We start from the raw sequence: 54,676 nt of genomic DNA on the forward strand, positions 1-54,676 counted from the left end.
CGGCAACCTGGTGTTCGTGTCCAAGCTGCGCCGCGCGGGCACCGACCCGGCCGCGATCCGGCTGGGCCTGTTCGCCGGGCACTACCGCGCCGACCGGGAATGGTCGGATGCTGTTCTGGCCGAGGCGGTTGCCCGTCTGGAGCGGTGGCGTAGCGCCGCGGCACTGGCGTCGGGCCCGGCCGCCGAGGACACCGTGGCACGGTTGCGCCGCCACCTGGCCGATGACCTCGACACTCCGAAAGCCCTTGCGGCGGTCGATTCCTGGGCCGAGCAGGCCCTCGCCTACGGCGGCCCCGACGCCGGCGCTCCGGCGCTGATCCGTGACGCGGTCGACGCGCTGCTCGGTATCAGCCTCTGAGCGACGCTCATCCAACGACTGTGGCCCCGGGATGATCCCGGGGCCACAGTCGTCTCCCAGGGGCGGCCCGGCGCAAATCAGTCGCCCCGGCGACGGGGGTGGGCGCATTCTGGGAGGCGTCGTGTCGTCGGTGTCGAGGAGGAATGTCGGTGGGTGCCCGGGAGTCTGTGGCGGCGGAGCTGAGGGTGGGTGCGGCGCGTTTCGCGCGCGCGACCGCCCGGCTCGAGGAGTGCGCGGTGTTCTATCGGGAGATTGTGGGGCTGGCGCAGCTTTTCGCGTTCTCCGATCACGCGGGCTACAGCGGGTTCGTGTTCGGGTTGCCGGGGCAGTCCGCGCAGCTGGAATTGGTGCGCCTGCACGGTGCGCCGACACCGCCACCGGCCGATCCCGAGCACGCGGTGGTGCTGTATCTGCGCGGCGGGTTCGAGGCGTTGCGGACCCGGCTGGCCGATCATGGTGTGGGCGAGGTGGTTCCGGACAATCCGTATTGGGTGGCGGCGGGGGCGTTCGCGGTGCTCGATCCCGAGGGCTGGATGCTGATCGTGGTGCCGCCCGGGGAGGGTGCGGGGGCGGTGCGGATCGAGGAGTTCACCGGTGACCGTGCCGAGATCGCGTGGTCGTTTCGGATGGCCGAGGATTCGGAGTCGCTGCTGGCGGGCTATATCGGGCGCGGGCGGGTGTGGGTGGCGCGCAACGCCTCCGGTGCGGTGGTCGGCCACATTCAGGCCGCCGCCGATGCGGACGGGTCGACGTGGGAGATCGTCAATACCGCGGTAGTGCACGCGCTGCGCGGTACCGGGGTGGGTCGGGCGATGATCGATACGGTGGTGGCCGCGGCGACCGCGGCGGGGGCGCGGCGGCTGGAGTTGGCCACGGCCACCGCCGATGTGGGGAATCTGCGGTTCTATCAGCGCTGTGGGTTCCGGATGACGCGAGTGGTGCCCGATGTGTTCACCGCGGCCGCCGGGTATTCCGACCTGGTGATGGTCGACGGGATCCGAATGCTGGATCAGGTCTGGTTCGCCCGCGAGTTGTGAACGGCGATTCGCGCCCGGAATCTTGGTGGGGTGCGAAGTCGCGTTCGCTCTTCCCGGGACGGGTGAACGGCCGATACCGTGAGGGCCGGATGGTGTGGACCCTCAGCGAGGAGGTGGGCCGTGAGTGCGGTGCCGGGTTTCGATCGTGTGCGTGCGGTAGTCGAGCAAGGGCTGGGCAAGGGCGCGTCGCTGCGCAAACAGGTGCGGGCCGGGAGCGCGCTGCTGGACACCGTGCGCCGTGATCCGCGCATCGTGCGCGAGCTGATCGCCGGAATGACCGGCCACGGTGGCCCCGCCGAACCGCAGGCGGCCCCCGAGCACACGCTGCCCGCCGGGCTGGACGACTACGCGCGCACCGCCCACGCCCACTGCGACCTCGACACCGGGGCCGCGGCGACACTGGCGTATCTGGCGCAGCTGCAGCGGCTTCCGGAATGGGTGACCTTCCATGCCGGCTGGCGCGGTGAGGCGCCGGGGTCGGCGGCGGTGGGCGTGGAGTACACGCAGGTCGCCAAGTTTATGGGAATTCCAGCCGATGTGGAGTGGATGGTCACCGAGGTCAGTGACGGTGGGCTGGGGTTGCGCGGGCACGGACCGCAGGGGCTGGGCCTGGGGTTGTGGATCACGGTGACGCCCAACGGGTCCGGATCGCGGGTGTACATCGACGCCGGATTGTCGGGGCAGCCGATCGACGGGCCGCTGGGTGGCACGGTGGCTCGCGCGCTGGGCGACGCGCTCACCGATTCCCTGGCGGGTCTGCCCGCGGCGATGGGAGCGCCCGGGCCCGCGGCCGCGCCGGGGCGCGCGGAGCGGAAGGCGGTGCGGCACCGGGCCTCCGGGACCGTGCTGGCTCCCACGACCCCGGTGCTGGTGGGTGTCGGGCAGATCGTGCAACGCACACCCGACCCGGCCTACGGTGATCCCTCACAGCTGGCGGTGCGCGCCCTGCGCGCGGCGGCCGAGGACACCGGTGCCGGGCCGGAGCTGCTGGCGCGCGCGGACGCGGTGTTCAGCGTCGCGCCGACGTCGTGGCAGTACCGGGATCTGGGTGCGCTGGTGGCAGCCGCGGTGGGTGCGGGTGCGGCGGACACGGTGCAGTCGAGTCCTTTCGGTGGTGACGGCGGGCAGTTGGTGCTCAACGAGGCGGCCGCGGCGATCGCGGCCGGCGACTACGACCTGGTGCTGGTGACCGGTGCGGAGGCCGGGGCCACCGCGGCCGCGGCGCAGCGGGCCGGGGTCGAGGTGGGGTGGCCGGTGCAGGATGCGTCGGTGGCGCCGACCCGCACGGTGGGGATTGACAAGGCGGCCAACAATGCCGCGGAGTCCGCGGCCGGTTTGCAGGCCCCCATCAACATGTACGCGCTGCTCGAGTCGGCCAACCGGCACCGGCTGGGTCGCACCGCGGCCGAGCACGAGGCGGCGGTGGCCGAGCTGTGGTCGCGGCTTTCGGCGGTGGCGGCGGGCAACCCGAATGCCTGGCAGCCGCACGAGTTCACGGCAACCGAGATCGCGGCGGTGACCGAGGCGAACCGCATGATCTCGGCGCCCTACACCAAACTCGAGTGCGCGAACCTGACCGTGGACATGGCGTCGGGCATCATCGTCGCCTCGGCCGCGGCCGCCGAAGCCGCGGGCATCCCGCAGGACAAGTGGGTGTTCCTGCACGCGGGCGCCTCGGGCACCGATGAGTGGTTCGTCAGCGAACGCGCCGAGCTGGCCGCGTCACCGGCGATCGCGGCGCTGGGCGCGGCGGCGTTCGAGCATGCCGGCATCGCGGCCGAGGACCTGGCCCACGTCGATCTCTACGCGTGTTTCCCGGTGGCGGTGCAGATCGCGGCGCGCGAGCTGGGCCTGCCCGTCGACGATCCCAAGCGCCCGCTGTCGGTGACCGGCGGCCTGACCTTCGGCGGCGGTCCGGGCAACAATTACGGCGGCCACGCGGTAGCGACGCTCGTCCAGCGGCTGCGCGCCGAACCCGAATCCTTCGGTCTGTCCACCTCCCTGGGCTGGTATCTGACCAAACACGCCCTGGGCGTGTATTCGGCTACCCCGCCCACGCGCGCCTACCGCCACCTGACCCCGGTCATCGAGCATCCTGCGTCGCGCCCGGCCCGGACCGGCTACGAGGGCCCCGCGGTCGTGGAGGCCTACACCCTGCCCTACGGCCGCGACGGCCGTCCCGAGGCTGCGATCGTCAGCGTGCTGACCCCGGAGGGTGACCGAGTCCTGCTGCGCTGCACCGACTCCGAGTTGCCGGCCGCCCTGACCGATGAGGACTGGTTGGGCCTGCCGGTCACCGTCGCGGGCGACACCATCATTCCGGCGCCGGCGCCGGCGCCGGCGACCGAGTCGACGTCCGCCGATGCCGACTCCGCCGCTGCTCCCGCTGTTGCGTCGCCCGCAGCGTCCGCAGCGGGTTCCGACACCGCAGAAGCGGCTTCCGACGGCTCCGGCACGACCGGTTCCGGTGCAGGCATCGCCGAGTCCGCTGCAGTCGGATCCGACACCGAGACATCCCTTTCCGCCGCCGAACCGGCAGCTGCCGCCGCGGAGCGGCCCGCGTTGAGCGCTGCGGGCCTGAGTCGGGTCGCGCTGCCGCCTCCGCCGCCGGCGCCGGTGCTGATCGAACGCCGCGGCCACATCATGATCATCACGATCAACCGCCCGCACGTGCGCAATGCGATCAATCTGGCGACAGCGCTGGGTCTGGAACGGGCGATCGACGCCTACGAAGCCGATCCGAATGCGCGCATCGCGATCTTGACCGGGGCGGGCGGATACTTCAGTGCGGGAATGGATCTCAAGGCCGCCGCGCGCGGTGAGGTTCCGGTCACCGAGAAGCGCGGCATCCTGGGCATCGTGTCCCAACCGCCGCACAAACCGCTCATCGCCGCGGTCGAGGGCCCGGCCCTGGCCGGGGGCTGCGAGCTGGCGCTGACCGCCGACATGATTGTCGCGGCGAGTGATTCGACCTTCGGTATCCCGGAGGCCAAACGTGGTCTGGTCGCGGTGGGCGGCGGCGTCCTACGCCTGTCCCAGCGCCTACCCCGGGCCATCGCGATGGAGCTGTCGCTGACCGGTGATCCGATCACCGCGGCCCGTGCCGCCGACATCGGTCTGATCAATCAGGTCGCCGAACCCGGCAAGGCGCTCGAGGCGGCACTGGAGTTGGCGGCGCGCGTGGCGGTGAACGCGCCGCTGAGTATCGACGCGAGCAAGCAGATCATCGAGCAGGCGCCGGACTGGTCGGTGGCCGAGGCGTTCGCCAAGCAGGGCCAGGTCGCCGCGGCGGCTCTGTCGTCGCTGGACGCGGGAGAAGGCATGCGTGCCTTCGTGGAGAAGCGTCCCCCGGTCTGGCAGGGCCGCTGACCCCTCGAAGGACAATAGTCATGCTGATCGATGACGCGCAGGTGCGCACCCTGACCCTGCACCGTGACGGGCTGGAGCTGTCGGCCCGGCTGGTCGGGCCCGCGGACGGTCCGCTGGTGATCGCGTTGCACGGGTTTCCCGATACCCCGCACACCTGGGACGGGTTGGTTCCGCATCTGGTGGGGGCCGGGTTTCGGGTTTTGATGCCGTGGTTGCGCGGATACACCCCGGGGTCGGTGGCGCGGGCGGCCCGCTATGACCTGATGGCGGTCAGCGCGGATGTGGCGGCGTGGCATGCGGAGTTGGGTGGGCCGCGCGCGCATGTGGTGGGTCATGACTGGGGTGCGTTCGTGGCGATGATTCTGGCCAAGCAGGATCCGGGGCGGTGGGAGTCGTTGACGTTGTTGGCGATTCCGCCGTTCGGGGGTGGGGTCGCGGCCGGGCTGTGGCGGTATCTGCCCCGGCAGGCGGTGATGTCGGCCTATATCCCGGTGATGCAGTCGGGGTGGTCGCCGCGGTTGCTGACCCGCCACGGTGCGGCGATGGTGCGCGGGTTGTGGCGACGATGGTCGCCGGGGTGGGTGTTCACCGATGACGAGTTCGCGCCTGCGCGGGCGGTTTTCACCGATCCGGGAATGGCGTGGGCGACGACGCGGTATTACCGGTCGCTGTTCACGGTGGCGCGCAGGCCCACTCGCGAGTTCAGCGACATTCTGATGGCGCCGGGCGCCCCGCTGCCGACCCTGGCGCTGGCCGGGCTCACCGATGGGTGCATGTCCCCGGATCTACAGCGGGTACTGGCAGAGCATGCGGGTGTGCAGCATGCGCAACTACCGGGATGCGGGCACTTCCTGCAGGCCGAGCAGCCCGAGGCGGTGGCGGCGTTGCTGGTGCCGCATCTGCTGGCGGCGAGCGCCGGCTGAGGGGCACCTGCGTCGATCCGCTGACTCAGTGCCCTCCGTGTGCGCCGGACCCGTTGTCGCCCATGGACATATCACCCATCGGCATATCGCCCATCGGTGCGGGCGTGAAGGCGGGCGCCCGGCCGGGGTCCAGGACCAGGAATTGGCCCATCATGCCCTGGTCTTCGTGGTGGAGCAGGTGGCAGTGGTACATGTACGGGTGGGCGGGGTCGGAGGGGCCGGGGAAGCGCATGGCCAGCTCGTAGGTGCGGGCGGGTTCGGTGTAGACGGTGTCCTTCCAGCCCGCCAGGTGCGCCGGAGGCGGTGTGCCGTCGATGGCGCGGATCTGGAATCGGGTGTCGTGGATGTGGAAGTTGTGGGCCAGTCCTCGCGGTTGGTGACCGACCAGACTTCGGTGGCGCCGGTGGGGATGGTCAGGTCGATGCGGTTCATGTCCATCTTCGCGCCGTTGATCATGAACCATTTCAGGTCGAAGCCGCGGGTGACCGGAACATCGGGCGCGAGCGCGATGATCGGGGCAAGCGTGGCCGGCAGGGCGGCCGGTGCGGGTGCGCTGGTGGTGGCGCGCAGGGTGAGGACGTCGAAGGTGTCGTCGAAGCCGAAGCGTTCGGGGCGGTCGATGCCGGTGCGGGTGGTGACCGGGAACGCGCGCAGGGTCGCGGAGTGTCCGGAGTCGAGGTCGATGATGACTTCGGCGCGTTCGCCGGGGCTGAGCAGCAGACGGGTCAGGGTGACCGGGGTGGCGAGCAGGCCGCCGTCGGTGGCGATGAGCGCGAATTCGCGATTGTCGGGAAAACCGAGCTCGAGCAGGCGGCTCGAGGATCCGTTGAGCAGGCGCAGGCGTGCGCGGCGAGCCGGGAGGTCGTGACCGACGCCGATCGCACCGTTGACGGTGAGGGTGTCGCCGAGCAATCCGTAACTGCTGGAAGGCTTTTCATCGAGGTGGCCGTCGGCGGTGAAGCGGCGGTCCTGGATGACGACGGGGATGTCGTCGACGCCGTAGCGGTTGGGTAGCTGCAGGCGGTCGCTGTCCTCGTCGTCGAGGTAGAACAATCCGGCCAGGCCGCGGTAGACGTGTTTCTCGGTGGAGCCGTGCGGGTGCGGGTGGTACCAGAGGGTGGCGGCGGGCTGGTCGATGCGCCAGCGCGGGGTCCACGTGGCGGTGGAGGCGAGCATCTGGTGCGGGCCGCCGTCGGCGTCGGCGGGCACGTGCATGCCGTGCCAGTGCACGCTGGTGGCTTCGGGCAGGGTGTTGGTGACGGTCACCGCGACGGTTTCCCCGCGACGCGCACGCAGCGTGGGTCCCAGAACCGAGCCGTTGTATCCCCAGGTGGGCGTGGCGATTCCGGGCCGGAACTCGGTGCTGCCGGTTTGTGCGGTGAGGCTGAAGTGGCGTACGCCCTGCGCGTCGAGGTGGGATTCGGCCAGCGGCGGGACGGGCAGCGGCCTGGTCGTACCGGATCCGGCATCTGCGGAATTGCCCGCGCCTTTCGTGCTGCCGGTTTCCTCGCCGCGAGAGCCGGTCGCGGTGCAGCCGGTGGTGGTCACGGCCAGCGGTAGGGCGGCGGCGGTGGCGAGCAGGCGTCGTCGCGAGATCACGAGGTCACTCCTGGGGTCCGTGCGCAGCGACAGCTCACTGCGCGGCGCCGGGTCGATACATCGCGGCGGCTCGAGTCGGCACGTCGTGTGCGGGGTGGATGGGTCCTGTCCAGCCTGCTGGTGATGACGAGCCGCTTCCCCCTCCTATGGGCCGCGTTCACGTCCTCGAGTGCGGCCCGTTGAGTCTTGTGCCACCGGCAATCGTTGTGCTATCGCGACCCGTGTGCGCATGTCCGGGTCGCGGGTCTCTACGGTGGTTTGGTGTCCGTCCTCCGTGCTCGCGCCCCCCGCTGGAAGGTGGCGCGTTTCCTGCCGCTGCTGCTGATTCCGGTGTTGCTGGCGGCGAGCACGTTCCCGGGTGAATATCGTGTCCCGACCGTTTACTGGATGATTGCTGTGGCGGCGGGTGTGGTGTTCGCGGTGGGCGGTCGGTGGCCGGTGGCGATGTCGCTGGTGCTGTCGGGGCTGGCGATGGCGATGTTCGTGATCCCGGCGTGGGGGCCCTCGGAGCTGGTGCCGTATCTGGGTGCGCTGGCGGTGGTGGAAGCGGTGACCCGCGGCGGTGTCCGGACCACGCTGCTGGTGGGTTCGGTGTGGGCGGCGGCATGGGTGGCCGGGCATTGGGGTGGGCACGCGCCGGCGTTCTGGCGGGGAGCCACGTTCGTGGAAGCCCTCGCCTATGTGGGGTTGCCGCTGCTGCTGGGGTTGTATCTGCGGGGGCAGCGGGAGTTGACGGCGAGCCTGGCCGCGCGTGCCGCGGCGGCGGAGGTGACCGCGCGCGCCGAGGAGCGCACGGCGTTGGCGCGCGAGCTGCACGACCTGGTGGCCCATCACATGGCCTCGATCGTGTTGCGGGTCAAGGTCGCTCGCGCGGTGCTGGGCGGGACCGATGCGCGGGTCGCGGAGGTGCTCGACGATGTCGGTGATACCGCCTCGGGCGCGTTGACCGATATCCGGCGGCTGCTGTCGGCGTTGCGGGATCCGGTGTTGGGGGCGGTGCCGCTGCTGGATGCGGCGGTGGTGCGCACCGAGATCGAGCGGGCCGTGGGGCGGGTGCGCCAAGGCGGGTTCATCGTCGAGGCCGAGATCGATGCGCGTCTGGACGGGTTGGATGCGATCGCCCGGTTGACGTTGTTGCGGTTGGTGCAGGAATCGTTGACCAATGTCATGAAGCACGGCGACCGTGGTGTACCGGTGCGGATCGTGGTGGCGCGCACCGCCGATGATGTTCGACTTGATGTCCGCAGCGGCGGTGTGACCGGTCCGGCGGTGTCAGGGCACGGCCTGGTGGGTATGCGTGAGCGTGCGGCGATGGCCGGGGGCCGCCTCGAAGCCGGGGCGCACGGCCCGCAATGGGTGGTGGACGCAGTCCTGCCCGCCCAGACGCCGTCGGCGGATTCGGCGGCCGTTCTCGACGATGCCACCTCTGCCGATGGCACGCCGGGCTATGCCGCGGCGTCTGATCGTGCGCGACAAGCATCGCGGGCGCCGGTGACAACGGTCGAGCCACAGCGGTCCGGCTCACCGACGCCCGGTGTCACGCGTCCTCGAGGGGGTGCGCGGTGATTCGCGTATTGCTGGTCGATGATCAGCGGCTGGTGCGGGCGGGGTTGCGGATGCTGGTGGAGGCGACTTCGGATCTGGTGGTGGTCGGCGAGGCCGCGGACGGGGTGGGTGCGGTGCGGGCGGTGGCGCAGTGCGCACCGGATCTGGTGGTGATGGATCTGCGGATGCCGGGGATGGACGGGGTGGAGGCGACGCGGTGTATCGCCCGGGTTGCGGGTGGGCCGAAGGTGTTGGTGTTGACGACCTTCGATGACGACGAGCATCTGTATCCGGCGTTGGCGGCGGGTGCGAGCGGGTATCTGGTCAAGGACACCGAGCCCGAGGCGTTGTTGACGGCGATTCGGCGGGTGATGGAGGGCGAGCTGTTGTTCTCCCCGTCCCTGTTGCGCCGCCTGGTTCAGCGTGCCGTCGAGACGCCTGCCGAAACCCTAACCACCGCAGTGGATCTCACCCCACGTGAGGCCGATGTACTAGATCTGGTGGGTGAGGGTTTGAGCAATGGTGAGATCGCGGCACGCCTGCATTTGGGGGTGACGACGGTGAAGAAGCATCTGGTGGCGTTGATGGACAAGACCGGTTGTGACAATCGGGTGCGGCTGGCGGTGTTCGCGGTGCGCCGCACCCGCTGACCGGTGCCGCGGGTCAGGCGTTGTGCAGGGCGCTGACGGCGTCGGCGAACATGGTGGCTTTGATCGCGCCCAGGGTCGCTTGGTCTTTCGCGCCGATCGGCGCCAGCAGGGCGGCCGCGGTGTCGGTGAGGGTGTCGAGGTCGGCGGTGGCGTCGACGAGGTCGTAGGCGAGGGCGTCCGGTCCGCCGAAGCGGCGGCCGGTGGTCATGGACGCCATCGCCGAGCGGGGGGTGAGTTTGGCTTGGATGAGGGCGGCCATGCCGCGGCTGAAGGGGATGCGGATGTCGGCTTCGGGAAAGCAGAAGTAGCCGCGGTCGGCGCGCATGACGCGGTAGTCGTGGGCCAGGGCGAGCATGGCGCCGGCGCCGAAGGCGTGCCCGGGCATCGCGGCGGCGGTGGGCACGGGGAAGGTGAGCAGTCGCGCCAGCAGCGCTTGGACTTGGGCGACATACCATTCGGCGCGTTCGCCGTGGGCGGAGAGCCAGTCCAGGTCCAGGCCGTTGGAGTAGAACTTGCCCGAGGCGGTGGTGATCAGGGCGTCGGCGCCGTCGATGAGGACGGTGTCGAGGTGTTCGTCGATGGCGTTGAGGACCTCGGGTGAGAAGCGGTTCTCGGTGTCGCCGAGGTCGAGAACGGCGATCTTGTCGCGGTAGGTGAGGGTGGTCATCGGTGTTCCTTCTGCGCGGGGGTGGATGGTTCAGGCGGGTGCGGGCCCGATGTCGAGGACCGCGCGCACGGCGGCCCGCAACTGTTGGCGCGCGACGGGATTGGCGAGGCGGTCGCGGTCGAGCAGGATCGCGGTGGGCAGGTCGACCAGGCAGATGGTGAGGGTGTCCACGGCGTGGGCGTCGCGGCGCTGCCACAGCCGCCCGGCGAGGGTCTTCATGAGTTCGACCAGGGTGCGCTGGGTGGCGTCGAGTTCGGTGCGCACGCTCTCGGGTTGGTCGTCGCCGAGCAGATCCGAGCGGCGGACCCGGAAGAACAGCTGGGTCGAGAGCGGGTAGCGGGCGGCGAATTCGGCGGGGGCCTCGGCGGCGGCGATGACCGCGTCGATGCCGTCCCCGGCGGCGGCGACGAGTTCGGCTTGCAGGGTCAGGAAGCGGTGGGCGGCGCGAATCCAGGTGCGCCCCAGCAGTTCCGCGCGGGAACCGAAGGTGTGGTAGAGCGCGCCGTTGGAGACGCCGGTGGCGGTGGCGACCGCGCGGATGGTGACCGCGGCGGGCCCGGAGCGCACCGCGAGGGCTTCGGCGGCGTCGAGCACCAGGTCCGGGTCGTGGGTGCGGGGCCGGGGCATACATCGACCATAACAGAGCAAGTGCTCTGTTATGAAGGTCTGGAGGGCCCGCGCTGCCCGGAGCCGGTTCCATTCGGTGTTCTGGGATCGGGATTGGAGTCCCGAGGAATCGTTTTCGGTGACTTTCGGCCCGTCACCTGTGGACCCGGCCACGAGATGCTGGACGGGACGGATCGGTTCTCGAGGGACGAGGTGAAAGGCGATGTCGCACAATTCCTCGCTGGTGTGGCGGCTGTGGTGGCTGCGACCGTGGAATTCGAACCCGCTCATGCGGGTGTCGGATCGCTGGGAGGCGCTGCTCCGCCTGCTGGTGGTCGCCCTGATGTTGCTGGCCGTGCCGGTGGCCGCCGCCGTCGGGACCGCGACCTACAGCAGTTCGGCCGAGCGCATCAGCGTCGAGAACGCCGCGAAGACCGAGGTCCCGGCGACGGTGCTGACCGAGCCGAAGCAGACCGTGGCGGCCGGCCCCGCGCAGGCCGCGCATTTCGAGGCCCAGATCCAGTGGAAGCGCGACGGGGACCTCCGGAAGGGGACCATCGAAGTCCGCCGTGACACGAAGGTCGGCTCGACCGTGCAGACCTGGCTCGGTCCCGACGGTCTGCCCGGCGATCCGCCCCAGCCGCCCGGGTCGGCGGTGACGAACGGCATCGGCACCGGCGTCGCGTTGCTGGTGGGTGTGGGCTGCGCGCTGCTGGCGCTGCTCTGGTGCGTGACCAAGGTGCTGGAACGTCTGCACGCCGTGCGCTGGGAGACGGAGCTGCGTGGGCTCGGCCGTCCCATCGGAACGTAATCACCGGACCATCGGAAGGACACCGATCATGACCGCCGACTTCGACCCTCGTGCCGCGCAGACACGTTCGCGGATCATCGCCGCCGTCGACGGTTCGGCCACCTCCTATCAGGCGGCCTTGTGGGCCGTGGTGGACGCCGGACTGCACGGCTGCGGACTGCACATCGTCACCTCGATCGCGCTGCCGGTCGGCGAGGTGCCCGGCGAAATGCTCGGCGCCGCCGATCGGGAGTGGCTCGCCAGGGACGGACAGCGCATCGTCGAGGAGGCGAGCCGCGTGGCGCGCGCCGGAGCGCCGGGTACGGCCGTCGAGATCACCATCGAGGTGATCCACGAACCGATCATCGGCTATCTGCTCGGGCAGTCCCGGCAGGTGCGGTCCATTGCCGTCGGCAGTCGCGGTCTCGGCGCGATCCGCCGCGGCATCCTGGGCTCGGTGGCCGACGCGGTCATCCGGCACGCGCACTGCCCGGTGGCGGTGATCCACGCGACCGCGGCGAGTGACCCGCTCTCCGTCGAGAAACCGGTGCTGGTCGGGGTCGACGGCACGCCCAACAGCGTGCCCGCGCTCGAACTCGCCTTCGCCGAGGCAGCGTCGCGCAAGGTCGGGTTGACCGCGCTGCACGCCTGGACCGACATCCTCGGCTCGTACGTGCCGCTCATCGGCTGGGAGCCGCTGCGTGCGCAGCAGAACGAACTGCTCTCCGAGCGGCTCGCCGGATTCGGTGAACGCTATCCCGAGGTGACGGTCCGTCGCCTGCTGGTGATGGAACGCCCGGACCAGGCGCTGCTGCGGGAATCGGAGCGCGCGCAACTGGTCGTGGTCGGCAGCCGCGGCCGTGGCGGATTCGCGGGCATGCTGCTCGGTTCCACCAGTTCCACCGTGCTGCACAACGTCGAAACCCCGACGATCGTCGTCCGCACATAACGAGATCAGGTATCGGTCATGACCGAATTACAGCCGCTGGACGCGGGATTCATCGAACTCGAGGACGCCGACCGGCGCGTCAGCCTCGGCATCGCGGCGGTGGCGATCCTGGCCGGCACGCCGCCGGACCGGACCGAATTCGCGGCGATGCTGGCCGAACGCGTCTCGGCGAACCAGCGCCTGCGCCAGCGCATCCGGCGCGCGCCGCTGGATCTGACCGTGCCGGTGTGGGAGGAAGATCCGAACTTCGATCTGGCCCACCATATTCGGTGGGCGGCCCTGCCCGAACCGGCCGACGAAACGGAATTGCGGGAGTTCGTCGCCGGTGAACTCGTCGAACGCCTCGATCGCGATCATCCGATGTGGGAATGCGTCGTCGTCGAACGCTTGGCGGATGCGCGCTGGGCGCTGATCGTCAAGGCGCACCACAGCCTCGTCGACGGCGTCTCCGGAGTGAGCCTGTTCGAAAGACTCTGCGATGCAACGACATCCGATCCGCGTCCGCGCACGGTGCCCGAGAGCGACGCGCCGGGTAGTCAGGGCTGGTTCGACCTGGTCCGCACCGGTTTGCGACTGCCACTGGATATGCCACGGTACGCGATGGGGATGGTGCGCAGCCTGGTTCCGGTGGTAGCCGCGTTCGTCTCGGTGCCCGAGGCATCCTCGCTCAACGGGCCGATCGGCCGGCAGCGGCGCTACGCGATCGCCCGGGCCTCCCTCGCGGAGATCCGCGAGATCGGCCGCGGCCTCGACGCGACGGTCAACGATGTCGTGCTCGCGGCGGTGACCGCGGCGTACCGTGACGTCCTGCTGGGGCGCGGGGAGGAACCCAGCGGCAATACCGTGCGCATTCTGGTGCCGGTGTCGATGCGGGCCGCCGACGCGAAATCACTGCTGAACAACCGTGTTTCCGCGGTCCTGTCCCTGCTGCCGTTGCACCTGGACGACCCGGTGGAACGGTTGTCCACGATTCATCAGCGCATGGCCCGGCACAAGTCCAGCGGCACGGCGCAGGCCGAGGAGTCGCTGCTCGCGCTGGCCGGGCGGCTGCCGTTCGCCCCGTTCGCCTGGGGTATGCGGCTGTGGTCGCACCTGCCCCAGCGTGGCGTGACTGCGGTGGCGACGAACATCCCCGGCCCGCGCCGCACCCTCACCGTACTGGGACGCGAAGTGCTGGAACTGATGCCCGCCATTCCCATCGCCATGCGCCTGCGCACCGGCATCGCCATCCTCAGCTACCGCGACCAGCTGACCTTCGGCATCACCGGCGACTACGACTCGACCCCGGATCTGGAACGGATCGCGGACGGAATCCACACCGCCATTGCCGACCTGCTCGCGGAGGCGCGGGCACGCTCGCAGCACCAGCGGACGGAGGACACGGTGGCAACCGCTCCTGGTCTCTCTCGCTCGAAGCAGAACCAGACACCGAGGAAGTGCGGCTATGACAACGAAATTCAGTCGTAACCAGGAATGCTGGGCACTCATCGCCTTCGCGACAGCGCTCGTGGTGGTAGTGGCGGGCGCGATCCTGCTCGCCGTCGTGGCGACCTGACCCGCTCGCTCCGCGAACCTGGGATCGAGAGCGGCGTTCGCATCGGCTCTACTCGGCGGTGACGACTACCTTGAGCGCGCCGGTCTCGCCGGCATTCGCGAAAGTGTCGTAGGCGGTGCCGAATTCGTTCATGGTGAAGCGGTGGGTGATCATCGCGGCGGGGTCGAGGCGGCCGTTGGCGACGAGGTCGATCAGGCGGGGTGTGGAGTTGGTGTCGACCAGGCCTGTGGTGATGGTGAGGTCGCGGATCCAGATCTGCTCGAGGTGCAGGGTGGCGGGGGCGCCGTGGACGCCGATGTTGGCGACGTGGCCGCCGGGGCGGACGAGTTCGACTGCGGCTTCGAAGGTTTCGGGGATGCCGACGGCTTCGATGGTGACGTCCGCGCCGAGGCCGCCGGTCAGTTCGCGGATCACGTCGGCGGGGTTGTCGCGACCGCTGTTGACGATGACGTCCGCGCCGAGTTTCGCGGCGGCGTCCAGTCTGCTGTCGGCCAGGTCGATCGCGACGATATGGCCGGGGCTGTAGAGCTTGGCCGTGAGGATCGCCGCCAGGCCGATCGGGCCCGCTCCGATGATCGCGACGGTGTCGCCCGGTTGCACCGCGCCGTTGCGGATGCCGACCTCGAAGCTGGTGGGCAGGATGTCGGCGAGCATGAGCATCTGCTCGGCGGAGACGCCGTCGGGAATCGGGTAGGTCGAAGTGTCGGCGAAGGGGACGCGGACCAGTTCGGCCTGGGTGCCGTCGATGAGGTGGCCCAGGATCCAGCCCCCACCGCCCAGACATTGCCCGTAACGGCCCTCGCGGCAGAATCGGCAGGCGCCGCAGGCGCTGATGCAGGAGATCAGGACCCGTTCGCCCACGGTGCGAGTGTGGACCCCCGATCCGACCTCGACGATGGTGCCGACGGCCTCATGACCGAGAATCCGGCCGGGTGTGAACTCGGGGACGTCGCCTTTGAGAATGTGCAGATCGGTGCCGCAGATGGTGACCGCCTCGACCCGGATGATCGCGTCGGTGGGTTGGGTGATGACCGGGTCGGGAACCACATCCCAGGACTTCTGGCCGGGACCGTGAAAGACCATCGCTCGCATGGGAATTCCTCCTGCGATCAGTGCCGGTCGATGGTCAAGGTGTCGGCCAGCGGGCGGCGCGGCGTCGGCGGATGCTCCGGCTCGTCGCTCGGCGGCGTGCCGATGCGCACCACGATCTGCGGCGTGCCCGGCTGGGTCAGGAATCCGGTGAGAATCGTTCGTGCCGTGGGCAATTCGGTGATGTGGGTCAGCGAGCAGGTCGCAAGCCCGGCCACGGTGCATTCGAGCAGGACCGCGGAGAGCGCCTCGCCGGTCGCCAGCCATTCGGCGGCCGAATCGGCGGGGGTGCTCAGGACGATCAGCTGGGCGTGGTCCTCGGTGCCGGGGCGGCGCGCGGAACGCGGCGCGGGCGGAAACGCCCGGCCCACCCGCGCCCGGGCGAACTCCGAATCGGAGACCAGCGCCTCGGCCGGAACCCCCTCCGGGAATCCGGAATGACCTGCCCACCAGCCGATTTCGGCCTGATACATCTGGTCGTGCCGACGCAGCGCCGCCGCCTGCTCGGACACCGCAGACAGCCGGTCCCGCACCAATTCGGGGAGCACCTCCAGGTCCACATAGTGCGGGGACACCAGCATGCGCAGCGCGCGCACCACGGCCTCCCACTGCGCGGGCGGGTCCAGCGGCAGCCGGTCGGTGCGGCGGTAGTCGATCGCGCCCGCCCGGGCCACTAGCCCGGCCGGGGGATCGGGCCAGGGCCGGAAGCTGATCTCGGCGAGTTTGCCGAGATCGAGCGGGTCCGGCAGGCGGGTGGTGTCGGTGTGCCAGCCCTGCGCGCCGAAGGCGGTGCGGACATGGTGCAGCATGGCGCCGCAGCTGATCACCTGCTGCCGGCCCTGCGGGTCGGCGGTGATCAGCACGCGGTCGGGGTCGGAATGCAAGTGCAGGCGTTCCCCGTCGAAGCGCCAATGCCAGGGCTGTGTGTTGTGCACCGACGGCGCGCGGGAGGCCAGGCGCATCGCGGACATCAGGGTGCGGTGGTCGGGGACGGCGAGCGGGGTGGCGTTCATGGTGGTCATCTTCCGAGTGTTCTCGTCGGCCAGTCCGGAACATACGGGCTTTGCGCCTGCTGAGCAGGGACGTTGGTCACCGGGGCAGGTGGTGGGGTGCGCTCGGCACGCTCTTTGATTCCACGCAGCATCTTCGCCTCCATTATCAAGCTGCCGGGCTCCATGACGAGCATGTAGAAGAGCCGTTGCGCCAGCCCGGCGTCCGGGAGCGCGATGCGGTTGCGGCTGATCAGCCGGGTGCCGTCGGCGGTGGCGTACAGGCCGAACGCCCACACCCAATGGTGGTCGGTCGAAGCGAGAACGAAGGCGTGCGGGCTATCGAGCACCGCCACCCGCATCGCCGGGCCGGAGGCGCCCATCCGCAGCTCGTCGTCTACCGCGAGCTGCTGGTACCGGGGCAGGATCTCGTCGGCGCTGTGCATGTTGAGGCCGAGCAGATTCTCGATCCAGTCGTAGGTGTAGGCCCCGCCGCGGCCCGGCCCCATCTGGACCAGCCACGGCCAGATCTGCTCCGGCGTGGCCGCGACGGTGATCGCGCGGGTGGTGACGGTGCCGGCGCCGGGTAGCAGATCGTCGCCCGGCATGACGCGGCCGACCTCTTCGACCGTCGATCCCCAGGTCACACACTTGGTGCGCGCGAAGAGCCGGTAGCCGGCCGCTAGCCCGGTGAGGGCCGAGGCGATGCCGATCACGGTCGCGGTCGCTGTTCTCATGCGTGGATTCCTCTCGATGGGTGTCGATATCGATCCTCGGCCGCCGGCCCGGATTACCGCAGGGACCGATGGCCCGGCATCCGCCCTCGGAACCGGTGACTTTCGGCCGTCTCGGTACCCCCGGCCGGCGCGGGATGCTGTGACCGAACAGCGGATTCGCACGGATCGGAGGACAAGCCATGGCCGAGTTCGCGGACAGGAGCGTGATCGTCACGGGCGGTGCGCGCGGCATCGGCGCCGCGGTGGTCGCGGAACTGGTGAAGGCGGGCTTCGGTGTGGTCATCGCCGACCTGCTCGTCGAGGACGGGACGGCTCTCGCCGAAACCTTCGCGCCGCAGGCCCGGTTCCATCACCTCGACGTCACCGACGAGGGCGCGTGGCAGCGAGTGATCGAGGAGACCGAACGTGAATTCGGTCCGCTGGCCGCACTGGTCAACAACGCCGGAATCCTCGACTTCGGGACCGTGGAGACGGAATCGCCCGACATGTTCCGGCACGTCCTGGACGTCAACCTCTTCGGCGCCTGGCTCGGCATCCGGCTGACCGCGCCCCGTCTGCGCGCCGCCGGCGGCGGCACCATCGTCAATGTCTCCTCGACCGCGGGCCTGATGGGTTATGCCGGTATCAGCGGATACGTCACCAGCAAGTGGGCATTGCGGGGACTGACCAAAGCCGCAGCACTGGAACTGGGTTCGTCCGGGATCCGCGTGTGCTCGATACACCCGGGGCCGATTCACACCGCGATGACCGCCGACATCGACGAGTCCATCGCCGCCACCCAGCCCCTGCCGCGATTCGGCGAGCCACAGGAGGTGGCCGCGATGGTCCGCTTCCTGATCACCGAGGCGACCTTCTCGACCGGTTCGGAATTCGTGATCGACGGCGGCGCCTCCACCGGCCAGGCCGGGGCACTCGAAGCGTCCGGCGCAGAGCACCGGTAACGGCGAAACGAACGATTGGGAGGCATCGCCATGATGTATTGGAACGACCACGATATGAGTGGCTGGGGCTACGCCTGGATGAGCGTGGGCATGCTGATCTTCTGGGCCCTCGTCATCGGCGGGATCGCCATCGCGATCCGATTCGCGATCGCCGATCGGGACACCACACCGCGCTCCGCATCCCCGTCACCGCAGGAGCTGCTCGCCCAGCGATTCGCGCGCGGTGAGATCGACGAGACCGAGTACAGCACGCGGCTCGCCGCGCTGCGCGCAGCCGGCGCACCGTAGTGAGCACGCGGGCAGAGGCGTCGACCGCTGCCTCCGAAACCCCTGCCGGCCAACTGAATCCGCCGATCGTCGTCGCGACCGACGGATCGGCCGTCTCCTAACTCGCGGTCGCGCGGGCGGCCGTGGACGCGGAACTGCACGGCTCCCCGCTGGAGATCCTCACCCCGGTGGCGGTCCCCGGCGGCTGGGGGCGCGGCGCGCTGCTCATAGGTCTCCGGTACCGCACCCGCGGCACCGTGCCGTCGGGTAGGGGCCGGTTCGAGCGGTGGTCCTGGTCGGTGTCGGCAGAGCTATGGGCGCGCGCGGTGGGAGGCGTTCGACGGGCGTTCGGTGTCGTTCCATGCCTGTGTGGCTCGCGCCAGGGTGGCCTCGATCGGCGCGGTGGTATCCAGTGGTGTGGCCGCGGGCCACGGCCCGGCGACGGTGGCCAAGGCGCCGGCGATGGCGCCGGTGGCATCGGAGTCCCCGGCGGGGCGGCTCTCGATGCGGGCGACCGCCACCTGCGGCGGGCATTCGCAGCGTAGTTCGATGACATCACTGGATGTCCGGGCGGCGAGCGCACCGGCGCGGGCGCGTTCGGCGGCGTCGATCCACGAGGCATCCAGCACCACCGAGACCCCGTGCGTGAGTCTCTGCTCTGCGAGCTCGCGCATATGGGCGTACACGCGGGCCTTGGCCTCGGGAAGGTAGGCCCCCGCGTCGAGCACGCCGGCGGCTCCGGTGATCGCTCCGCGGGCGCGCAGCTGCGCGCGCACGGTATCGCTGGAGATGACCTCCGCCCCGGTGGCGTGCGCCAGAGCGGCGGCGACAGTGGACTTTCCGGTTCCCGGCAGTCCGCCGACCAGAGCCAGGCGCACCGCGCCCGATTCCAGGTGCCGCAGTGCGAGGTCCACGTGGCGGCGGGCGTGGGCGGCGTACTCCGGATCGCCCTGCGTGGACCGGATGCGATTCGTCTTCGCGCGCACGGTGGCCCGGTAGGCGAGGTAGTGGTGGCGCAGAGAGGCGGGTGGGGCATCGTCGGCCGCCCGCAGATAGTCGTCGAGGAATCCTTCCGAAAGCGCTGTCCGCCCTCGGAATTCGAGATCCATCGCCAGGAATGCGGCGTCGTCGAGACCGTCGACGTAGCGCAGGGCGTCGTCGAAGTCGAGACAGTCCAGGATCCGGAATCCGTCGGGGAGGGCGAAGACGTCCTCGGTCAGCAGATCGCCGTGGCCGTCGAGGATCCGGCCCGCCGCGACGCGTTCGGCCAGCAGCGGCGCGCGGCCGTCGAGAAAGCGCAGGGCCAGGTGCTCGATGCGGGCGACATCCGCGGGATCGAGCTCATCGCTCGGCTGGGATCGCAAGCCGTGCAGCAGCACTTCCCATCGCCGGCGCAGCGCGTCGGGCGTTCCGGCCTGATCGATCGCGGGCCCGCGGGTCGCGTTGCGGTGGAACCGGTCCAGCATCATGGCCAGTTCGGCGAGCTGATCGCGCCCGATCTCGCCGTTGGCGACCAGCGTGCTCAGCCGGCGCGATTCCGGCATCCGCCGCATGATCAGCACCGGTTCGGCCGGACCGCCGAGTGGATCGGTGAGCTGGGCCAGTCCCAGATAGACGTCGGCGGCCCAGCGCCGGTTCAGTTCGAGCTCACGCCGCAGCGCCCGGTCTCTGGCCGCGGCGGTGGAGAAGTCCAGGAAGTCGGTGGCGACCGGCTTCTTCACCTTGTACGCGCGGTCTCCGAACAGCACCACCAGGCCGGTGTGGGTCTCGCGCATCTCCGGCGAAAGGCGCGCCTGGGCAACACTTTCCAGTGGCGGCTCGGCCGTGGCCGTCATCGGTGGACCGTCTCGGAGTCGACCCCCGGGGCGGGCGTGCCGGGGAGCACGAGCACCGGGCAGGACGAGTGATAAACCAGGTCCTGGGCCACCCTCCCGAGCCGGGCCGGGCCGATCGCGTCGACATCGTGGGTGACCACGACGAGTTGGGCCGTCGCGCTGAACCGCTCGACCGCGGTCGCCACGTCGCCGACCATGGTCACCGGCCGGAACCGCACTTCGGGGAAATCGCGTTGGCAGGACCTGATCTGTGAGTCGGAGATCAGCGCGGGGGAGGTGCCCCACTCCTCGCGGCCCGACCACGCCCGCCCCGGCCAGACCCGCGCCACGACGAGATCGGCGCCGCGCTCATGGGCTGCCCGGAAGGCCGTCGTCAGAGCAGGTTCGGCGGAATGCCAGTCGGTGACGACCACCAGTACGTCCCCGTTCGCGGTCGCGGCCGGGCGCACCAGGGCGACCGGGCACCGCGCGTCGCGGGTGACCGACAACGCGGTGGAGCCGAGCACCAGGTGGGCGAAGAACCCGATGTCGATGGACCCGAGTGCGATCAGGGCCGCGGACCGTGACAGCTCGAGCAGCACGTGCTCGGCCTGACCACGCCTGACCTCGAGGGCGATCCCTGCGGGAACGTCGCCGGTGTCCGGGTAGCGGGCCAGCACTGCCCGCCGCGCGGCCTCGAGTGCCTCCAGGGCATAGCGGTAGCGGCTACCGCCGGCCCGGAACGCGGGTTTGTCGATGGCCGGCACGATCGCGATCAGCCGTAGCGGAACCTGCCGGGACCTGGCTTCCGCGGCCGCCCACTCGGCGGCGCGAATCGCGGCGCGGGATCCGTCGATGCCGGCGATAACCGGCTGCCGCCGCGCGAATTCCGCCGGGTGAACCGCAGGCCGCGAGGTGGAGACATCGGTATCCATGCCTCCAGCGTCGCCCTCGTGCTCTCGGCGGAACAGAGGACTTCGGTCCCTCCCGCGACGACGAGGGTCCCCGCCCGCCGACTACCCCAACCCTGCCGGCCGACCCCGGTCGGGCGTGAAATCAGCTGTGTCAGAACCTGTTCCCGCCGGCGTCGCCTACCCGGCCGTGGTCGGCGCGTCGCTTCCCGAACCGATTCGGCCCGGTGCTCGCGCACCCGCGACGTCTCCGTGCCCCGGAATCAGGGCCCGAGGGCCCGGACCGGCCGTGACCTAGGTCTCTGGGGACCGATCCGCGGCGGCGAGATGCTCGATACATCACCGCGACCGAGGAGGAACCATGCCGGACACCGCGACACCACCGGATTCGAGCGCGCGGCCCGTCGTGGTCGGGGTGGACGGCTCCCCGACCTCCTACCAGGCGGTCGCCTGGGCCGCGGCCGAAGCAGCGGCGCGGGGATGGCCACTGCACATCGTCGTCGCCTTCGGTGTCCAGCCGAGTCGTGAGCCCTGGACCGCCCGCGGGGTGGCCGAGCACGCGGCGGTGCGGGACGAGGCGCGGCGTGTGCTGGCCGAGGCCGCGCGGATCGCTCATCGGGTCGCGCCGGAGGACACCATCTCCCTCACCACCGAGGCAGTCGACGAGCTGGTGTTGCCGACGCTGATCGAGCGGTCCGCGCGGGCTCGGATGATGGTGGTGGGCAATCGCGGTCGCGGTGCGATCCGCCGGGCCCTGCTCGGCTCGGTGAGTGCCGGGCTGGCGCGTCGCTCCCACTGCGCGGTGGCCATCGTGCACGGCGAATCGGACATCGGTCGCACCGCCGCGGACAGGCCGGTGGTCGTCGGGGTGGACGGCAGCGAGAACAGCCTGCCCGCCGTGCGGATGGCGTTCGAGGAGGCTTCGCAGCGCAAAGCCCCGCTGATCGCGGTGCATGCCTGGAGCGACACCAGCGGTTTCGACCTGGAGGTGGTCGGGTGGGAGGCGATCCGGCAATCCGAGGACGTGCTGCTGGCCGAGAATCTCGCCGGTTTCGCCGAGGAATTCCCGGACGTGAGCGTCGAACGGCACGTCCGCTGTGACACCCCGGTCCGCACCCTGCTCGACTTCGCCGACGGCGCACAGCTTCTCGTGGTCGGCTCGCACGGCCGCGGCGGCTTCGACGCGATGGTGCTGGGTTCGGTCAGCGCCGCCCTGCTGCACGCGGCCGCCTGTCCGGTACTCGTGGTCCGGCCCCAGCCGGTACCTCGATGACCGGGGTGGACGCGGGGTCGTCGCCGATGATCGTGATGCGGGAACTGACCAAGTCCTACGGACATGCGCCCGCGCTGGCCGAGGTGAGCCTCGAGGTGCCGCGCGGGGTGGTGTTCGGGTACCTGGGCCCCAATGGCGCGGGCAAGACGACGACCATTCGCATGCTGGTCGGACTGATGCGCCCGAGTAGCGGCTCGATCACCGTGGCCGGGGCCGACATCGTGCGCGAGCGATCGATCGCGCAGCGCCACATCGGTTATCTCCCAGGACAGTTCGTCGCCTACCCGGATCTGACCGCCCGGCAGTACCTGAGCTATCTCGCCGACTTGCGCGGCGGCGTGGCACCCGCGGTGCTCGCGCGTCTCGTCGAGCGCGTGGATCTGGACACCTCGGTGCGGATCGGTGCCATGTCGCACGGCAACCGGCAGAAGGTCGGCATCGTGCAGGCCTTCATGGCCGAACCGGACGTGCTGGTGCTCGACGAACCGACCCAGGGACTGGATCCGCTGATCCAGCGCGAATTCCTGGCCATGCTCGGCGAAGTCCGCGACAGCGGCCGCACGGTCTTCCTGTCCTCGCACGTGCTCTCGGAGGTGCAGGCGGTCGCCGATACGGTCGCGATCCTGCGGCGCGGCCGCCTGGTGGAGGTGCGCTCGATCGCTGAGCTGACCGCGCGATCGCTGCGCCGGATCGACCTGACCTTCGATGCGGCGCCGCCGGATCCGGGTCTGCTGCGGGCGGTGGGCGGAGTGCGGTCGGCCGAACGCGGCGCGAACCGGGTGCTGCACGTCGAAGTCGACGGATCGACGGCGGAACTGGTGAAGTTCGTCGCGCCGTACGGGGTGGTCGACATCGTCAGCCACGAACCCGATCTCGAGGACGTCTTCCTCACCTACTACGGACAGGACCGCTGATGTTCGCCACCGTGTATCGGAAATGTCTGCGCGATCAGCGCCGCGGGCTGATCGGCTGGAGCCTCGGCATCGTGGCACTGGTGCTGCTGGAATCGGCGCTGTGGCCGTCGATCTCGGGCATCTCCGGGCTGAAGCAGCTGCTCGACAGCTATCCGGAATCCCTGCGCAAGCTCTTCGCGATCGACGAATTCACCAGCGGTACAGGCTTTCTCAATACCGAGCTGTACAGCATGATGCTGCCCATCCTGTTCCTGGTGTTCGCGATCTCGCGCGGCGCTCGCGCGGTCGCCGGCGAGGAGGAGGCCGGCACCCTGGAAGTACTGTTGATCACGCGGGTGACGCCGACGCGACTGCTGCTGGAACAGAGCGCGGTCCTGCTGACCGGCCTCACCCTGCTCGGCACCGTGCTGTTCACCACGGTGATCGCCTGCTCGTCGATATTCGGCATGCAGGTCGGCATCGCTGCCGCGGCGACCGGGTCGGCGGCGATGATCGCGCTGGCCGCGCCTTTCGGCGGACTGGCCCTGGCCCTCGGCGCGGCCACCGGCAGGCGGCGGACCGCCCTGGCCGGCGCGAGCGTCGCCGCGGTGGGCGCCTACGTGTTGTACGCGGCATCGAAAATCGTCGACGCCGTGCGTCCGTGGGGCCCGTGGTCGCCATTTCAGCAGGCGCTGGCCGACGGCCCGATGGGCGGCGGCCTGCGGCCGGGCCACCTCTGGCTGATGGTGGTCGCCATGGCCTTCGTGGCCGGGGCGCTGCCGGTGTTCGACCGCCGCGATATCGCGGCGGTGTGAGGGCGCCGACAGTGGCCCGGCGGGGGTGCACCGGGTGGTGCGGTCAATGGCTCGGACTCGGCAGGTCAGCTTGCTCGGCCGGCGGTCCGGGCATTGTCGCGGATCGCGTCGAGTTGTGGCTCGGTTCCGAGGGCGATGAGGATGGTGCCGGTCCGAAGCCTGGTGTCGCCGTGCGGATTCGCGATGAAGCGGCCCTCCTCGGTGCGGATGGCGAGTACGAGTGCGCCGGCGGTGTCGCGTGGGGCGGCTTCGACGACGCTGCGGTCCAGTAGGGGCGAGTCCGGGCCGATCTCGATCTCCTCGATGCGGAATTCGAGATTCTCGTCGTGCATGACCACATCGAGGAATTCGGCGACATTGGGTTGCAGGGCGAATGCCGCCATCCGGCGGCCGCCGATGAGCTGGGGGTTGACCGCGCGGTTGGCGCCGGCGCGCAGCAGCTTGGATTTGGAGCTCTCCGTGCGGGCGCGGGCGATGATGATCAGATCGCTGCGCAGCGCCCGGCTGGACAGGGTGACATACACATTGTCGGCGTCGCTGTCCAGAGCCGCGATGAGGGCCTGTGCGTGCCGGATGCCCGCGGCTTCGAGGACGGCGTCATCGGTGACATCGCCCAGGATGTAAGGGAATTCGAGATTCTCGAGGCGTTGCGGGTCACGATCGACGACCACGATGCTCTTGCCGAGCCCGCTGAGATACTGCGCGGTCGAATGCCCGACCCGGCCCCAGCCGCACACGATGACGTGCCCGTGCATCCGTTGTATCCGATGGTTCATTCGTCGACGCTCCAGATGCTGGTGGACATGACCTTCGATGAGTGCTTCGAGCAGGACACCGAACATGTAGAAGACGGTTCCGGCGCCGAACAGGATCAGCGCCATGGTGAATACCTGGCCGGATGGGCTGAGCGGATGAACCTCGCGGAAGCCGACCGTCGTGATCGTGGTGACGGTTTGATACAGCGCGTCGAGGTACCCGAATCCCAGTAGCCGGTAACCCGTCGTGCCCACGACTGTCACCAGCAGGAAGGCTGATAGAACGCGAATGACGCGGCGCAACAGGGTCACCCGTGCAGTGTGGCATCGTGGTGGTGCGCCGCGCCAAATCAGGGCACGAGATCGCCCCGATGTGCGAATCAGCCCCTTTCCGAACCGGATGCGCCGATCTCGCCGGAACCGCGTTTGGAGGTCAGGTGGTCTGCGGTGCGACCACGAAGGTGGTGTTGCCCTTCGAGTCCAGGTCGGTGTCGAGAATCTTGTCCTCGAAGTATTCGGCGGCCTTGCGATCCATGAAGATGCGCGCTCCTTCAGCGGTGAGCACCTCGTCGCCCTGCGACGGCGCGACGGCGAGCGCGAGTCGGAAGCTCTGGGCGTCCTCGGGAGAGGAGATCCGCAGCCCGGCTTCCACGGGTGCGCCCTTGCCTGTGGTGATGTCGCGTACGGCTTCGACGGCAGTGCTGGTGAGCATCAACATCTGTTTTCCTTCCGGAGTCTGGAACGCCGGCCGAATGCCGGCAGTCGGCCGAGTATCCGGAGGATCCGCCGCGAAACATCGCGAGCTCGGCGGAACCGGGTTTGCCCTGGTGCACGCTGCATCTATTGCGGTGTGGGGCTGGGTATCGGGTCGGGAGGTAGGGGATTCGGGAACGGTTTCGGGGGTTCCGGCACGTCCGGTCCCGGTCCCGGAATCGGTCGGGGCCGTGTGGGCGCGGGGATGGGGTCCGGTGGTCGTACCGGCGGGGCGGGTTGCAGTGGTTCCGAGGACACGGCGATCAGAATCGGCGTCATGGCTACCTCCTTGGATCGGGTCGGTGTGGCCGGATCCGAGCTCGCTCGACAACTGGTGGAAGACCTCTTTCGGCAATCACGGCGGTTTACCGGGCGTCAACTTCGCAACGTCTTGGTAGCGCAGCGTCCGTACGAACCACCCCCGCCAGATCGAATCCCCGGTCGGCCAATCAAGCGTAACTGCCTCTGGAATAACGCTGTTCGGCCCGGGAATCGGGCCGGCGTACCGGGCGCGATTAGAAACCTGTGTCTTTCACTGTGATGATTCCTGACTCACCGTGATACCGGTGAGGTCGTGGAAGCTATTTCACAGGATAGAGAGAAGTGGGATGGGGCTCGCGATGTGGCGGAACATCGCGAATTGTTTCCCGAGAGTCGGAGTCCGATAATTGCGCTGTGGGAGAGCGTGGCGAGATCTCGCCTGAGGATACTCGGGCGTTCGAATCGGTGATGGGTGCCGACGGCCCGCAGTTGGTCGGCGCTTTTCGCTTCTGGTTCGCGGATCAGCGGTGGGAGTGGTCCGACGAGGTGGCGAAGATGCACGGCTACGCACCGGGGAGCGTCGAGCCGACCACGGAATTGCTGCTCGCGCACAAGCATTCGGATGATCGTGAACAGGTTGCCGGCACGATCGCCCGTTCGGTCGAATACGCGGAGCCGTTCTGCAGCCGCCACCGCATCGTCGACACCGCCGGTCAGGTGCACGAGGTCCTGGTCGTCAGTGATCAAATGCTGGACGAGGCCGGCCGAGTGGTCGGCACGGCCGGCTACTACATGGACATGACCGAGACGCTCGTCGAACACGGCCAGGAGACCCTGGCCGACCGGCTGCCCGAGTTGTACGCCGCGCGAGCGGTTGTCGAGCAGGCCAAGGGTGCGCTGATGCTTGTCTCCACCAGGTGGCTAGGGGATCCGCGCGTGCGTGGTCAACAGATCAGTCGTGACCGAGGGCATGCGCGAGCTGAGCCTTCGACATGCTGGAGCGGCCCTTGATATTGCGTTGCCTGGCCTCGTTGTAGAGCTGATCGCGGGTCAGGCCCTTCGGGCCGCGCCGTCCGGATCGTTCGCCGCCGCGCTGTTGCGGGGACTTGCCCTGCAGGGAGGTACGGCTGGCGGTCTTGGTCTGCCCGGCTCGGGCGCGATTCTTGTTGACCGTGCGGGCGCCGATCTCCTCGGCGCGTTTCGGGGTCGCGCCCCGTTCCTCGGCCGAGTCGCGAATGTGCTCGTACTGGCGTTCCTGTTTGTCGGTCCATTCCTTGGGCATGACGATGCCTTTCGGTCAGGGGAGTGGCAGCAGCATCGAGACGAGGATGTCAATTCTGCCGAAATCCCTTCGGGCGCGGGTTCTATTACGAGCAGACGACGTCGCCAGGGCGACTTGTCGCGGGTCGAGGATCGGGCCGGCGGTTGGTCCTCATGGGCCTCCTTGTACACGGTTTGACACCGGTCAGGATCAATATCCGGGGTTGTTGGACTGCCCCGGTTCGGCCTTCTGCGGCTTCTCACCTGACTTCGAGTCCGGATCGACCGTGTCCGCGCGCTCCCACTCCTTGTCCAATTCGGTTCGCGAATCCGCCGCCTCGCTGCGGTGTGCGGAGGCCTGCTGGGCAAGCTGCTCGGCCTGCGCCGCCTTGACCTCGCCTTCTGCCTTTGCCGCCCGGCTCCTGGCTGCCGTCTCCTCCGCCCGCGCTTCTCGCTGAGCGACCTCGAATTCCCGTTCCGCCGCGCGATCACGGATGCCCTGGGCTTCGACCCGCTGATGTTCGCGCCGTCTGCGCGTCAACACCCATGTGCCGGCCACCAGCAAGATGACCAATACGACGACGACAATGATGACGATCGTAACTGTGGTGCTCATCTTCGACTCCTCGCACTCACCCCCCATTTTTCGAAACTAACGCTGCTCGACTACCCTGGAACTGCGAAAATATGCGATCGGACTGCCTACGGTCCGGGACCGATCCGGGCTGCGCAAAACCCCGAAAGCCCCCTGCTGGATTGCACGTGCGGGAAGAGCTCGCGACCGACGGGGTGGCCGACGAGTTCGCCCTGCTGCGTCGCCAGTACTCGGCGAGCGATTCGATCGCAGTGAAAAGCGTGGAATCGTTGTGCGGCACTGTTCTTCGAGCAAGGGCGTGATCAAATAGGAGGGGCCGGCCACGCGACGTGCCTACGGTCGATTCACGCGAATTCGGCTCTGCCCCATCGACGGGGTAGTGGTCGCACCTCGAGTGGGGCGACGGCTCGCGATGGCAGGAACAAGTCGCCGATGCCGTCGCGGAAATTGCCGACGCGGCACCGGGTCTGGCGTCGGGCCACGCACTCCGTTTTCCAGACCGGTGTCATATGGTCGCTATAGCCCGGTGACGGCCGCCGAAACGGCCGCGTCACCGCGTAGCGCCGTCGCTACTTCTTCGGCACGAGGATGCCGGTCAGGTCCGCGTCCCGGATCGGGGTGTCCGGATTGCGCTGCGCCTCGCACATCAGGGTGATGGCCGCGATGGACGCGTCGACCGTGTCCGGCGCGGCGGACGATGTCACCTTCGTGTCCTGCTCGAGATATTTGCGGACCGTGATCCGCTGCTTGGCCTGATCCTGCTGCGTGAATTCGCTGCACGGTGTACTGCCGCCCTTGTTGACGGCTTCCTTGGCCTGCTCGCACGCCCCGGTGAGGGGTATGAGCAGCACCGCGGCCAGGACGGTCACGGTGCGAATCGCGTGTCCGGTCATGGGGAACACTTCCTCGCATTCGGTCACCCCTCGAGTCGATTGCCCGGTTCCGTGCGCTCCAAACAATCACCCCGGCGCATCGAAACGAATTGTCCGGCAGCCTGTTTCGGGTCGGACAGCAGGGGTAGGCCCCGGTTGTCCCTGCAATCCGACAATCGGAGGAATATCGATGTCCCAGCACGACCCGGACGTGATCGACCTGCTGGTCTCCCAACATGGTGAGCTCGAGTCACTCCTGCATCAGGTACAGCCGGCCGCGGGCGGGCCCCGGGAAACAGAGTTCGAGGAGCTGGTGCGGACCACGCCGAGTACCCGGCCCGCTACAGTGTGGGCCGGGGATTTCGGGTTTCGCGACGCGCTTCGGGGATCGCCCGATCACCAGTAGTGCGCGCGGCCGCCGATCGGCCGCCCGGCCGTCCCGAGCAGCCACAGGACTGCGCCGATGAGCAGCAGAACGACACCGATGGTCGTGAGGATGCCAATCCCGAGAACCAACCCCAAGATCAGTAGAACGAGGCCCAGGATGATCATGACTATTCCTTCGTGGAATCGAATATTGCCCTCACGCAGTTCCCGGTGTTCAGGTTCTCAAACGCGTGGCGCGGTGATTCCGCTACCGGTCGGCTACCCACTCACGGCCCGTACGCACCGACGGCCCGCGACAAGGTCGTATCGCATGGTTGAGGCTGTCGGCGGCGGGTATTGCGATCGGCAGATATGACGAGAGGAGAGAGCGGTGTCAGCAGAACTCGACGGTATTCGTGTCCTGATCGTCACCTCCAATACGGGGGTGGAACGGGAGGAACTACTGCTTCCCCGAGACCAACTGCGCGCTCTCGGCGCGCACGTCACCCACGCCGCCGTGGAGGAGATCGACGTGCACACTTTTCGGCACGACCTCATTCCGTCCGAACCCGTGCGGCCCGACATGGCGCTGAGCGACGTCGATCCCGGCACGTTCGACATCGTGGTGATCCCCGGCGGCACCGTCAATGCCGACAAGCTCCGAACCAATGGCCCGGCAAGAGAACTCGTTCGATCGCTGATCGCGGCCGACCGCCCGATCGCGGCAATCTGCCATGGCCCGTGGTTGCTGGTCGACGCGGAGGTCGTGAAAGGCAAGACGCTGACCTCGTACCCCTCCTTGCGGACCGATCTGATCAACGCGGGGGCGATGTGGGTCGACGAGCCGGTAGTTCGCAGCGACGCCGAAGGTTGGACGCTGATCACGTCCCGCAAACCCGATGATCTACCCGACTTCGTCGATGCGATCGCCGCGGAATTCAGCGTGCGCACATCCTGAACCGCGGACGGACACGCAGTCGGCCGATTCCGGTGCGCCGTATTTCAGGTCGTCGACGAACCGGGATGGTCCAGCCGCGGGTAGAGCAGCTCTCGGATCAGCAGGAGCAGACTGGCGGCGACGGGAATGGCGAGCAGCGCGCCCAGGACGCCGAGGATCGAACCGCCGACCAGCACCGCGACGACCGTCACCACCGCAGGAACCTGCACCGTGCGCCCGATGATGCGGGGTACGAGCAGATAGTCCTCGATTCCGCGCATCGCGATGAAGAAGACCACGGTGGCCACGGAGACCGGCAGCGAAACCGTCAGTGCGACAAGCGTGATGGCAATTCCCGCGAGGGTGGAGCCGATCAACGGTATGAGGTCCAGCACGGCGGCGAGCACGGCCAGCACCAGCGGGAACGGGACATCGAACGCCGCCAGCCAGATGAAGGTGACCACTCCGGTGATCAAGGAGATCAACAGATTGCCCAGTACGTAACCGCCGACCTTGGCGAAGATCGCGTCCCCGAGCAGGACCGCGCGGGGTCGGCGATCTCGCGGGACGAGCCGATAGAGGTTGGCGCGCAAGGCCGGGAAATTCGCCGAGAAGTACGCGGTGAGCACCGCGACCAGCACCGTGGCAGTAATACCGCCGAAGATCACCTTTCCCGCCCCGACCAGGCCATGGGAGATCTCGCCGAAATCGGTGTCGGTGCCCTGTCTCAGCCGTTGGTCGAGGTGAAATCGCTCGGCGGCCTCCCGGACCAGGGGATAGCGGTCCTCGAGGTTGCGCAGGACATCGGGAGCGTGGTGGATCAGGCCTTGTCCCTGATCGATCAACGGCGGGACGGCGGCCCACAGAAACCCGGCCAGACCGCCCGCGACGATCAGGAACACCAGAGCGACTGCGAAACCACGGCGTACGTGGTGTCGAACCAGCCAGGAAACCGCGGGCTCCATGCCGATGGCCAGAAACAACCCGGCCGCCACCAGCAGTAGCGCCTCGTGCGCCGCAAGTACGACCCGCACCGCCCCGACCGTGACCAGCACTCCGGCCGCACCGGTCAGTCCCACCATGAACGGCGACTTCCGGTCGAATCTGCGCCCGGGCCTGCCAAGCGGATGCTGATGGCTGGAGAGCTCGGCCGCACGCTGCTCGGCAGCCTGGATCGGGGCCGGTTCGCTGTCGGAATGCGGCTGCCCGACCCGATCATCGTGCGATGGTTCGTCGTTCATCACCACCGGTACCACTGGCTGCGTGAACCGGCGGCATCCGCGCTACGGAAGACGAACCCGAGGATCCAGACCACCAGCACGGCGATCGCCACCCACCACAGGACTTTCACCAGGAAGCCCAGTCCGGCCAGCACCACGACGAGCAAGAGAACGATTACTAATGCGGTCATCTCTTCTACCTCCTGACCAGCGCTTACCCAGGTCTGCTGCGCTCAATCGTCAGTGCGGCGCTGGGTAGAGGTTCTTGCTAGTTGCTGGGCAGGCGAGCCGGTACCTCGTTGTGCCGGTCAGCCAGTGGAGGGGGCGCGATGTTCGCGGTCAACCGCGGGTACAGCATCTGCTGGATGGTTGCGCGGACCCGATCGGTGACCTCGAACATCGTGATCGGATCATGGGCGGCTTCCGGCTCGTAGACACCGGTGGGGAGGGGCTCGCCAAGCCCTCGGGGAACACGCCCGTCAGCGGATGTGAACCACCGTTCGATTCGCTGCTGGACCTGCGGTTTCAGGAACTCCCGTCTACCGTCACTCGTCGGAGCCCCGGTAACGACCGCATCATCTGTCGGCCACGATCGGGCACGGACCGGTTAAAAGGCCGACCTGTTGGTATGCGGTAAGTGTCGGCACAGCGCAAAACCCCCGACTGGCTGGGCCGATACGAGGGTCTTGCCCTATGTGCGCTACCGCGACGCTGGGGCGAGACCCTTGTCCATCCGATGTGGTCAGCGGGGGAACGTAGCCTGCCGTTGACCTTGGACGCCTACTCTGGTGCAAGTCGGCCCCCTCTGCGGTGGCGCAGACCCCTCGGCACAGCCCCTGGGCCTTCGTGGCTTTCCTCGCGCGCGGTCGACCTCGGCGTACACCGCCGCCGCGAGTTGAGAATCCAGCCCGCCCCGGTGAGACCGGGCGTCGGGCAGAGATTCGGAGGTACGCCATGACAGCAACCCCACACGATCCCGCCGGCGACGGGCCCGCTCGCCGACCGAGAAGCAGACGTTGGGTCGCACCCGCAATCACCAGCGGTTCCGATGCCGATGTGCCAGTGGTGCGCTGGCCGGATCCGAGTCGGCTCGAATCGTGGTGGCACGCCGTCATGCATCCGGCCGCCGAGCCGCCCAACGAATTCCACCCGAGCTAGACAGCTTCCTGAACTGCGCGGATTGCGGGCAATATCGTGACCGCGTACTCGGCCAGGCTCCGGATCCACTGGGCCTGAGGAGTCCGGGCGGTTCACCCCCGCAGGGGGCAGCCAAACCAGCATCAGCACCTGGCCGATCGCGATTCGGGTGTCGATGCCCGCCAACGGCATCGAAGGAATTCTCGCAGTGGGATGGATTCAAGGATGCGTCGTTTGCGGTGCCGGTCTACTGGCTGAGTTTGAGCAGATTCCCGCTGACATTCATGCCGGAGCTGCTCGGGCTGAATCTTGCGATCGGACTGTCGGGTGTTGGCGGGACATATCGCCGTATGAAGCGACCGAGTGGATCGGGTGGGTCAGGCTGGAGACGTCGTATGTGCTCAGGTGGTCTGGGTCGGAGTGAAACGCACCGCAATGGTAATCACACGACGTCCGACAGGACTGGAGGGCGAGGCCGGCCCAGCATTCAAGTTGCTTCATGCAGTCCAGCCGTACTGGATCGCTTGCTCGATCAGATGATCCGCGCCGGGCTGGGTGCGATCGCGCGTGTTGGCGTTGGCGGGTATAGGACCCGTCGTGTCGAATCTTGATCTTTTCTTCGGCCGAACACCCCCGGCAGCCGGGGGGCAGGACCTATCGTCGAGGGCGGTGGTAAGGACCCGAGTCGAGACATGCGGGCCTTGATAGTTCATCGCTGTGTACTCGTGGTTGCGAACTGCTCGACGGTGTCGCCAACCGTTGCCCTGGTCGGGGGTTTGCCCCACCCGACGGACGGCAGATCCCCCGGAACCGGGCGGGAAGATCATTGTGGGTCGCGGTCCCCGATCGTGTCCGCGCGGCGGCGTCCCGGACACTGTGTCCGGGTTCGGTGGGTCTGGCTATGAGTGTGATGGCTGCGATAGACCTCGCGGATACGGCCAAGCGGCGCGGCACCGACTCGGCCGGGCGGGTCGCCACCGCGGGGCACAACTATTACAGGAGTGACAGGGAGATGACTGATTCGAACTTCACTACCGACGACGCTGGAATCCCCGTTGCCAGCGACGAGCATTCCCTGACGATCGGCCCCGACGGGCCGATCCTGTTGAACGACGCGTATCTGATCGAGAAGATGGCTGCGTTCAACCGGGAACGTGTGCCGGAGCGGCAGCCTCATGCGAAAGGCAGCGGCGCGTTCGGCACATTCGAGGTCACCGAGGACGTCAGCGCCTACACCAGAGCGGACTTGTTTCAGCCGGGCAAAGTGACCGAAATGCTCGCTAGGTTCTCCACTGTCGCGGGCGAACGCGGAAGCCCCGATACCTGGCGCGACCCGCGTGGGTTTGCGCTCAAATTCTATACGGAGCAAGGCAATTTCGATCTGGTCGGCAACAACACCCCGGTGTTCTTCATGCGCGACCCGATGAAGTTCCAAGATTTCATCCGATCACAGAAGCGCCGCGCCGACAACAACTTACGTGACCACGACATGCAATGGGACTTCTGGACCCTGTCACCGGAGTCCGCGCACCAGGTGACCTGGCTGATGGGAGACCGGGGTATCCCGCGCAGCTGGCGGCATATGAACGGATACTCCAGCCACACCTACATGTGGATCAATGCGTCCGGTGAACGATTCTGGGTCAAGTACCACTTCAAGACCGATCAAGGTATCGAATTCTTCACGCAGGACGAAGGCGACCAGATGGCAGCCATGGACACCGATTACCACACGCGGGATCTATGGGAGTCGATCGAAGGTGGCGATTTCCCGAGCTGGACCTTGAAGATGCAGATCATGCCGTTCGACGCCGCGAAAACCTACCGGTACAACCCCTTCGACCTCACCAAGGTCTGGCCGCACGGCGACTACCCGCTGATCGACGTGGGCACGATGACCCTGAACCGCAATCCTGCCGACCATCACACCGAAATCGAGCAGGCCGCATTCGAACCCAGCAATGCGGTGCCGGGTACCGGCCCTAGCCCGGACAAAATGCTGCTGGGGCGATGGTTCTCCTACCCCGACGCGCACCGACACCGAATCGGCGTGAACTACAAGGAACTACCGGTCAATGCTGCGCGGGCGACGACGGTCCGGTCGTACTCGAAGGACGGCGCCATGCGCCGAAGCAACCCGGGCGACCCGGTGTATGTCCCCAATTCGAAGGGCGGACCCCATGCCGACCCGGTCATCAGTGGAGAGCCGGCAACCTGGTACAGCGACGGAGAGATGGTGCGCCAGGCGTACACCCTCCGCGCGGATGACGACGATTGGAGCCAGCCGGGCACCATGGTGCGCGAAGTTCTCGACGACGCCGCGCGGCAGCGATTGACCGACAACATCGTCGGGCACTTGTTGAACGGTGTCAGTGAGCCAGTACTGCTTCGCGCATTCGACTATTGGCGCCACGTGGACAAGGACTTAGGCGACCGCGTCGAGGCGGGCGTGCAAGCCAAACGCGACGAACTTGACCCGAAGGCAGCGATGCAGGCCAACCCGAGCCGTTCCAGCGCACAGCGCAAGGCATAGTTGCCCCCGGTCGGCACAGCGGGTTGATCGGAGACGGAACCGAGGCCGTAGCGCAGGTAGTCGATGACCGCGGTGTCAATGAGTTCGCCGGGCACGATCACGGGGATGCCGGGCGGGTAAGGGTGACTTGGTCGGCGGTGATGCGGCCTGTGCGTGTTCGATGGGCACCGTGCCGTAGGGGCCGAAGGCGCCCGACCCGCCCGCATCCCGGGGTAGGACCCAGCAGTTCCATACCGCCCGTTTACCCGACGACAGCCCGGATAATCAGGCCGCAGCAGCACGTCACCCGCCCCCGGCCTCCGCGTCAAGGCACGGCGTGCTCTGCGACGACGCGCAAGGTATCCAGTGACGTGTCCGCAGGGTCGGGCACGTTCATCCCGGCCGCGATACCCGAACGCAGGTAGTCGATGACGGCGACGTTGATCAGTTCACCGGGCACGATGACGGGGATTCCCGGCGGATACGGAGTGACCTGTTCGCCGGCGACGCGGCCGGGAGCACGATCGATCGGAACGGATTCGCACGGTGCGAAGAAGGCGTCGCGCGGCAGCATGATTGAATCCAGTTGCAATTCACGGGGACTGAGCAGCCGGATGCCGTGCGGCGCGGGGTCGCGCAGCTGAGCACGCCATGCGGCGAGGCCGGTGACGAGGGCGTCGACGGTTTCGGTGCTGTCGGCCATGGACAAGGTCGCGATAATGCGACGGTGATCGATGTGGCCGAGATCGATGCGCCGGTGTTCGCGCATCCAGTCGGCGATCTCGAAACCGGTCGCGCCGGTGGCGGAGACATCCATCAGGACCTGGAGACGATCCAGGTCGTGGGAGGCCTCGACGCCGAGCAGCTCGTCCTCCATCACCGAAATGCCGGGGATGGTACCGAGTTCGTGGCGCGCGTACCCCGCAATCTTCAGTGCCGCGCCGAGCAGGTCACGGCCGTGTTCGACCATCTGTCGGCGCCAGCCGTCCATGGCGGCATACAGCAGCACGTTGGGGCTGGTCGTCATGAGCAGATCCGCGCACTCGCGCAGCCGGTCCCGGTCGACGAGATCGCCTTGGAGATGGAATACCGAGCCTTGTTCGAATCCCGCGCCCATCTTGTGCACGCTGACCAGGCAGATGTCCGCGCCCGCGTCCATGGCCCAGATCGGGAGGTCCTCGTGGAACGGTAGATGCGCGCCCCACGCTTCGTCGATGATGAGTGGCTTGCCGTGACTGTGACAGACATCGGCGATCGCGGCGATGTCTGCGCAGGTGCCGTACGGCGTGGGACTGACGATCAGCGCGCCGGCCGCCTCCGGATGGAGTTCCCATGCCTCCTGCACCTGTTCCGGCGACGGCGCATGCGAGAAGTGCCGAGCCGCATCCCATCTGGGTGACACCCAGTAGGGCCGTACGCCGGCGAAGATCAAACCGGCGACGATCGATTTGTGGCTGTCCCGGCCCAGGACGAGCCCGCCGTCGCCGCCCGCGACGGCCATCATGGCCGCCTTGACCGACAGCGAACTGCCACAGGTGGAGAAAAAGGCGTACTCCGCACCAACGGCGTCGGCCATCAGTTCTTGGGCGTCGGCGAGGTGGTGGCCGCGGGACAAACGATCGTCCATGCCCGGTCCGGCGAGGATATCCGCGCGCAGGGCCGCACCCAGGATCTCATTCACGCGGGGGTCGGCTCCGCGCGACTGCCGGTGACCGGGCGGGGTGAACCCGTACCGGCCCAAGCGCTGATAATCGGCCAGGGCATCGAGTATCGGTGCGGCGGAATGATTCACGGCGATCTCCCTTACGGCTCGGATGGGCGACATTCGATGTTCCGGGGATGACCTCAGGTCCCGCGGAGCGTGTCGAGTAACGGTGATGCTGCTTCGGCGAGGAATCGATCCTGTTGTTCGTCGCCGATCTGGACGAGCGCGATGTCGGTGAAGCCCGCGTCTTGGTACGGGCGTACGGACTCGGCGACGTCGTCGAAATCAGGGCCGCAGGGGATCTGCTCGGCCAGGTCGCGGGGGCGCACGTATTGCGTCGCGGCCGCGAATCCCGCGGGGGTGGGCAGATTGGCGTTGACGTCCCAGCCGCACGTGGACCACCGGAATTGGTCGTGTGCGCGGTGAATCGCCTTGTTGCGGTCAGTGTCCCAGCTGATCGGGACCTGTCCGGTAACTTGCGAGGGCCCGTTGCCGTGATCGACGAATTTGATGTGTTGCCACGAGTCGACGAGTTCGGGGTCCGGGTCGGTGGTGATCATCGCGTCGGCCAGTGGGGCGAATCGGCGGACCGACTCGGGTCCGGAGACCGCGACCGCGATCGGTATCGGTTGTGCGGGCAGATCCCAGATCTTGGCCGCGTCGACCCGATACCAGTGCCCGGCGCGGCTGATCGTGTCCCCGGTCAGTAGGTCCCGGATCAAACCGATCGCCTCGGCGAGCCGATCCTGCCGTTCGTCGAGGCCGGGCCAGCCCGCGCCGATCACGTGTTCGTTGAGGCTTTCGCCGCTGCCGAGTCCGAGGGTGAATCGGCCCTCGGCGAGGATCTGAAGGGTCGCGGCTTGCTGCGCGACGATCGCGGGGTGGTAGCGCATGGTCGGGCAGCAGACGTAGGTCATCAGGGGAATGCGCTCGGTGGCCTGTGCCACGGCGCCGAGCATGGTCCAAGCGTGCGGTGCGTGGCCCTGGGACTCGAGCCACGGCGAGTAGTGATCGGAGCTGACCAGGAAGTCGAATCCGGCCTGTTCGGCGGCGACGGCGTAACGGACGAGCTCGCGCGGGCCGCTCTGCTCGGTCATCAAGGTGTATCCGAACCGGGTCACGGTGGTGTCCTTCCGTTCGGCGTGGGTGGGATATCGGTCGGCTACCCACTCACAGCGCGTACACACGGTTGGCCCGCTGACTGTGTCGTGGCGGTTTGGCTTCCCGCACGGCGGGGAGGTGCTCGACGACGCCGATTCGATGGGCGGGCCTCGCCGCTCGAGGCCGGCGTCCTACAGCGACCATCAGGAGGAACCCATGTCGAAAGCACAAGAGACCGGCCAATACACCGGCACCGAGGACAAGGATTACAACGTCATCTGGTTCACCGAGGCGTGCCTGGGCAACGCGTTGCGGATGGAGGTCTATCGCCGTGACGCCGAACGGTCCGGTGACAGTGAACTGGTGGAGTTCTTCGGCCGAGCCCAGGCCGAAAGACGCAAAGGCGCGGAGCAAGCCAAGGTCCTGCTGGCGCGCCGATTGATCGGGGAAGCCGGTAACGCCACGCCTACACAGAGCTGAGCCTCACCTGCGAAGCCTCGGAGGGCAGCGACTGTCCGCCGCGGAACCGGGTATCGCACCGCGCCGGGGTTGAAGCCGTTCGCTGCGGGTATTGCGAACGACGTTCAGATCAGATGGTTTGGCAGCGCACTACTTCCGAAGGAAGTCGCGGTCCGCGCGAGGCGCACCGTCAACGGGCGACGGCATCTCAACGACGAGGTCGGCGAGCGAGCGAAACGCGACAGGTAAGACGGGAGGAGAACTCGGTGTCAGCGGAACTCGTTGGCGTTCGCGTCCTGATCATCACCTCCAATACCGGGGTGGAACGAGATGAACTGGTGGTTCCCCGAGATCAACTGCGTGCTCGTGGCGCACACGTGACCCATGCGGCAGTGGAGGCGATCGACGTACAGACGTATCGGTACGACCTCATCCAGTCCGAACCGGTGCGGCCGGACATAGCGCTCGGCGAGGTAGATCCTGGCGAGTTCGACGTGGTGGTGATCCCGGGCGGCACGGTAAATGCCGACAAGCTGCGCATCGACGACAGGGCAAGAGAACTCGTCCGATCCGCGATTGCGGGCGACCGCCCGATCGCAGCCATCTGCCACGGCCCGTGGCTGCTGGTCGACGCCGCAGTGGTGACTGGCAAAACGCTGACTTCGTATCCGTCGCTTCGCACCGATCTGATCAATGCGGGGGCGGCCTGGGCCGACGAGCCGGTCGTTCGCAGCGACTCCGAAGGCTGGACGCTGATCACCTCTCGCAATCCCGACGATCTACCCGACTTCGTTGGCGCCATCACCGCGGAATTCAGCGTGCGCACGTCCTGAACCGGCTACCTGCCGGTTCCCGCGGGGAGACATCTGCCAGCACAGTGTGTGGAGCGCAGCCGACCGATCTGCGATGCACCTCAGGTCGTCGACGACGCTCGTTGTTGTTGTGCTGCTTACGTATGCACCGATTCCGTGCGCGTGCTGACTCCGGGCCGGACGTCGTAGTCGACGACCCGCACGATGTCTCCCTCGACGCCGTGCTCGGCGAGCCGATCGAGGATCCGGCGAATCTCGCGGTATCCGGGCTCGGGGTCTCCTGAGCCGCCGTCCTGCATTCGGAGTGACCAAGAGTTCCAAACGGGTGGAATACCGGCCGGACGCGAAACACCTGGTCGGTGCGGCTTCGGTACTTCGTCCGCCCAGGATCGAATAGCCGAGAGGATCGCGGGTAGATCGATTAGGTAGGCAACAGTCCGACAGCTCGGGAACCGAGCTCCATGACGATGAAGGAGGCTCTACCGTGCGTGGTCTCGGGAATCCAGTTCAGTTCCGCAGTCCGGCGGGTCCGCGACGGGGCCGCCCGCAGCCATGTGGCGAACTTTCCGCAGGCGTTCTCGAGGTGCTGGGGGACAGCGCTGGAGCCCCGGTGCCAAACGTGCCCGACGAGGCCGACCCAGCCGGTCGCGATCTGCAGTTGGCGCTGCACACCTGCTATGGCCTGCATTATGCGGGTTTCGATGGTGTGGACGAAGACTGGGAGTGGGACCCCGAGCTGCTGCGCCTGCGCGCTGAATTGGAACGCCGGTTCCTGGCGGCGTTGCGTAGCGACGTCGGGAACGACCGGGATCTCGATATCGAACTCGACGCTCTGCTGACCGTCCCCACCGTGGAGGCCGGGGTGGCGGCGTTTTTGCAGGATCGAGGGCAGCCGTGGCAGGTGCGAGAGTATTTCGCACACCGGTCGATCCTGCATCACCAGGAGGCCGACCCGTACGCGTGGATGATTCCGCGGTTGCGGGGACGGGCCAAGGCCGCGCTGGTTGCTGTCGAATTCGACGAGTTCGGGGGCGGGCACGCGGACCGGATTCATCAGCAGCTCTATGCGAATCTGCTGGCCGGTGCGGGCATGGATCCCTCGTACCTGTTCTATCTGGATGCTGTGCCGGCTCAGATGCTCGCGATCGTCAACATGATGTCGTTGTTCGGGCTGCACCGCGGTCTTCGGGGCGCGGGAATCGGCCACTTCGCTGCCGTCGAGATCACGTCCTCTCCAGCATCGCGGCGCATGGTCGGCGCACTGGAAAGACTGCACGCCGATCCGGCCTGCATACGCTTCTACCGCGAACATGTCGAAGCCGACGCCGTCCACGAACAACTGATGCGGCGTGAGGTGATCGGCGATCTGCTGAGGACCGAACCCGAACTCCGCACCTCGATCGCTTTCGGAATCAGCGCTACCGGTCTGCTGGAAGATCGCTTCGCCGAATACGTTCTCGCCTGCTGGCGTGGCAATCGCACCTCCCTGCTCATCGAGGAGGCAGTCGACGCCGGAGGCAAATTCGATCGCCCGCTCGCGAATGAACAGTGAATTCAGGGCTATTTCTTGTTCATGATGTTGATTCGCGCACCCGGCGTGTATCGCCCCCAAGCCGATACCCGGCTGCTCGCGCGCGCGTACGCCGATGCGCACATCCCACCACACCGACGCGTCGTCGATGTGTGTACCGGAACTGGTGCGCTGGCAATTGCTGCCGCCCGGTTCGCCAGGTCGGTTACCGCGGTGGATATTTCGCGGGCCGCTCTCATATCGGCTTGGCTCAACTGCCGGCTCCGTGGCATCGACGTCGAACTCCTGTACGGCGACTTTCGGACGGTTCTGCCGGGCAGGACCTTCGACGTGATGGTGTGCAATCCGCCCTATGTCCCGTGTTGGAGCGACCGTCCACCTCGCGGTGGGGCGCGTTCCTGGGACGCGGGCGTCGACGGGCGTTCGGCGATCGACTCCCTGTGCCGGCTCGCACCCGAGTTGCTTTCCGAAACTGGGACGTTGCTAATGGTTCAATCCGTGTTGTCGGGGGTCGACAGCACGCTGGCCGTTTTGCGCGCCGCCGGGATGAAGGCCGCGGCAGTCGCTCGGGCGACCATTCCGTTCGGCCCGGTACTGTGCAGCCGCGCAGCGTGGCTGGTCGACACTGGACAGATCCAACCGGGGCAACGCGACGAGGAGTTGGTGGTCATTCGTGCCGATCGATCCAGACAATGACAGGCGGACAGTCACTTTCACCGCCGACGGTCCCGCGCTCGTCGAGGGGCCACTGGACGTTGTGACGGCCGATGGCCGCACTATCCGCTGCGACCGCTGTGTCGTGGCACTGTGCCTGTGCCGCCGCTCAGAAATCTACCCACTGTGCGACACCAGCCATCGCAAACATCGACGAGAATTCGACTAACCGCTTCAAGCAAAGGCGAAGAACCCGAGGTCAGCGGTGGCGGGCTCGAGAGTCCCCGAAATCCTGGCCTTCGCGGCGTATGACCCGCCTGTGACGAGCACGGTGCCGGCAGTCAGGCGGGCCACGCAGCTCACCGCGGCCCCCCGGCAGCCCGGCCCGTGAATCAGTATCCAGCTACCGCCAATGTGGCTGCGAGTGCGATCATTCCGAGACCGAGAGGACCAGCCCAGGCCAATTTCGGGCGTTCACCACCGACTCGCCCGCGTGCGATCTGGCGGTCCGGGTGTAGTCCGGGAATTTGCTCGGCGCGGCCACTCGGCCGGCGTCCGCGGCATTCGAAATGTTCTTACTCGCTGGGTATAACCTCGTCCTCGATTTGACTCACCACCTGTACCAACGACTGCGTGAACCGGCAGCATCCGCGCTGCGGAAGACAAATCCGAGGATCCAGACCGCCAGCACGGCGATCGCCACCCACCACACGACTTTGACCAGGAAGCCCAATCCGGCCAGTACCACGACGAGCAACAGAACGAGTAGCACCGGCACATATCGAACCGGGAATCCGCGCCCGCGGACATGTCTCGGTTCTGCTGCGGGCTTTCACAGCCCTCCTCGCGCCGTTCGATGCCGCCGCCCGATGCCCTCGATTTCCATCCATTCCCTTTGTAGGGCTGGATGATTGGATGCCTCCAAGAGCAGCGCGTGCACGAATGCCTGCGGTAGATTGCCGCGCAGCTGACGCTGGGTGACATCGAATTCCTCGGCGAACAAGCCCGGTGTGCCACACGCGGCGCGGTTGCGTTCGAAATAGCGTGCTGCGACGACCGGATAGCCGAGGTCGGCCGTCGCGATCGCCATCGCGAATCCGCACAGCAGAAACGCGCCCTCATTGCTGCCGAGTGGGCTTCGTCCCTCGCGAAAGCGGTAAACATAGAATTCGCTGGACAATTCGCGCGCGACCGCGGCGACCGTCGCCCGATCGCGCAGATCGCCGCGTGGTGACGCACCGCGGGTGATCGGCAGCAGCAGCGCGGCATCCACCTCTGGATGTTGAGGCGACCGTTGCCAGCGTCCGGTGGGATGCACACTGTTTCGTGCCGTCTGCGACACCAACTCATCGGCCAGGTGAGTGCACGCCGTAGGGTCGGCGCCGGTGGCAGGAGATTCGGCCACCGCGCGCAACCCCGCTGCGCAGATGAGACGTGAATGGGTCCAGTGCTCGTCGTCGATCTCCCAGATTCCGGCATCAGGTCGATCATGTTGTGCGGCAATGGCATTCACTGCGAGATCGACCGCTCTCCGATTATCCGCGAGTAGCCGATCCAGACGGGCCGCCGCTGCGAACACCAACAGCGCTTCACCGAAGATGTCGAGCTGGAACTGATCCCGCACCCGATTCCCCGCCACCGCCTGACCGCCCGGATAGCCGGGTAGCTCGATGGCCCGGCTGCGTGGCACCGGATCACCTTGGAGGGTGTAGGCGGGCATCAGGTCGGGTCCGTCGGTGAGCAGCCGTTCGGTCGTGAACCGGACCGCCGAATCGAGGAGTAGCGGTGCCCCGGCCGCAGCAGCCGCTTGCCCGGCGAGGCACTGGTCGCGGATCCAGACGTATCGGTAGTCGTAGTTGGCTCCCTGCTTGGCTTGTTCGGGCAAACCCGAGGTAGCGGCCGCGACCATGCCGCCGCCAGTGCTGGTCATTCCGCGCAGCACGGCATACGCGTGCGTCGCGTCTCGCGGAGCGGCATTCGCCCGCAGCGAGGGCATCTCCCGCTTCCAAGCGAATTCTGTTTCCTTCCAGTATGTTTCCGGGTCCTGCGGCGGGTTGGGCTGTCCGATGTCCGTGAGCTCGAGCACCAGGTTGTGAGACTGCCCAGGAGGTACTCGGATCGACAGTCGCCAGCCTGGGCAGCGGGCGTCGTCGTCGAGCACTGCGGTGGCCGCACCGCTCCACCTGAGCCGCAATCGGCCGCACCGCGCCTCCCACACCTCCCCGACACGCCGAACGCCACGGAGCGGGGACGATCCGTACTCGTGGGCCGGGTTCAGCTTCACGGTGACCCGGGCCTCACCCTGCAGCGCGTGTATCCGGCGCAGCAGCACGACCTGGTGCGCGTCTCCGGGAAAGGCCAGTGCCTCACGGCATTCGATCTCCGCGGAGTCGGTCACCCAGTGGGAGTTCCAGATCAGGCTGCCCGACTCGTAGTAGCCACCCCACACGAAGTGCTCGTCGGGCGTCACCGAGTACCCGCTCGCGCCGCCGATCAAGGTGTCGAACACCGGGGAGCTGTCCCACCGGGGTACGCACAGCCAGGCGATGTCACCACGCGGCCCGATCAGCGCGCCCCGTTCACCGTCGGCGACGAACGCATACTCCCGCAGCACATGCGGCTGGTCGATCGGCGTCGGCTCCACACTGACGGGTTACCACCGGAATGGGCGGGTAATCGCGGGACATACCTCCCACCAGAGGTGGGAGTCGCCATGCCCGAATCGACAGCGGCCCAGTCGCCAAGGCCCGGAACGTCGACTTCGCTCGTCGGCGATGGGCTCGACTCGATTCCTCGGTTGCGGCTCGGACGGCTTTGCGCCCGCTGACTCGCGAACTGAATTCGTGCCCGGCTCGGTCGGGGGACGCGGCGCGCGTTGCCCCGGCCGAACCGGCATTTCCGAAGGCCAGTACGCGAACAGCCACAACTCATTTCGTGATCTGATTAGCTTGTCTTGCGCCGGGTCCTGAGGGCCTTGGCCCTTGCCAGTTCGCCCCACTCTCGCGCGCGGCGTGCGAGCCTCCGGCCCTCCGAGCGGGTGGAGGTGGCCAGCTGCGCACCCTGTTCCTGGACGGTGCCGGTGAGTTGCGCTGTGTGCTCCCGTGCGCCCTCAGCGAGACTGCTGCCGTGCTCACGTGCGGCATCGACGAGCTGCCCGCCTCGATAGGCGCCGGCCCGGCCCCAATGAACGCCGACCTCGCGGCTGGTCCTCGCGAGCTGTCCGCCATGGTGCTGGGCGGCGTCGACAAGGCGTTCGCCACGATCACGCACTGCCGCAACGAGTTCGGGACCGTGGTCGCGCGCAGCGTCCGCGAGATGCTCACCTCGCTCCTGCAGCGCCGCGGCAAGCTCCGGCCCGTGAACCCTTGCGGCATCGGCGAACTGGACGACTCGATCGTGAGCCGGGACCGCCTCCGAATGGAGCTTTCCGATTGCACGCCGGCCGCGCCAGCCGAGGGAGGGCTTGCCCTGCCGGTCGGTGGAAGCGATGAGCAAGGCGCCGAGCAGGCTCACATCCTTGAACAATGCGGTGCGCTTTGCTGCGCGCCGCTCGGGATCCTGCTCGGTCCAGAACCCCTGTTCGGACATCGCTGCGGGGACGACGGTCGCGGCGAGCACGGCGGTGGACAGGCGCGGTAGCTTCCCGATGGCCAGCAGCGAGCCGGCGCCGACGCGGATCGCCGCGTTGACCCGGATCGCGTGTGCCGGGTCGGCGGGCAGGTGCGCGGCCAGCCGTGGTGGCAACTTCTGCTCACCTTTCTGCAGCGCAACGGTCGCAGTCTTGATCCGGAGATCGGGATTGATGAGAGTGTCGATTCCGTCGATGACGAAGGCGGTCGCCAGCAGGGGGTGGGCTATTCGCCGCAGCATGGTGGACTCCTTTCCGGAGGCTTGCCTCATGTGGGCTTGACGTTGTCGCTGTTCCCGGCTTATCCGCGGCGAAACGCGGCGGTCACGGTCACGGTCGTACCGTCGGCGGCTGATTGCGGGATTGACCTGTTGTGGACCCCGATGGCCGACATGCCGGGCGAGCCGTAGATGCGCTGACATCGCCGGTACCGCGCGTCTAGAGGTTGGGGGTCTGTGGTCCGACCACGAAGGTGGTGTATCCATTGGAATCGAGGTCGGCGTCCAGAATCTTGTCCTCGAAGTAGTCGGCGGACTTGCGGTCCATGAAGATGCGGGCTCCTTCGGCGGTGAGCACTTCGTCGTCTTCCGACGGCGCGACGACGAGCGCGAGCTGGAAGCTCTCGGCGTCATCGGGAGAGAAGATCCGCAGCCCCGCTTCCATGGGCGCGCCTTCTCCCGCAGTGAGACCACGAACGGCCTGGACGGCAGTGGGGGTGAGCATCAACATCTGTTCTTCCTTTCGTGGTCAGTAACGCCAACTGACTGTCGGCAATCGGTCGAGTAACCGGAGGATCCACCCCGAAACATCTCGAGCCGGACGGGACTTGGTTCGTGTGGCGATACCGCAAGTGCCGCCGGAAATGATTCATCCGGCCCGCCGGCGTCCGGTAGAGATCGACGGGAAGAGCTCGGGTCGGCGGTCGTTCGGCCCGACGAATGAAGCTCGCTGGGTTCCGGTGGCGGCCCTCCATGAGGACTTCGATGGTTCGCGCGGTCTGGACGCACAGTATGCGGCCGTGACCGGCCTGGCTGCTGAGATCGGTTTAGGCGGAGGCGAATTCCGGCCGACGTTTGGCGGTGAGATTCCACTAGGACCTGTGCGGCGCATCCGGAGTGGCTGCCGACAGGCTGTCCCAAACAACCACCATGACAACAACTCTCACATACAGCGACGTGCAGCGAGCGCTCCGTGAAGTCAGGCTGGCCAGCAGCAAACTGAGCCTGCGCACCTGTGGACAGACGGGGCCTAGGCTTGCGACGGTGAAGTCTCGAACACCAGTCGCTTGTTCGTAATGGTCCATTGCGGTGTGGGCCACGGGGTCGGGTCGGGCGGTGGAGGATTCGGGAACGGCTTCGGCGGCTCGGGAGTGTCCGGGCCCGGTGGCGGAATCGGTTTCGGCTGTTGCGGGACGGGGATGGGTTCCGGCGGTCGTACCGGCGGGGCGGGTTCCGGTGGCTCCAGTGGCTCAGTCGGATCGCGCGGAAACGGATCTACTTCGTTGATCATGGCTACCTCCGGAGATCGGTAAGGCGTCGGATCCCCCGGACGCTCTCGCCACAGCCAGTTGTGTGGGACTCGCCAGCTGGATACCCAGATTGTTTCGGTCGACACGGTCAGGAACCCGCGCGCCGCGAAGCGCAAACCGATGATGGCCATCCCGGGGCCGAGTGGACGCCGAGAACGGTCAATGACCACCGCGCGCGAGATAATGACGGCGAAACTTCCAGTGCGTCCGGTCGACAGACACGGGTCTCTTCAGGAAACGGGAAGGCATCCAATGGGATTCGTACAGCGCTTCGACCATGTCGGAATCACTGTGTCTGACCTCGACGCCGTGGCCGCCTTCTTTGTGAGCCTCGGCTTGGAAGCAGATCAGAAGATGGCCGTCGAAGGCGAGTTCCTGGATACGGTGATCGGCATGACCGGTGCTGCCACGGAGATCGTCATGCTGCGAGCGCCAGGCGGAGGTACGACGCTGGAGCTCTCGAGCTTCGCACGCCCTGACTACCTCCCGGGTTCGCCGACTGCACCGGCCAACGAACTGGGCCTGCGCAACATCGCCTTCGAGGTGCAGGACCTGCAGGCCGTGGTCGACCACGTCGCAGCTGGCGGTTACGGCCTCGTGGGAGGTGTCGGCGAATACGAGGGGGTGTGGCGGATGGCCTACGTCCGTGGGCCCGAAGGAATCATTGTCTCGCTGGCCGAGCGCATCCAGAAGTAGGGCGACATCAGGCGCACGATGGTGTCGCGGGGCGCGGCGCTGCATGCCATCCTGCGCCCCGCCGCGTCCGAGGGGTTTCAGGTGGAGATCGGGTCTGATGGGAGCGAACGCCACCGGAATAGCGGAGAATTAACCCATGGGTTCGCGTGCCGAGACACCCCCGGAACCGCAGCCGGGGGCTGTGGGCCCGCCGGTGCCTGCGGGCCCGCGTACCGGGAGTTTCAGGTTCTGGTTCGCCACCCGTCGTTGGGAGTGGTCGCCGGAGGTGTACGAGATGCACGGCTACACACCCGGCGAGGTCGAGCCGACCACCGATCTGCTGCTCGCCCACAAACATCCCGATGACCGTGAGCAGGTCGCCGAGATCATTTCGCGCTCCATCGCGCACGGCGAACCCTTCTCGAGCCGTCACCGGTTCATCGACGTCCAAGGCCGCGAGCACCAGGTGATGGTGGTCGCCGACCGCATTCTCGACAGCGACTCCCGCCCGGTCGGCACCGCGGGCTTCTACATCGACCTCTCCAGCACCATCGCCGATGCCGGACAGCAGGCCCTCGTCGCGCAACTACCCGGATTGATGGACGCGCGCGCCGCGATCGAGCAGGCCAAAGGCGTACTAATGTACATGTATCAGATCGACGCCGAGCAGGCGCTCGAGCTGCTGCGGTGGCGCTCGAAAGAGACCGACGTCGAACTCCGGGCCCTGGCTGAGCAGCTACTGGCAGAACTACCGAGTGTGCCGCCCCTGCCACAGGCCCTGACCATGTTCGACCACATGCTGCTGACACTGCATGAACGTGTCCATGACGACCCCGGCCCGCGGAACACTGCCGAGGAGAGTGAGCGGTGAGAACGGCTCAGACGGGGATAACAGCCACCGCGGGCCGCGAACCGGTTGGACATGCGCGCGTTGCCGTTACGCCCGAATTGGCAGGCGCCCGCAAGTCGAATCGAACTCAGAGCGTCACGCCCCTTGGAAGAAAGCCCAAGCGGAGAAGGAATGCGGCGCAACGCAAGTCGTCGAGAAGTGTCAGGGCTACCGTCGGGCTTACCGTCCTGAGGATCGGGCCTCCAACATTGGAAGCGCTCGTTTGCGACGTTCCTCCCCGGGTACGGCGAGAAATAAGCCGACGCTCGGCCCGCGGTCCACTTCGGTGCGCCTGCTGAACCGAAAGGTTGACCGACATGACCACTTCCGGGAACCGGATGATGCCTGTCCAGGTGGTCGCGCTGGTGGTTGGCGCTGTCTTCCTGCTCGTGGGCGCGCTCGGCTTTATCCCCGGCATCGTCTCCCACTACGACTCGCTGACTTGGGCCGGCCATCACACCAGCGCCGAACTCTTCGGCCTGTTCCAAGTGTCGGTGTTGCACAATCTCGTACATCTGCTCTTCGGCGTGGTCGGGCTGGCCGCGATTCGCACAGCCAACACCGCCAGGCTCTTCCTGCTGGTCGGCGGCAGCATCTATCTCGTGCTGTGGTTGTACGGCCTGGTTATAGACAAAACTGCCGACGCCAACTTCGTGCCGCTCAACACCGCCGACGACTGGCTGCACTTCGGGCTGGGCATCGGCATGGTGCTGCTCGGCGCAGTAGTGCCACGATTAGCCACCGGCACAACACGGGCGGTCATCGGGGGTACTTCGCTGCCCTAGGGGCAGCGGAGTACCGAGTGAGCTGCGACTGACGTGCACGCGGCCAGGTAGGCATCGTGGAATTCGTTGGGGCGCTCTGCGGCGGACAGCATGATGGCACCACCACGATTCGAGCCGACTTGGATCGAGCCAACGCCGATCGGTTGTCGTCTCGACCAGCGGCCGCGGTACACCGACTTGTGGGGCCATACGTCCACTTGTGCGCTCCTCGTACTCACGGATTTGATTGGTCGCCGAGGCGGTACCACGCCTGGTAGCGCCGTAAACGGGACCGGTTGACGAGGTTGACGGCGGTTGTCACGACCGTTTCCCTTCACCGATCGCGGGTAGGCAGGGAGTGGGTCGGTTGAAGGCCCTGTATCCGTCGACAATTTGGAAGGGATCGATATGAGCGCGACCGACAAAGCGAAGAACAAGGCCGAGGATCTCGCCGGCAAGGCCAAAGAGAAACTGGGCCGAGCGACCGGCGACAAGGATCGCGAGAACGAAGGCAAGGCGGACCAGGTCAAGTCCAACCTGAAGGACGCGGGGGAGAAGGTCAAGGACGCTTTCCGCGATTGAGTCCACGCCTTCTGTCATTTCGAGTGGGTGCTTGGTGCGCTATGTGCTGGGGCCCACTCGACTTGATTCGTAGTCACTCGAAGCCACGGTGTGCCGGCATCGGCCCGGGGAAGGTGGGGCCCGCTCGAAACCCGCAGTGTAAGAGGCTCGTCCTGGGGTACAGCCCATGCAAGGCCGACCGGCGGTCCGCACGTCTGGCAGGGGGTGTTTCGAATGGCGAATCCCAGCAATCCAGTCGAGTTGGCGGGGGTGGACGATGTGATCGGATTACTGGTGCGCCAGCACGAACAGATGCGTTTGCTGTTCACCGACATTGCCGCCGCGGTCGATTCCGTTGAGCGAGAGGTCACGTTCTTCACCCTGCGGCGACTCTTGGCGGTCCACGAAGCCGCCGAGGCGCAGATCATTCATCCGCGGGCCCGAATCGAACTCGATGGCGGGTCCGCAATGGTCGATGCGCGGCTGCGGGAAGAGCATGACGCCGGAGTGCAACTCACCCAACTCGAATCTCTCGATCACGGCTCCGCAGAGTTCGAGGAAAAGCTCATCCTGCTGAGCGGCTATCTGATTGCGCACAACGCGCGCGAGGAGGAAGAGGAGTTCCCGCGTTTGCGGGATGAGCTCGAACCCCGCCAGTTACAGGCCATGCGCAGAGCTGGCGAACTCGCCGCAACTCCCGCTCCGGCGCCGGCCAGGCCGACCATGGCATCGGTGGGCGCCAACCTGTTCCCTGGGCCGTTCGCGGACATGCTGGAGCGAGCCCGCGATCTCATCAGCGAACCGAGCGAACCGTCTGAAGGCTGAACGGTGTTCGCCGAGCAGCAAGTGTGAATAGATCACGTTTGAGTGACGCCGAATCGGGGCATTCATGTTGTGTCGAGTCGGTTCAGTAGTGTGCCTGCTCGGCGAACTCTGACGCAGGAGACCGATATGGCCGCGTCGACATCAGCTACCCGTGCGCCGGAGCTCAGCGTCCGGCCCAATACGCGTCGCGACAGCTATGAGTGCCTGGAGCCGTTGCTCGAGGCATTGTCGCAAGTGGCTCCCGACGATGATCGTCACAGCAGACTGCGCGAGGAGATTCTCCGACGCGCACTACCACTGGCCGAGCACGTCGCCCACCGGTTCGTCGGCAGGGGCCAGGAGTACGACGACCTCCTACAGACCGCCTCTCTCGGTTTGGTCAAAGCGGTGGATGGTTTCGATCCGCAACGTGGCTCTACGTTCCTCGGATATGCGGTACCGACGGTTATGGGCGAGGTGCGCAGGCACTTTCGTGATCGTTCCTGGGCAGTGCGCGTCAGTCGAACGGTCAAAGAGCTTCATGCCCGTATCGGACCGGCCACCGAAGTCCTGGCTCAGCGACTGCGGCGGATGCCCACCGCACGGGAACTCGCAGCGGAGCTCGGCGTGGAGCTGGAGGAGGTCACGCAAGCCTTGATCGCGGGCGATTGCTATAAGACCGAATCCCTCGACAATGTCGGTGACGGCGAGGAGTCTCGGCCGTCGCACGCATTGGTGGAGCGTTTGGGCCGGCTCGAGCCGTGCTATGAATTGCTCGACGGTGCCATGTCGGTTCGTCCGCTCCTCGCCGCCCTGCCCGCGAGGGAAAGACAGATTCTGATCTGGCGCTACTTCGGGGAGATGACTCAGAGCCAGATCGCCGGTCGACTTGGCATTTCGCAAATGCAGGTCTCACGCCTGCTCAATCGGACGTTGTCGACACTGCGTCACGAGGTGCTCAGTGACGCGATGTCGACGTAGCGGCATCGTCGGCTGAACCAGGTGGCTCGGGGATCCGCGTGTGCATAGTCAGCAGAATATGGTCGAACACCGCGACCGTCGAGGGTGGTGCAGGAGGCACGGTGGACAGCTCAGCGAGCAACTGCGTGGCCAACAGCCGCAACTTGGTGTTCGTCTCCTGCGACCGCCACATCAATACCTTGAACGCTTGATCGGCGTTGATGCGATACATGCGCATCAGCACGCCCTTGGCCTGCTCGATCTCGGCTCGGCTTTCGAACAGCTCGGGCAGTGTCGCGTCGAGGGTCTCGCGCTGCATCTCGGCGCGGGCCGCACCGAGATCGATATAGAAGCCGGCCGAGCCGACCGGCGTTCCATCGTCGGCCACGATATGGTCGGCGACCACCATCACGTCGTGCTCGCCCCCGGCGATATCGATGAACCGATGGCGGCTCGAGAACGGAATGCCCTCGTCGATCGACCGCGCGATCGCCTCGGCGACGTGTTCACGATCGTCAGGATGCTTGTGTGCCAACAGCAGATCAGTGGTGGGCTCGATCTCTCCCGGCGTGTACCCATGCATCCGGTACACCTCAGGAGACCACTCCCAGCGGCGGGAGCCGAACCAGAACCGGAAGCTCCCCGCAGTCGGCCGGTTCATCTCCGCATCGTCGCCCGGTATGGTCCCGGCAGCGGTCAGATCCGACGGTTCGCTCACCGCCCAATTATTGCACTGCCAGGCCAATCTGACTGATCCGATCCAATCGGGGGCGCAGCTCAGCGCATGTCTTGGCTCGCAGCTTTGCCGGGGCGAGAGATGGCAGATGGCACCGACGCCGACCGCGAATTCTGCGGTGGAGCATGGTCCTTGGAGGTGTCGGTCTTGTGTGTCGGCGCAGGAGCGCGCGAAGGCGTCGACGGAGTGGTCGAAGGCGCGAAGGGCGCGGCCAAGGAAGCCGCGGGCAAGATCTTCGGCAACGAGGGGCTCCGCGAGGAGGGCCGCGCTCAGCGGGACAAGGCCGAAGCCCAGCGTGATGCCGCCAAGCGGGAGGCCCAGGCGGAGAAGGACCGTGCCCAGGCCCAGGCGGAGGAAGTTCGACAGCGAGCGCAGCAGAATCCATGATGTCCATGGCCGATCCGAGTGACCAGGACGTGATCGACCTGCTGGTAGCCCAGCATGGCCGGATCAAAGCCCTGCTCGAGCGGGTCCTGGTGACCGAGGGTCAGGTCCGGCAGCAGGCGTTCGACGATCTGGTCCGACTGCTGGCCGTGCACGAGTGCGCGGAGGCGGAGGTTGTGCATCCGGCCTCCCGTCATCATGCGGTGAGTGGCGAGATCGTCAACAGCCGATTGCATGAGGAGCAGGAGGCCAAGCACGCTCTGGCATCCCTCTACGACCTCGGGCTCGATCATCCGCAATTCGATTCGAGATTCGCGGCTTTCGCGGAGAGGGTGGTCGAACATGCGGAACTCGAGGAGAAGGAGGAGTTCGGTCAGCTACAGCTGCAGACGTCCCACGACGAGCGAGTCCGGCTTGCGACCGCGGTCCGCATCGCCGAAGCCTTCGCGCCCGCCCGCCCCCATCCGGGGGTGGGCGGCTCGGTGGCCGCGGATCTTCCGATCGGTCCGCCGACGGCCGTGTTCGACCGGATCCACGGCGCCCTCCGCGAGTGGCGTAGCCAGAGCAGCATCGCCTAGATCGCTCCGTCTCGTGGGCCCTCGCACCGAGATCCCCGGCCTGTAACGGAACCGGCCGGGGGTCCGCTGATGGCGGCCTTCGGTGACTTGCACGCTCGAGGAAGGGAGTTCTGCGGGATACCCGTCGCAGCCCTCGATCGGGCGTTCGCCAATTCGGTGACGACATCGCTATGTCTCGACGCATGCGGAAGGCCTCAGGTCGGCGACACGCGCCGTTGCCGCTGCGGATTCTTGCCCGGGGTAGCAGGGAGCGCCCGCGTCAGGAGCGTGTTGTGTGCTGTCGGAGCGCTTGATCATTGGCGTTGCGGGTATTCGAAGCGAGTGAGGAGCGGCCGGAACGAGACACCCACCGAAGGGCTGGACCGCAACTGGAACACTCTGATGCAGGAGTTGCGCGTGGTGCAGACGGGCGTGCAGTTGCTGACCGGATTTCTGCTGACACTTCCGTTCCAGAATCGGTTCGGCATCCTGTCCGAGCCGCTGCGTGTGCTGTATCTCGTGGTCGTCGCCACCTCGATAGGCGCCACGATCTGTCTGGTGGCACCGGTAGCCGCGCATCGGATGGTGTTCCGGCGGCACCGAATCGAGAGTGCAGTGACCGCGGCTCACCGTTATGCCATCGTGGGCCTCGGGCTGCTCGGTATAGCACTCACCGGGGTGGCGGTCCTGATCTTCGACACCGTCGCCGGCACAGGGGCGGGGATCGTCGCAGGAATCGTCTTCGGTTCCCTGTTCGCGGGGATATGGGTGTTGCATCCCTGGCACCAGCATCGGGGCACAAGCGCCTGACCTGGCCTGCCGCATACGTTTCGTGTCCTCGGGTATTGCGAAGGCGAAGGACCTCGCAATGGTCAGGAGGTGATTCGATGCTGATGTCTCAGATGATGGACATGATTCGGCTGATGTGGAGCATGTTGTTCCCGTGGCCGATGTAATGCCCTCGATCGTGACTGGACAGCGCTGTGCCCCCACGGAACCGGGGGCGGCCTGTCCAGTCGGCTGCCGGGGGTCAGGGCTGATTACCGGGCATGAGGTCGGCGACAGCGGCGTATCGCAGCGGAGGTACGCCTCGGGTCGGCGCTCGGGCGGCGGTCGGTGCGAGCAGGAAGCCGACGTGGTCGCCGACATCGGTGCGGTCCAGGATCTCGCCGGTGAACCAGCTGGCTGTCGCTGTCAGGATCGGTAGTGAATGCGGTCCTTCCTGCCAGTCGCTGTGCTCGAACTTGTCGAGTTCGAATCCGGACTTGGAGCCGAAGAGTTGCGCCAATGCGAGCGATTCCTCCGAGAGCAGGTGGATCGCCAGGTGGCTGGCGCGACAGGCGACACCATAGGTGTGGTTCCGCTTCGACAGGCAGGCGAGAAATCGTCGCGGATCGATACTGACCTGGGTCGCGAACCCCAACAGGCAGCCTGCACGTTGCCCGCCGGCGGCGGTGGTGACGATCCACATCGACGCGTCGGCGGCCGCGACCGCGAGATCGAACTCGCCACGCGGATCACTTTCCTTGTGGGACACGGGCGCACACCTCCCCTCGCGAGAAATAGGTCCAGCAGTGTCTCAGCCTACTCAAACGGTCGAACCGGCTCCGGACCTGCGAGGCGTCTCCGGCGGCCCGGAATTCGTCGAGTTGCGCCGTTCGCCCCTCTCGTGGGATACCCGGTCGGCTAGCGCGGTGTGGTGCCCGGCGGGCCTGTGGTCAGCGCTCATCCGGTTCCGGGATGTGCGCCGGCGGTCTGGTGACCGGTGTCGACAGCGGGGTGAGGTGGTCGGTGGCCGGGCCCTCGAGTCGGGTGCCGTCGGCGGCGAACCGGGAACCGTGCAGCGGGCAATCCCAGGACTTCTCGGCCGGATTCCAGCGCAGGATGCCCGCCAGATGGGGACAGATGGCAGACACCGTCGTGGTGGTGCCGTCAACGGTGCAGGTGGCGGCCGGGCGCCCCAACCGGCGTTCGACTCGACCAACACCTTCAGCAGGCGGCAGGGCATCGGGAGCGGTACGTGCCAGATGCCACCAGCCGGCGCAAAATTCCAGCGCCACACCGGTGGTGATGCGGACCGCGGCGGGCAGCGAGCGCAGTTCATCGGGTCGCCAGGTGGCGAAGACATCCGCCCAGTCGGGCCTTTTGCCCATGATCTGGCCGGCCACGACCTGGGCGGCGGCGACGGCATTGGTGAATCCCCACTTGGCGTAGCCGGTGGCGAGCAGGATTTTGTCGTGGCCGGGGAGCAACGAGCCCGCGTAAGGGAGTTCGCCGATCGGCTGGTAGTCCTGGGCGGACCAGGTGGTCAGCGGGGTCGCAGACGGGTACCAGCGTTCGGTCCAGTCACGCAGGTCGGCGACGAGCTCGTCGGTGTGGTCTCCCCGTCCGACCACGTGGCCGTTGCCGCCGACCAGCAGCACGTCGCCGTCGGGGTCGGGGACGGTGCGGATCGAGCGGGTCGGCTCACCGGCTGTGATGTA

General features: G+C 67.3%; 57 protein-coding genes and 3 pseudogenes (2 of these 60 cut by a window edge). 33 read left to right on the forward strand and 27 right to left on the reverse strand.

Going from position 1 to position 54,676, the window contains the following annotated elements; all coding sequences use genetic code 11:
- The 4 genes from mshC to ACYVKL_RS28365 form a co-directional block, all read left to right on the forward strand.
- Positions 1–358 carry the 3' end of a cysteine--1-D-myo-inosityl 2-amino-2-deoxy-alpha-D-glucopyranoside ligase gene (gene mshC, locus ACYVKL_RS28350; RefSeq protein ID WP_379166183.1) on the forward strand. It extends 881 nt beyond the left edge of the window, so 358 of the gene's 1,239 nt are visible here — the last part of the coding sequence; its start codon lies beyond the left edge, outside the window; it ends in the stop codon at positions 356–358.
- Between the two features lie 185 nt (positions 359–543).
- Positions 544–1,395, forward strand: coding sequence for a GNAT family N-acetyltransferase (locus tag ACYVKL_RS28355; RefSeq protein ID WP_379166184.1), 852 nt, complete (start codon positions 544–546; stop codon positions 1,393–1,395).
- Positions 1,396–1,515: 120 nt separating this feature from the next.
- The gene (locus tag ACYVKL_RS28360; RefSeq protein WP_379166185.1) at positions 1,516–4,764 is read left to right on the forward strand and encodes a crotonase/enoyl-CoA hydratase family protein; all 3,249 of its coding nucleotides are present in this window, start codon (positions 1,516–1,518) and stop codon (positions 4,762–4,764) included.
- A 20-nt stretch (positions 4,765–4,784) separates the two neighbouring features.
- Complete coding sequence (locus ACYVKL_RS28365) at positions 4,785–5,687, forward strand: alpha/beta fold hydrolase (RefSeq protein ID WP_379166186.1); 903 nt, start codon at positions 4,785–4,787, stop codon at positions 5,685–5,687.
- Positions 5,688–5,712: 25 nt separating this feature from the next.
- On the opposite strand, the gene ACYVKL_RS28370 is transcribed toward ACYVKL_RS28365, so the two are convergent.
- The 3 genes and pseudogenes from ACYVKL_RS28370 to ACYVKL_RS28380 all read right to left on the reverse strand — a co-directional run.
- Entirely contained in the window at positions 5,713–5,841 is a 129-nt protein-coding gene (locus tag ACYVKL_RS28370) for a hypothetical protein (protein WP_379166736.1), read from the reverse strand.
- A gap of 36 nt (positions 5,842–5,877) precedes the next feature.
- A pseudogene (locus tag ACYVKL_RS28375) lies at positions 5,878–6,150 on the reverse strand (cupredoxin domain-containing protein); the annotation flags it as partial.
- 629 nt (positions 6,151–6,779) lie between these two features.
- Positions 6,780–7,286: pseudogene (locus ACYVKL_RS28380) on the reverse strand (multicopper oxidase domain-containing protein); the annotation flags it as partial.
- A gap of 261 nt (positions 7,287–7,547) precedes the next feature.
- On the opposite strand from ACYVKL_RS28380, the gene ACYVKL_RS28385 reads away from it, so the two are divergent.
- Complete coding sequence (locus ACYVKL_RS28385) at positions 7,548–8,852, forward strand: sensor histidine kinase (RefSeq protein WP_379166187.1); 1,305 nt, start codon at positions 7,548–7,550, stop codon at positions 8,850–8,852.
- Positions 8,849–9,481 (forward strand): response regulator, encoded by a 633-nt coding sequence (locus tag ACYVKL_RS28390; RefSeq protein ID WP_379166188.1) that lies wholly within the window; start codon positions 8,849–8,851, stop codon positions 9,479–9,481. The genes ACYVKL_RS28385 and ACYVKL_RS28390 overlap by 4 nt, the downstream gene beginning before the upstream one ends.
- Positions 9,482–9,494: 13 nt before the next feature.
- Here the strand turns inward: ACYVKL_RS28390 and ACYVKL_RS28395 are convergent, their stop codons facing one another.
- Positions 9,495–10,148 (reverse strand): enoyl-CoA hydratase-related protein, encoded by a 654-nt coding sequence (locus ACYVKL_RS28395; RefSeq protein ID WP_379166189.1) that lies wholly within the window; start codon positions 10,146–10,148, stop codon positions 9,495–9,497.
- Positions 10,149–10,178: 30 nt separating this feature from the next.
- Positions 10,179–10,775, reverse strand: coding sequence for a TetR family transcriptional regulator (locus ACYVKL_RS28400; RefSeq protein WP_357196850.1), 597 nt, complete (start codon positions 10,773–10,775; stop codon positions 10,179–10,181).
- A 202-nt stretch (positions 10,776–10,977) separates the two neighbouring features.
- Here ACYVKL_RS28400 and ACYVKL_RS28405 point away from each other — a divergent pair, with 202 nt between their 5' ends.
- The 3 genes from ACYVKL_RS28405 to ACYVKL_RS28415 are packed head-to-tail and all read left to right on the forward strand — an operon-like array spanning position 10,978 to position 13,960.
- Positions 10,978–11,565 carry an Rv1733c family protein gene (locus ACYVKL_RS28405; RefSeq protein ID WP_379166191.1) on the forward strand — a complete coding sequence of 196 codons (588 nt, stop codon included), beginning with the start codon at positions 10,978–10,980 and terminating at the stop codon, positions 11,563–11,565.
- Between the two features lie 28 nt (positions 11,566–11,593).
- Positions 11,594–12,493 carry a universal stress protein gene (locus ACYVKL_RS28410; RefSeq protein WP_379166192.1) on the forward strand — a complete coding sequence of 300 codons (900 nt, stop codon included), beginning with the start codon at positions 11,594–11,596 and terminating at the stop codon, positions 12,491–12,493.
- A gap of 18 nt (positions 12,494–12,511) precedes the next feature.
- Positions 12,512–13,960, forward strand: a complete 1,449-nt coding sequence (locus ACYVKL_RS28415; protein WP_379166193.1) for a wax ester/triacylglycerol synthase family O-acyltransferase — start codon at positions 12,512–12,514, stop codon at positions 13,958–13,960.
- A 136-nt stretch (positions 13,961–14,096) separates the two neighbouring features.
- Here the strand turns inward: ACYVKL_RS28415 and ACYVKL_RS28420 are convergent, their stop codons facing one another.
- From ACYVKL_RS28420 to ACYVKL_RS28430, 3 genes are read right to left on the reverse strand one after another with little or no spacing between them, the layout of a single operon-like run.
- On the reverse strand, positions 14,097–15,140 hold the full coding sequence (locus ACYVKL_RS28420; RefSeq protein WP_379166194.1) for a zinc-dependent alcohol dehydrogenase family protein: 1,044 nt from the start codon (positions 15,138–15,140) through the stop codon (positions 14,097–14,099).
- A 17-nt stretch (positions 15,141–15,157) separates the two neighbouring features.
- Positions 15,158–16,159 carry an Acg family FMN-binding oxidoreductase gene (locus ACYVKL_RS28425; protein WP_379166195.1) on the reverse strand — a complete coding sequence of 334 codons (1,002 nt, stop codon included), beginning with the start codon at positions 16,157–16,159 and terminating at the stop codon, positions 15,158–15,160.
- Positions 16,156–16,863: an SRPBCC family protein gene (locus ACYVKL_RS28430; RefSeq protein WP_379166196.1), complete on the reverse strand. Its 708-nt coding sequence runs from the start codon at positions 16,861–16,863 to the stop codon at positions 16,156–16,158. Before ACYVKL_RS28430 ends, ACYVKL_RS28425 begins: the two co-directional genes overlap by 4 nt.
- A gap of 179 nt (positions 16,864–17,042) precedes the next feature.
- Here ACYVKL_RS28430 and ACYVKL_RS28435 point away from each other — a divergent pair, with 179 nt between their 5' ends.
- On the forward strand, positions 17,043–17,804 hold the full coding sequence (locus ACYVKL_RS28435; protein WP_379166197.1) for an SDR family oxidoreductase: 762 nt from the start codon (positions 17,043–17,045) through the stop codon (positions 17,802–17,804).
- A gap of 30 nt (positions 17,805–17,834) precedes the next feature.
- Positions 17,835–18,092, forward strand: coding sequence for an SHOCT domain-containing protein (locus ACYVKL_RS28440; RefSeq protein ID WP_379166198.1), 258 nt, complete (start codon positions 17,835–17,837; stop codon positions 18,090–18,092).
- A gap of 290 nt (positions 18,093–18,382) precedes the next feature.
- Here ACYVKL_RS28440 and ACYVKL_RS28445 read toward each other — a convergent pair whose 3' ends face one another.
- Complete coding sequence (locus ACYVKL_RS28445; RefSeq protein WP_379166199.1) at positions 18,383–19,906, reverse strand: bifunctional aminoglycoside phosphotransferase/ATP-binding protein; 1,524 nt, start codon at positions 19,904–19,906, stop codon at positions 18,383–18,385.
- A complete protein-coding gene (locus ACYVKL_RS28450) occupies positions 19,903–20,820 on the reverse strand; it encodes a universal stress protein (RefSeq protein ID WP_379166200.1) in 918 nt (305 codons plus the stop codon). The genes ACYVKL_RS28445 and ACYVKL_RS28450 overlap by 4 nt, the downstream gene beginning before the upstream one ends.
- Positions 20,821–21,157: 337 nt before the next feature.
- On the opposite strand from ACYVKL_RS28450, the gene ACYVKL_RS28455 reads away from it, so the two are divergent.
- Genes ACYVKL_RS28455 through ACYVKL_RS28465 form a run of 3 tightly spaced genes read left to right on the forward strand, consistent with a single transcriptional unit; the run spans position 21,158 to position 23,777 of the window.
- The gene (locus ACYVKL_RS28455) at positions 21,158–22,069 is read left to right on the forward strand and encodes a universal stress protein (protein ID WP_379166201.1); all 912 of its coding nucleotides are present in this window, start codon (positions 21,158–21,160) and stop codon (positions 22,067–22,069) included.
- Positions 22,066–22,983, forward strand: a complete 918-nt coding sequence (locus ACYVKL_RS28460; protein ID WP_379166202.1) for an ABC transporter ATP-binding protein — start codon at positions 22,066–22,068, stop codon at positions 22,981–22,983. The genes ACYVKL_RS28455 and ACYVKL_RS28460 overlap by 4 nt, the downstream gene beginning before the upstream one ends.
- The gene (locus ACYVKL_RS28465; RefSeq protein ID WP_379166203.1) at positions 22,983–23,777 is read left to right on the forward strand and encodes an ABC-2 transporter permease; all 795 of its coding nucleotides are present in this window, start codon (positions 22,983–22,985) and stop codon (positions 23,775–23,777) included. Before ACYVKL_RS28460 ends, ACYVKL_RS28465 begins: the two co-directional genes overlap by 1 nt.
- A 65-nt stretch (positions 23,778–23,842) precedes the next feature.
- On the opposite strand, the gene ACYVKL_RS28470 is transcribed toward ACYVKL_RS28465, so the two are convergent.
- The gene (locus tag ACYVKL_RS28470; protein ID WP_379166204.1) at positions 23,843–24,844 is read right to left on the reverse strand and encodes a potassium channel family protein; all 1,002 of its coding nucleotides are present in this window, start codon (positions 24,842–24,844) and stop codon (positions 23,843–23,845) included.
- Positions 24,845–24,965: 121 nt separating this feature from the next.
- The gene (locus ACYVKL_RS28475) at positions 24,966–25,250 is read right to left on the reverse strand and encodes a hypothetical protein (protein WP_460773324.1); all 285 of its coding nucleotides are present in this window, start codon (positions 25,248–25,250) and stop codon (positions 24,966–24,968) included.
- Between the two features lie 710 nt (positions 25,251–25,960).
- Between ACYVKL_RS28475 and ACYVKL_RS28480 the strand changes: the two genes are divergently transcribed.
- Positions 25,961–26,557: a PAS domain-containing protein gene (locus ACYVKL_RS28480; RefSeq protein WP_379166206.1), complete on the forward strand. Its 597-nt coding sequence runs from the start codon at positions 25,961–25,963 to the stop codon at positions 26,555–26,557.
- Here the strand turns inward: ACYVKL_RS28480 and ACYVKL_RS28485 are convergent.
- From ACYVKL_RS28485 to ACYVKL_RS28495, 3 genes are all read right to left on the reverse strand, one after another.
- Positions 26,499–26,828, reverse strand: a complete 330-nt coding sequence (locus ACYVKL_RS28485; protein ID WP_379166207.1) for a plasmid stabilization protein — start codon at positions 26,826–26,828, stop codon at positions 26,499–26,501. The two genes, ACYVKL_RS28480 and ACYVKL_RS28485, sit on opposite strands and share 59 nt — an antisense overlap.
- A 189-nt stretch (positions 26,829–27,017) precedes the next feature.
- Positions 27,018–27,422, reverse strand: a complete 405-nt coding sequence (locus tag ACYVKL_RS28490) for a hypothetical protein (RefSeq protein ID WP_379166208.1) — start codon at positions 27,420–27,422, stop codon at positions 27,018–27,020.
- Positions 27,423–27,970: 548 nt separating this feature from the next.
- Complete coding sequence (locus ACYVKL_RS28495) at positions 27,971–28,294, reverse strand: hypothetical protein (RefSeq protein WP_379166209.1); 324 nt, start codon at positions 28,292–28,294, stop codon at positions 27,971–27,973.
- 169 nt (positions 28,295–28,463) lie between these two features.
- On the opposite strand from ACYVKL_RS28495, the gene ACYVKL_RS28500 reads away from it, so the two are divergent.
- Entirely contained in the window at positions 28,464–28,679 is a 216-nt protein-coding gene (locus tag ACYVKL_RS28500) for a hypothetical protein (protein WP_379166210.1), read from the forward strand.
- Here ACYVKL_RS28500 and ACYVKL_RS28505 read toward each other — a convergent pair.
- The gene (locus ACYVKL_RS28505) at positions 28,670–28,825 is read right to left on the reverse strand and encodes a hypothetical protein (RefSeq protein WP_379166211.1); all 156 of its coding nucleotides are present in this window, start codon (positions 28,823–28,825) and stop codon (positions 28,670–28,672) included. The two genes, ACYVKL_RS28500 and ACYVKL_RS28505, sit on opposite strands and share 10 nt — an antisense overlap.
- Positions 28,826–29,030: 205 nt before the next feature.
- Between ACYVKL_RS28505 and ACYVKL_RS28510 the strand changes: the two genes are divergently transcribed.
- Positions 29,031–29,597: a type 1 glutamine amidotransferase domain-containing protein gene (locus ACYVKL_RS28510; protein WP_379166212.1), complete on the forward strand. Its 567-nt coding sequence runs from the start codon at positions 29,031–29,033 to the stop codon at positions 29,595–29,597.
- Between the two features lie 44 nt (positions 29,598–29,641).
- Here the strand turns inward: ACYVKL_RS28510 and ACYVKL_RS28515 are convergent, their stop codons facing one another.
- Both ACYVKL_RS28515 and ACYVKL_RS28520 read right to left on the reverse strand, forming a co-directional pair.
- Positions 29,642–30,817, reverse strand: a complete 1,176-nt coding sequence (locus ACYVKL_RS28515; protein WP_379166213.1) for an AI-2E family transporter — start codon at positions 30,815–30,817, stop codon at positions 29,642–29,644.
- Positions 30,817–30,987, reverse strand: coding sequence for a hypothetical protein (locus tag ACYVKL_RS28520; protein WP_379166214.1), 171 nt, complete (start codon positions 30,985–30,987; stop codon positions 30,817–30,819). The genes ACYVKL_RS28515 and ACYVKL_RS28520 overlap by 1 nt, the downstream gene beginning before the upstream one ends.
- 1,958 nt (positions 30,988–32,945) lie before the next feature.
- Between ACYVKL_RS28520 and ACYVKL_RS28525 the strand changes: the two genes are divergently transcribed.
- Positions 32,946–34,466 (forward strand): catalase, encoded by a 1,521-nt coding sequence (locus ACYVKL_RS28525; protein WP_379166695.1) that lies wholly within the window; start codon positions 32,946–32,948, stop codon positions 34,464–34,466.
- 59 nt (positions 34,467–34,525) lie between these two features.
- Here ACYVKL_RS28525 and ACYVKL_RS28530 read toward each other — a convergent pair.
- From ACYVKL_RS28530 to ACYVKL_RS28540, 3 genes and pseudogenes are all read right to left on the reverse strand, one after another.
- Positions 34,526–34,672: pseudogene (locus ACYVKL_RS28530) on the reverse strand (hypothetical protein); the annotation flags it as partial.
- Positions 34,673–34,770: 98 nt separating this feature from the next.
- Positions 34,771–36,237 carry an aminotransferase class I/II-fold pyridoxal phosphate-dependent enzyme gene (locus ACYVKL_RS28535; protein WP_379166215.1) on the reverse strand — a complete coding sequence of 489 codons (1,467 nt, stop codon included), beginning with the start codon at positions 36,235–36,237 and terminating at the stop codon, positions 34,771–34,773.
- A 53-nt stretch (positions 36,238–36,290) separates the two neighbouring features.
- Positions 36,291–37,271 (reverse strand): TIGR03557 family F420-dependent LLM class oxidoreductase, encoded by a 981-nt coding sequence (locus ACYVKL_RS28540; RefSeq protein WP_379166216.1) that lies wholly within the window; start codon positions 37,269–37,271, stop codon positions 36,291–36,293.
- 196 nt (positions 37,272–37,467) lie between these two features.
- Here ACYVKL_RS28540 and ACYVKL_RS28545 point away from each other — a divergent pair, with 196 nt between their 5' ends.
- The 6 genes from ACYVKL_RS28545 (at position 37,468) to ACYVKL_RS28570 (ending at position 40,936) form a co-directional block, all read left to right on the forward strand.
- Positions 37,468–37,731, forward strand: a complete 264-nt coding sequence (locus ACYVKL_RS28545; RefSeq protein WP_379166217.1) for a hypothetical protein — start codon at positions 37,468–37,470, stop codon at positions 37,729–37,731.
- Positions 37,732–37,976: 245 nt separating this feature from the next.
- Positions 37,977–38,543 (forward strand): type 1 glutamine amidotransferase domain-containing protein, encoded by a 567-nt coding sequence (locus ACYVKL_RS28550; RefSeq protein WP_379166218.1) that lies wholly within the window; start codon positions 37,977–37,979, stop codon positions 38,541–38,543.
- A 122-nt stretch (positions 38,544–38,665) separates the two neighbouring features.
- Positions 38,666–38,806: a hypothetical protein gene (locus ACYVKL_RS28555; protein ID WP_379166220.1), complete on the forward strand. Its 141-nt coding sequence runs from the start codon at positions 38,666–38,668 to the stop codon at positions 38,804–38,806.
- A 299-nt stretch (positions 38,807–39,105) separates the two neighbouring features.
- A complete protein-coding gene (locus ACYVKL_RS28560; protein ID WP_379166221.1) occupies positions 39,106–40,074 on the forward strand; it encodes an iron-containing redox enzyme family protein in 969 nt (322 codons plus the stop codon).
- Positions 40,075–40,095: 21 nt separating this feature from the next.
- Complete coding sequence (locus ACYVKL_RS28565; RefSeq protein WP_379166222.1) at positions 40,096–40,749, forward strand: methyltransferase; 654 nt, start codon at positions 40,096–40,098, stop codon at positions 40,747–40,749.
- A complete protein-coding gene (locus ACYVKL_RS28570) occupies positions 40,727–40,936 on the forward strand; it encodes a CDGSH iron-sulfur domain-containing protein (RefSeq protein WP_379166223.1) in 210 nt (69 codons plus the stop codon). Before ACYVKL_RS28565 ends, ACYVKL_RS28570 begins: the two co-directional genes overlap by 23 nt.
- Positions 40,937–41,539: 603 nt before the next feature.
- Here the strand turns inward: ACYVKL_RS28570 and ACYVKL_RS28575 are convergent.
- The 3 genes from ACYVKL_RS28575 to ACYVKL_RS28585 form a co-directional block, all read right to left on the reverse strand.
- A complete protein-coding gene (locus ACYVKL_RS28575; RefSeq protein WP_379166224.1) occupies positions 41,540–43,351 on the reverse strand; it encodes a glycoside hydrolase family 15 protein in 1,812 nt (603 codons plus the stop codon).
- A 299-nt stretch (positions 43,352–43,650) separates the two neighbouring features.
- Entirely contained in the window at positions 43,651–44,577 is a 927-nt protein-coding gene (locus ACYVKL_RS28580) for a DoxX family protein (RefSeq protein WP_379166226.1), read from the reverse strand.
- A 196-nt stretch (positions 44,578–44,773) separates the two neighbouring features.
- Entirely contained in the window at positions 44,774–45,064 is a 291-nt protein-coding gene (locus ACYVKL_RS28585) for a hypothetical protein (RefSeq protein ID WP_379166227.1), read from the reverse strand.
- A 1,051-nt stretch (positions 45,065–46,115) separates the two neighbouring features.
- Here ACYVKL_RS28585 and ACYVKL_RS28590 point away from each other — a divergent pair.
- From ACYVKL_RS28590 to ACYVKL_RS28615, 6 genes are all read left to right on the forward strand, one after another.
- Positions 46,116–46,559, forward strand: a complete 444-nt coding sequence (locus ACYVKL_RS28590) for a VOC family protein (RefSeq protein ID WP_379166697.1) — start codon at positions 46,116–46,118, stop codon at positions 46,557–46,559.
- A gap of 136 nt (positions 46,560–46,695) precedes the next feature.
- Positions 46,696–47,409 (forward strand): PAS and ANTAR domain-containing protein, encoded by a 714-nt coding sequence (locus ACYVKL_RS28595; RefSeq protein ID WP_379166228.1) that lies wholly within the window; start codon positions 46,696–46,698, stop codon positions 47,407–47,409.
- A gap of 335 nt (positions 47,410–47,744) precedes the next feature.
- Positions 47,745–48,212 (forward strand): DUF4383 domain-containing protein, encoded by a 468-nt coding sequence (locus ACYVKL_RS28600; RefSeq protein ID WP_379166229.1) that lies wholly within the window; start codon positions 47,745–47,747, stop codon positions 48,210–48,212.
- Between the two features lie 387 nt (positions 48,213–48,599).
- On the forward strand, positions 48,600–48,773 hold the full coding sequence (locus ACYVKL_RS28605) for a CsbD family protein (RefSeq protein WP_379166230.1): 174 nt from the start codon (positions 48,600–48,602) through the stop codon (positions 48,771–48,773).
- Positions 48,774–48,986: 213 nt separating this feature from the next.
- Positions 48,987–49,577, forward strand: a complete 591-nt coding sequence (locus ACYVKL_RS28610) for a hemerythrin domain-containing protein (RefSeq protein WP_379166231.1) — start codon at positions 48,987–48,989, stop codon at positions 49,575–49,577.
- 126 nt (positions 49,578–49,703) lie between these two features.
- Positions 49,704–50,537 carry a SigB/SigF/SigG family RNA polymerase sigma factor gene (locus ACYVKL_RS28615; RefSeq protein WP_379166232.1) on the forward strand — a complete coding sequence of 278 codons (834 nt, stop codon included), beginning with the start codon at positions 49,704–49,706 and terminating at the stop codon, positions 50,535–50,537.
- Here ACYVKL_RS28615 and ACYVKL_RS28620 read toward each other — a convergent pair.
- Complete coding sequence (locus ACYVKL_RS28620; RefSeq protein ID WP_379166699.1) at positions 50,515–51,177, reverse strand: PAS and ANTAR domain-containing protein; 663 nt, start codon at positions 51,175–51,177, stop codon at positions 50,515–50,517. The genes ACYVKL_RS28615 and ACYVKL_RS28620 overlap by 23 nt on opposite strands.
- Positions 51,178–51,399: 222 nt before the next feature.
- On the opposite strand from ACYVKL_RS28620, the gene mbp1 reads away from it, so the two are divergent.
- The 3 genes from mbp1 (at position 51,400) to ACYVKL_RS28635 (ending at position 53,003) form a co-directional block, all read left to right on the forward strand.
- The gene (mbp1, locus tag ACYVKL_RS28625; protein ID WP_379166702.1) at positions 51,400–51,639 is read left to right on the forward strand and encodes a microaggregate-binding protein 1; all 240 of its coding nucleotides are present in this window, start codon (positions 51,400–51,402) and stop codon (positions 51,637–51,639) included.
- A gap of 5 nt (positions 51,640–51,644) precedes the next feature.
- Positions 51,645–52,214: a hemerythrin domain-containing protein gene (locus ACYVKL_RS28630; RefSeq protein ID WP_379166234.1), complete on the forward strand. Its 570-nt coding sequence runs from the start codon at positions 51,645–51,647 to the stop codon at positions 52,212–52,214.
- Between the two features lie 321 nt (positions 52,215–52,535).
- Positions 52,536–53,003, forward strand: coding sequence for a DUF6328 family protein (locus ACYVKL_RS28635; protein ID WP_379342555.1), 468 nt, complete (start codon positions 52,536–52,538; stop codon positions 53,001–53,003).
- 220 nt (positions 53,004–53,223) lie between these two features.
- Here ACYVKL_RS28635 and ACYVKL_RS28640 read toward each other — a convergent pair whose 3' ends face one another.
- Both ACYVKL_RS28640 and ACYVKL_RS28645 read right to left on the reverse strand, forming a co-directional pair.
- Positions 53,224–53,730, reverse strand: a complete 507-nt coding sequence (locus ACYVKL_RS28640) for a flavin reductase family protein (RefSeq protein WP_379166236.1) — start codon at positions 53,728–53,730, stop codon at positions 53,224–53,226.
- Positions 53,731–53,911: 181 nt separating this feature from the next.
- Positions 53,912–54,676, reverse strand: partial view of an FAD-dependent oxidoreductase gene (locus tag ACYVKL_RS28645; RefSeq protein ID WP_379166237.1) — the end only. It continues 819 nt past the right edge of the window; 765 of the gene's 1,584 nt are visible here — the last part of the coding sequence; its start codon lies beyond the right edge, outside the window; the stop codon is at positions 53,912–53,914.

This window comes from Nocardia tengchongensis (assembly GCF_054781395.1).

Excerpts from the sequence above, each read along its gene's own strand:
- ACYVKL_RS28445 (WP_379166199.1), bottom strand. The coding sequence starts at position 19,906 with ATGACGGCCACGGCCGAGCCGCCACTGGAAAGTGTTGCCCAGGCGCGC.
- ACYVKL_RS28440 (WP_379166198.1), top strand. The coding sequence starts at position 17,835 with ATGATGTATTGGAACGACCACGATATGAGTGGCTGGGGCTACGCCTGG.
- ACYVKL_RS28565 (WP_379166222.1), top strand. The coding sequence starts at position 40,096 with ATGATGTTGATTCGCGCACCCGGCGTGTATCGCCCCCAAGCCGATACC.
- ACYVKL_RS28600 (WP_379166229.1), top strand. The coding sequence starts at position 47,745 with ATGACCACTTCCGGGAACCGGATGATGCCTGTCCAGGTGGTCGCGCTG.
- ACYVKL_RS28500 (WP_379166210.1), top strand. The coding sequence starts at position 28,464 with ATGTCCCAGCACGACCCGGACGTGATCGACCTGCTGGTCTCCCAACAT.
- ACYVKL_RS28490 (WP_379166208.1), bottom strand. The coding sequence starts at position 27,422 with ATGAGCACCACAGTTACGATCGTCATCATTGTCGTCGTCGTATTGGTC.
- ACYVKL_RS28615 (WP_379166232.1), top strand. The coding sequence starts at position 49,704 with ATGGCCGCGTCGACATCAGCTACCCGTGCGCCGGAGCTCAGCGTCCGG.
- ACYVKL_RS28425 (WP_379166195.1), bottom strand. The coding sequence starts at position 16,159 with ATGACCACCATGAACGCCACCCCGCTCGCCGTCCCCGACCACCGCACC.
- ACYVKL_RS28620 (WP_379166699.1), bottom strand. The coding sequence starts at position 51,177 with ATGAACCGGCCGACTGCGGGGAGCTTCCGGTTCTGGTTCGGCTCCCGC.
- ACYVKL_RS28475 (WP_460773324.1), bottom strand. The coding sequence starts at position 25,250 with ATGTTGATGCTCACCAGCACTGCCGTCGAAGCCGTACGCGACATCACC.
- ACYVKL_RS28495 (WP_379166209.1), bottom strand. The coding sequence starts at position 28,294 with ATGACCGGACACGCGATTCGCACCGTGACCGTCCTGGCCGCGGTGCTG.
- ACYVKL_RS28365 (WP_379166186.1), top strand. The coding sequence starts at position 4,785 with ATGCTGATCGATGACGCGCAGGTGCGCACCCTGACCCTGCACCGTGAC.
- ACYVKL_RS28395 (WP_379166189.1), bottom strand. The coding sequence starts at position 10,148 with ATGACCACCCTCACCTACCGCGACAAGATCGCCGTTCTCGACCTCGGC.
- ACYVKL_RS28405 (WP_379166191.1), top strand. The coding sequence starts at position 10,978 with ATGTCGCACAATTCCTCGCTGGTGTGGCGGCTGTGGTGGCTGCGACCG.
- ACYVKL_RS28420 (WP_379166194.1), bottom strand. The coding sequence starts at position 15,140 with ATGCGAGCGATGGTCTTTCACGGTCCCGGCCAGAAGTCCTGGGATGTG.
- ACYVKL_RS28590 (WP_379166697.1), top strand. The coding sequence starts at position 46,116 with ATGGGATTCGTACAGCGCTTCGACCATGTCGGAATCACTGTGTCTGAC.
- ACYVKL_RS28485 (WP_379166207.1), bottom strand. The coding sequence starts at position 26,828 with ATGCCCAAGGAATGGACCGACAAACAGGAACGCCAGTACGAGCACATT.
- ACYVKL_RS28410 (WP_379166192.1), top strand. The coding sequence starts at position 11,594 with ATGACCGCCGACTTCGACCCTCGTGCCGCGCAGACACGTTCGCGGATC.
- ACYVKL_RS28610 (WP_379166231.1), top strand. The coding sequence starts at position 48,987 with ATGGCGAATCCCAGCAATCCAGTCGAGTTGGCGGGGGTGGACGATGTG.
- ACYVKL_RS28415 (WP_379166193.1), top strand. The coding sequence starts at position 12,512 with ATGACCGAATTACAGCCGCTGGACGCGGGATTCATCGAACTCGAGGAC.
- ACYVKL_RS28400 (WP_357196850.1), bottom strand. The coding sequence starts at position 10,775 with ATGCCCCGGCCCCGCACCCACGACCCGGACCTGGTGCTCGACGCCGCC.
- ACYVKL_RS28520 (WP_379166214.1), bottom strand. The coding sequence starts at position 30,987 with ATGACCGCATTAGTAATCGTTCTCTTGCTCGTCGTGGTGCTGGCCGGA.
- ACYVKL_RS28450 (WP_379166200.1), bottom strand. The coding sequence starts at position 20,820 with ATGGATACCGATGTCTCCACCTCGCGGCCTGCGGTTCACCCGGCGGAA.
- ACYVKL_RS28435 (WP_379166197.1), top strand. The coding sequence starts at position 17,043 with ATGGCCGAGTTCGCGGACAGGAGCGTGATCGTCACGGGCGGTGCGCGC.
- ACYVKL_RS28370 (WP_379166736.1), bottom strand. The coding sequence starts at position 5,841 with ATGATGGGCCAATTCCTGGTCCTGGACCCCGGCCGGGCGCCCGCCTTC.
- ACYVKL_RS28595 (WP_379166228.1), top strand. The coding sequence starts at position 46,696 with ATGGGTTCGCGTGCCGAGACACCCCCGGAACCGCAGCCGGGGGCTGTG.
- ACYVKL_RS28525 (WP_379166695.1), top strand. The coding sequence starts at position 32,946 with ATGACTGATTCGAACTTCACTACCGACGACGCTGGAATCCCCGTTGCC.
- ACYVKL_RS28630 (WP_379166234.1), top strand. The coding sequence starts at position 51,645 with ATGGCCGATCCGAGTGACCAGGACGTGATCGACCTGCTGGTAGCCCAG.
- ACYVKL_RS28460 (WP_379166202.1), top strand. The coding sequence starts at position 22,066 with ATGACCGGGGTGGACGCGGGGTCGTCGCCGATGATCGTGATGCGGGAA.
- ACYVKL_RS28505 (WP_379166211.1), bottom strand. The coding sequence starts at position 28,825 with ATGATCATCCTGGGCCTCGTTCTACTGATCTTGGGGTTGGTTCTCGGG.
- ACYVKL_RS28455 (WP_379166201.1), top strand. The coding sequence starts at position 21,158 with ATGCCGGACACCGCGACACCACCGGATTCGAGCGCGCGGCCCGTCGTG.
- ACYVKL_RS28580 (WP_379166226.1), bottom strand. The coding sequence starts at position 44,577 with ATGCTGCGGCGAATAGCCCACCCCCTGCTGGCGACCGCCTTCGTCATC.
- ACYVKL_RS28465 (WP_379166203.1), top strand. The coding sequence starts at position 22,983 with ATGTTCGCCACCGTGTATCGGAAATGTCTGCGCGATCAGCGCCGCGGG.
- ACYVKL_RS28605 (WP_379166230.1), top strand. The coding sequence starts at position 48,600 with ATGAGCGCGACCGACAAAGCGAAGAACAAGGCCGAGGATCTCGCCGGC.
- ACYVKL_RS28585 (WP_379166227.1), bottom strand. The coding sequence starts at position 45,064 with ATGTTGATGCTCACCCCCACTGCCGTCCAGGCCGTTCGTGGTCTCACT.
- ACYVKL_RS28545 (WP_379166217.1), top strand. The coding sequence starts at position 37,468 with ATGTCGAAAGCACAAGAGACCGGCCAATACACCGGCACCGAGGACAAG.
- ACYVKL_RS28430 (WP_379166196.1), bottom strand. The coding sequence starts at position 16,863 with ATGAGAACAGCGACCGCGACCGTGATCGGCATCGCCTCGGCCCTCACC.
- ACYVKL_RS28555 (WP_379166220.1), top strand. The coding sequence starts at position 38,666 with ATGCACCGATTCCGTGCGCGTGCTGACTCCGGGCCGGACGTCGTAGTC.
- ACYVKL_RS28515 (WP_379166213.1), bottom strand. The coding sequence starts at position 30,817 with ATGAACGACGAACCATCGCACGATGATCGGGTCGGGCAGCCGCATTCC.